Source organism: Luteibacter sp. KNZ12-1A (assembly GCF_056755675.1).
This window is the reverse complement of record NZ_JBPGXU010000003.1, coordinates 55848-112346: the sequence shown is the minus strand read 5'-3', so window position 1 is coordinate 112346 and position 56499 is coordinate 55848. Positions and strand designations below refer to the sequence as shown.

The following is a 56499-nucleotide window of genomic DNA, read 5'->3' as shown; positions in this document are numbered from 1 at the left end:
CGTGCGAGACCACCACGAGCGCGCCTTCGTATTGCTGGAGCATCGTCTCCAACGCTTCGAGCGAGGCGAGATCGAGGTGGTTGCCGGGTTCGTCGAGAAGCAGCAGTCGCGGTGGCGGATCGGCGACGAGCGCCAGCGCGAGTGCGGCCTTGAGGCGCTCACCGCCGCTCAGTCGTGCGGCAGGCACCGCTATCTTGTCCGCATCGAGCCCGAGCAGGGCGAGCCGCAGGCGTAGCGCATCCTCGGTCGCCGTGGGATTCGCTTCCCGCATGTGGTCGATCACGGCGCGGCCCGGGTCCAGCGTCGAAAGCCGCTGGTCCAGCCAGGCCACGGGCACGGGAACATCGACATGCCCGGCCCGTGGCGCGGTTCGTCCGGCGAGTACCTGCAGCAGGGTGGACTTGCCACTGCCATTGGCACCGACGACACCGACACGCTGCCCACCCATGAGGACGAGATCGACGATGCCTGCCGCACCACGCACGAAAGGCAGTTCCACGCGCTCCAGCACGGCCACCCTGCGTCGTGCCACGCGCGTCGCGTTCGGGGCGAGCACGGCGAGCGACACCTCGCTTTCCACGTGCCGCGCCGCTTCGGCGACCCTTTGGGAAAGCGCGTCGCGCGTGGTTTCCTGTTGCCGTTTCAGCTTTCCGGCCGAGCCTTCGCTCCGGCTCTTCTGTCCACCGAGCAAGATGGGCGCCTGATTGGCCCGGCTGGCGTCACGTTGCCCGCGGGCCTGTCGCTGCGCCTGCCTTTCCTGCTGCTCGCGCAGCGCCTGCTCGCCGCGCTTGCGTTCGATCTTGCGTGCATCGAGCATGCGTTCAGCGGCGTGCCGTTCCTCGCGACGTACCTGTTCGTAGAAGGCGTAGTCACCTCCATAGCTACGCAGGCCTCGCGGCGAGAGTTCGACGATGCGTTCCATCTGGCCGAGAAGCCGGCGGTCGTGGCTGACGACCAGGAGGCCACCGGTCCATCCTCGCAACCACTGCATCAGGGCCGCGCGACCGGCGCTGTCCAGATGATTGCTCGGCTCGTCGAGGACCAGGTAGTCGGTGGCCTGCAAGCGTGCCCCGAGCAATGCCACCCTCATGGCTTCGCCTCCGCTCAGCTCACTGGCGAGGCCCAGCGCATCCACGTGGGAGAGACCTTCCGCATCGAGCGCATCACGAAGCTGTTCGCGCACGTTCCATCGATCGCCCACCGCGTCGAAGTCGCGCTGGGCGGTGCTTCCCGCCTCGATCCGTTCCAGCGCGGCGATCGTGTCGCCGACACCGGCAAGCATGGCGACCGATTCGTCCGGATCGTCGGCGATGCGTTGCGCCAGGTAATGGACGGAGCCGACGCGGTTGCAACGTCCTCGTGTCGGTTCCTGCCGTCCGGCGAGGATGCGCGCAAGCACGCTCTTGCCCACGCCGTTACCGCCGACGAGGCCGGTGCGGCGGTCGTCGAACGATTCATGGAGGTCGGAGAAAAGCGTCCTTCCGTCAGGAAGGACATAAGTGACGCCATCGAGCGTCAGGAAGGTCGTCGTCATGCGCCATCTCGTTCATGCCATCGGCTTCCCGCGGTGGGGAAGATCGAAACTCCCCCTTGGGGGCAACGGCATTACTTGCGCATTGGACTGACGCCTGGATGGAAAGGAAATGGAATCTTACCGGTCGACCCGGGGCGAGGACCAGTCGCCGCGAACGGACAGGATCAGCGCGCCGCCCTCGTACGAGCCTCGTCCAGGGCACGACAGAGGGTGGCCACCCCGGACAGGATCGAGGGAGAGGGCAGGGCCAGGGTCGGCGCGTCGATCACGAAGACATTGTCGTGCTTCACCGCGGCGAGGAAAGTCGAAGCCTTCCAGCCGTTCAACGATTCTCCTTCACCGCCGCCGCTGATGATCGCATCGGGGTTGCGCGCCAGGACCGCTTCGCGACCGACCGTCGGCGCGGGCTGGTCGAGGTCGGCGAAGATATTGTCGCCACCACAAAGGACGAGGGCATCGTCGATGATCTGTGCGCGACCGATCGTCATCAGCGGCCGGTTCCAGACCTGGAAGAATACCTTCAGGCGCTTCTTGCCGGCATAGGCGGTTCGTAGCCGGTCGAGTTCGGCTTCGAAGGCGTCGGCGTCGCGGTCGGCGGCGGCTTCCGTGCCGGCGAGCTTGCCAAGCCGGCGCGTGGTGGATGCCACCTCGGCGAGCCGTGTCGTTTCCGAGTAGAACACCGGTATCCCCAGGCGCGTGAGTTTCTCCACCTGCGCCACCGAGTTACCGCTTTTCCACACCACGACGACATCGGGCTTCAGGCCCACGATGCGCTCCAGGTCGATCATGGTCGCGTCGCCGACCACCGGAACCTTCTTCGCCGCCGCGGGATAGTCGCTGAATCGCGACGTGCCGACGACATAGGCACCCGCGCCGGCTGCGAACAGGGCGTCGGTGATGTTGGGCGCCAGGCTGACGATGCGATGGGCCGGAGCGGGTAGCGTCACGCTCCGGCCGGCATCATCGATGACGGTGACCGACGCCGTGGCGGTGGCGGTGCCCAAGAGCAGCCCGACGAAGGTGATGAGTCGCATCATCGGGACGGTCCGTTGAGGCGTCCGGCGCGGAAGAACAGTTCATCGCCGAGCGTGACGCCATGGATGGGATGGTGGAAGGCGGCGCTGAGGTGCTCGCTGGTGACGACATCGTCCTTGAGGCCGGCCAGGGCGGCGCCCCGGCCATCCAACAGCACGGCGTGCGTCGCATGCTGGAAGGCGAGATTGATGTCGTGGACCGTATAGATCACGGACTTGTCCTGTTCGGAGGCGGCACGCATCAGCTCGTGCAAGGTCTTCATCTGGTGGTGCAGGTCGAGTGAGGACAGTGGCTCGTCGAGCAGCATGATATCCACGTCCTGGGTGAACAACGTGGCGATGTTCACCCGCTGGCGCTCGCCGCCGGACAGCGTGGTGATGTCGCGCTCCGCCAACGCATCCAGTTCGAAGGTGCGCAATGCGTTCTCCGCGTGTCCGGTGTCTTCGTCGCCCCAGGCCCAGAACGGCAGGCGGGGGTGGCGGGCCGACATCACGGCTTCCATGACCGTGAGGCTGAAGGCGTCCACGATCGTTTGCGGGAGGAAACCGCGCCGGCGTGCGATCTCGATCGGGTGATACGAGGCGACATCACGGCCTCCGAGCACCACCCGGCCACCATCGGGCGCACGCAGGCCCGCCAGTGTGCGCAGCAGGGTGGACTTGCCCGCGCCGTTCGGGCCGAGCACGCACCAGACCTGGCCCGGCGCGATACGCATGTCCAGCTTGCCGACGAGCGAGCGTCCACGCATCGATACGGCCAGCGATTCGGCGACCAGTTCGATGCTCATCGCCGCCGCACCAGCAGGAACATGAAGGTAGGCACGCCGATGATCGCCATCACCGCGCCGACGGGTAGCTGGATGGGATCGGCGACGATGCGCGAGATCGTATCGGCCACGACCACCACCATGCCGCCACAGATCGCGCAGGCCGGCAGCAGCACGCGCTGGTCGTTACCGACGATCCGGCGCAGCGCATGCGGTACCACCAGCCCGACGAAACCGACGGTACCCGCCGTGGTCACGGCCACGGCCGTGGCCAGCGACGCGATGGCGAAGATCGCCGACTTCACGGCGTTCGGCCGAACGCCCAGGGCGCTGGCCGATTCCTCGCCACGCATCAGCAGGTTGAGTTGGCGTCCCAGGGGAGCGACCAGGAGCACGCAAGCGAGCAGCGTCACGGCCGGCAGCGACGCGTTGGCCACGCCACTGAGGTCGCCCATCATCCAGAACAGCATGCCGCGCAGGTTCTTGTCCGGTGCCAACACCAACATCATGCTGACGATGGCGCCCAGGCCGGAGGCCAGCATCACGCCGATCAGGATCAGGTCGGTGGAGTCTTCGCGCTGCGCGGCACGAGCGCGGGAAAGCAGGTCGCGATGGGCGAGCACGAACACGGCGACGCACGCCAGGAGGGCTCCCGACGCCGCGCCGAGGGTGGTCGCCAGCGCGCCGGCCCCGGCCAGCATGGCGCCGAGCGCACCCACGGCGGCGCCACCGGAAAGGCCGAGCGTATAGGGATCGGCCAAGGGATTGCGCACGAGGATCTGCATGAGGCAGCCGGAGACGGCCAACAGCCCACCTACCCCATAGGCGGCCACCGCGCGCGGAATACGAAGCTCCCAGACGATGGCATGCATCGGTGTCTCCGCGGGCGACACCAGCGCCTGCCATGACGCGGCGATGGTGGAATCGCCGCCGCCGATGAGCACCGATCCGAACAGCACCGCCAGTCCGCAGGCGAGCAATGCCAACCAGAGCCGGAGAGCGGAGAGGAAGGTCGTCATGCGGGGTGCGGAGGACTCACGCATCGGACCGCCCCGTGTCCGCGACGCCCGTGCCAGGCCATGCGATGCGGTAACGCGTGCTGCGGCCTCCGCCGGGCAGGCGCACGATCATGCCCTTGTCGAGCAGGTCGCCCAGGTGACGCGTCGCGGTGGCCTTGGAGACTTTCGCGACGGCCTGGTACTGCGAGGCGCTGATGCCTTGCGGGAATCCTCGGTCCCCTCCGTCGAGCAGGCGATCGAGCACTTTCATCTGTTCCGCCGAAAGCTCGTGTGTACGGTGCTCACGCCAGAAGCGGGTCTTGTCCATCACGCGGTCGATATGGGCCAGTGCCTGTTCGAGGCTTCGCAGCAACGTTCGCAGGAACCATTCGAGCCACGACGTGATGTCCAGGCCGGCGCGCTGGCTTGCTTCCAGCACGTCGTAGTAGCCCCCGCGATCGTCGAGGATGCTGGTGGCCATCGTGTAGAAGCGGATGGCCTGGTGTTCCGCTTGCGCAAGCGCCAGATCCGTGAGCGCCCGGGTCATCCGCCCGTTCCCGTCGTCGAAGGGGTGCAGCGTCACGAACCAGAGGTGGGCGATGCCGGCGCGAAGCAGGGGATCGAGCGTGGCGTTTTCGCGACTGGCCGAAAACCAGTCAAGGAAGGCATCGACCTGATTTTCCAGCCCGGATCGGGGCGGCGCCTGGAAATGGACACGAGGCTCGTCCATCCGGCCGGAAACCACTTGCATCGGTTCGTCGCCACGCAACTCCCCGATGCGAATGCGCAGGGGCAGGACGTTTTCATCTGTGGGAAAGAGAAAAGTGTGCCAGTGCAGCAGGCGAGGGAGATCGAGGGGCGCGCGGTAGTTCCTCGTGGCGTCCAGCATGAGTTCGGCCATGCCCTCGCTGCGCGCACTCCGCCGGCCGGAAACCTCATTATCGAGGCCGAGGCGGCGCGCAAGCGACGAACGCACCGATCCGACGTCGAGATCCTCCCCCTCGATGGCGGATGAGGCCACGATGTTCTGTAGCAAGGCATCGAGTTCGGTGCCCGCTTCCAGATCCGCTTCCACTGCGCCGGCAGCACCCAGCAAGCGCCCCTGGGCGAGTTGGCAGGCGCGCAGGAGAGGGGCGACAGCCTCTTCTTGCCAGCGGAAAGCCGGCCAGTCCGAGCGCTGCCAAATCCAGGTTGGGTCGTTCATACCGCTGTCGTGAGCCGATAAACCGAGCCATTCGGCTCATTTCGTGAGCCGAATATACGCCCTATTCGGCTCACGACCAAGGCTCACTCGACAGGGAAGCGTATCTCCGCCGCCGCTTTCACCCTCGCGCGGGGGCCGAAGCTGCTGATATTGCTGAGTGTACGGTTGTGATGGGCAATGATCTGGGCGGCGGTGAGCACCCCGTTGTCGAGGGTCGAGTGCGCGTCCCCGGCGAGCGTGACGGGAAAGCCCAGGGCCAAGGCGCGCCGCACCGTCGTGTCGACGCAGAAATCCGTCTGTAGCCCGCAGACGACGAGGTCGGTGACTTCCAGCCGTTCCAGTACCTCGCTCAATTCCGTCCGATGGAAGGCGTCCGGCGTGGCCTTGCGCACGCGGATATCGCCATCGGCCGCCGCGAGCCCCTGGGCCAGTTGCCAACCGTCGCCGCCGAACACCAGCGAGCCTTCGTCTTCTTCGTGCTGGACGAAGATCACGCTGGCGCCGCCGATCTTCGCGTTGGCGATCAGCACGTTGATGCGTTTGAGCACGTCCTTGATGTCGAACGCTTCTTCCTCGCCGGAACAGAGCGCTTGCTGCATGTCGATGACGAGCAGGGCCGTGGTCATGTGTGCGCTTCACCCGTCTTTCGAAGATGCCGCACAGTCTGCACCTATATCCGCTTCAACGGAACGACGCGTAACATTCGGGTCTTCATTTGATGGAGCCTCGTCCGTGCCCTACCAAGCCGCATCGAATCGTTACGACAACCTCATGCCTTATCGCCGTTGCGGTCGGAGTGGCATCGACCTGCCCGCCATCTCGCTGGGCCTTTGGCAGAACTTCGGTGGCGCCGACGTCTTCGAGACCGGCCGAGCCATCCTGCGCCGCGCGTTCGATCGAGGCGTGACCCATTTCGACCTCGCGAACAACTACGGCCCGCCGTACGGGTCGGCGGAAGAGAATTTCGGCCGGGTGATGGCGAGCGACTTCGCGCCCCATCGCGACGAAATGATCATCTCCACCAAGGCCGGCTGGGACATGTGGCCGGGCCCCTACGGCGGCATCGGCGGCAGTCGGAAGTACCTCGTCGCCAGTCTCGACCAGTCGCTCAAGCGCATGGGCCTGGACTATGTCGATATCTTCTATTCGCATCGCGTCGATCCCACCACGCCCCTGGAAGAGACGATGGGGACGTTGGCGCACCTGCACCGCCAGGGCAAGGCGCTGTATGTGGGCATTTCCAGTTACTCGCCGGAACTCACGCGCAAGGCGGCCGCCATCCTGGCCGAGGAGCGCGTGCCCTTGTTCATCCACCAGCCCAACTACTCGATGTTCAACCGCTGGATCGAAGGTGGCCTGCTCGACACGCTGGAAGCATTGGGCACCGGTTGCATCGCCTTTTCGCCCCTGGCCCAGGGCTTGCTGACGTCGAAATACCTGAAGGGCATTCCCGCCGATGCGCGCGCCACCCGCGAGGGCTCGCTCGGCAAGGACCAGCTCAGCGAGGCGAACCTCGGGCGCATCCGTGCGCTCAACGCCATCGCCGAACGCCGTGGACAGACGCTGGCCCAGATGGCGATCGCCTGGTCGTTGCGCGACCCGCGCGTGACGTCCTCGCTGATCGGCGCGCGCACGGTCGAGCAACTCGACAATTCACTGGATGCCGTGAAAGGCCTGGATTTCACGGCCGCGGAGCTGGCCGAGATCGACGTATACGCGACCGACGGCGGCACGGACCTCTGGCGCGAGTCGGCGAAACTCTAGCGCAGTCCGGGGAATCGCTTTCCCGGCATTCCATGGCGCGCGGATTGGCGTAGTCTTCCATCCACAGCACGCCGTGCGACGGCGATCCCAACGAAGGAGGCGATATGAGCAAGGGTATGGATTCGAAGAAGAGCGACAAGAAGAAGCCGGCCAAGACGATGAAGGAAAAGAAAGCCGCCAAGGACGAGAAGAAGAAGAGCCTCAAGTAGCGGCCTGACACCGGGTCGCCGCGTCCCGTTGGGGGGAGGAACGATGAGCCCTGTCGCAAAGGAACCGGCCGCATGATGTCCATGGATATCGGTGCGGCCATTTACGGCATGGGTGCCGCGTTGATCGTCGGCTTGCTGGTCGGCCTGGAGCGCGAGCGCGCCAAGGGTGAGGGGCCGGAGCGCGAGCCCGCGGGTATCCGTACGTTCGCGTTGCTCGGCATTTGCGGAGCTGTCGCCACCCTTCTCGGCGCGGTGGCCATCGCCGTTGCCGGACTCGCGATCGGCACGATGATGTTCGCCTCCTACCGCCGTACCCGCGATAGCGACCCGGGCCTGACCACCGAGATCGCCATGCTGGCGACCTTCCTGCTCGGTGCCCTCGCGATGTCGTCGCCGCCGATGGCGTGCGGCGTGGGTGCCGCCGTGGCCATCGTTCTCGCCAGCAAGCGTCGTCTCCACCACATCAGCAGGCACCTGATCAGCGCGCAGGATCTGCACGACCTCCTGCTGCTGGCGGGAGCGACTTTCATCGTGCTTCCCCTGTTGCCGGACCGTACGCTCGACCCCTGGCATGCGCTCAACCCATATCGCCTGTGGCTCCTGGTGGTCGCGGTGATGGCGGTTTCGGCCGTCGGCTACGTCATGTTGCGGGCGCTCGGCTCACGCTCGGCGGTCGCGTTTGCCGGGCTGGCGGGCGGTTTCGTGTCGAGCACGGCCACGATCGTGGCCATGGGCGATCGGGCACGCGCCACCCCGGAGGTGGTCGCGGCGGCAGCCAGCGGAGGAGTGGCGTCGAACGTCGCCACGTTCGCGCAGTTGGCGGTGGTCGTCGGCATGCTCTCTCCGCCTCTGCTTGCCCATCTGGCCCTGCCGCTGGCGGTGGCGGGAGGCGTTGCCATCGGCATGGCCCTCCTGCTCGGCTTTCGCTCCAATGCATCGCCTTCCGACACCGCGGCCTTCGCCGGCAAGCGTCCGTTCGAGCCGCTGTCCGCCATTCGTTTCATGCTCATGTTTGCCGGCATCATCTTGTTGGCGGCCATCGTTCGGGATCATCTGGGAAGTACCTCGATACCCTGGGTGCTGGCGATGTCGGGTATCGCCGATGTCCATGCGGCCGCGGCGTCGGCCGCGCAAATGGTTTCGTCCGGTGAAGCCGCGATCGAGACGGGCGAGCAGGGCGTATTGGCGGCGCTGGTGGCGAATACCCTGCTCAAATGCGCGCTCGCGGTGCTCCGTGGAGGTCGTGGGTATGCGCTGCGCCTGGTGCCGTGCGTGCTCGCCGCCACGGCGGCCTTCACGATCGTGCTCGCTATCGATTGACCGACGGCCCGGCTTCGATGGGGAGCCGTCGTGTCACGCCGAGGAACACCATGGTCACGATGCTGCCCAGCGACGCCAGCAGCATGTCCTGCTGCGCGTCCCACACATCGCCTTGGGTACCCAGGTATTCCTGGCCCAGGCCATCGCCGAACGCGGTGGCCGCGGCCCATTCGATCAGTTCATAGATCAAGGCGTGGGACATGATGAACGTGACCGGCAGGATCCAGCGCCATATGCCCTGCGGCGGTGCCCGCCGCGCGAAGAGTTCGACGGCCGCGGGAGTGACCAGCAATCCATAGGAGAAATGGACGAGGCGGTCGAAGTGATTGCGCGTCAGGCCGAGGAGCCCGTTCAGGGTCACGCCGAAGACCCCGGCGAACCACTCGTCGTAGGGAACGTTCGAATACGTGTAGTGCGCCCCGATCTCGTGCAGGGCCAGGAACACGAAGAGCGACACACAGGTGGCGTTGGAGAAATGCAGCCGGCGGTAGCCCACGACCAGCAGCGGCAGGGCTATCGCGACGACGGCGTTCTCGAGGAGCCAGTTCGCCCAGAGGGCCGGCCTGATGGCCGAAATCGCGATAACGAGGATCGAGCCCGCCAGCAGGGCGGATGGGACGCGGCCGCGGTTCATGGCGTGCAAATCAGCTTCCCCATCCGAGGTATCCATGACGTCGTCGCGTGGGATCTACGATATCCGAGGCAAGAGGTGAAATAAAAGAGTAAAATCAGCCTCTTTTGACCAGCAGAACCGTGCATTCTTCCCAACGGACGATGGTCCGGGGACCGACGTTCATCCGCCTGCTCGCCCGGCTCACGGACGTCGAGACCCCTCCATCCAGCCAATCGCTGTCGGACCGGTTGAGCCAATGGCTCGAGTGGACCCACGCCATCGCCCTCTCCACGGCTCTCGATGGCACGCCATCGGCGCCGGCCGGGGACGTGCCGGCTTTTGGCGGTGCGCAGGAGGATGAGTGCGCGCGCGCCCGGGCATCCCTGGTGAACGCCATCATGGGGGCGCGCGAACTGGCTCTTTCCGGCGATCGCGAAACCGGGCGGGGCGTCGGCGTGGACGAGACAGCCGACTACACGCTGTTCCGTCAACGCTACCTGGCCCTGCAAAGGTCGATGCAGGCCACCACGGGCCAGTTGCGGGGCCGCCTGCGGGACATGCTCGTGGCGACATCGCCCGCGCTGGCCCGGTTGGCGGAGGTCGACGCGGTGATGGAACTCGCACTCAGCCCGCGCGAGCAAAAATTGCTGGGTGCCGTGCCCGCCGTGCTCGGGAGGCACTTCGATCGTCTCCGCCAGCGGGAACAGGCGGGGGCGGGCGCATGGATGGACGTATTCCGAAAGGATATGCGGAGCGTCTTGCTCGCCGAACTGGATGTTCGTTTTCAACCGGTCGACGGCCTGCTTGCAGCGCTGCGCGCCAGCTAATTGGGTAGTCATGTTCAGAAATCTTCTTTACTTCGCCGTGTTCCTCATCGGTCTCGCGGCCATCGGCTGGATCGGCATCGGCTATGTCGGCTCGAACCCGCTGGGTGCCGCGGTCGCGGGGCTGATCGGTGCCTGTTACCTCGTCGGCGCCGTCGAATTGCACCGTTATCGCCAGGCCACGCGGTCGCTGCGGCTGGCGGTGGCCGATCTGGCCGCGCCGCCGCCGAGCCTGGCGGCCTGGCTCGAACCCTTGCACGCGAGCCTGCGGAACGCGGTGCGCCTGCGCATCGAAGGCGCGCGCGCGGCCATGCCCGCGCCGGCATTGACGCCTTACCTGGTCGGGTTGCTGGTCTTGCTGGGCATGCTGGGCACGCTGCTGGGCATGATGGCGACGCTGAGGGGAACCGGCATCGCGCTGGAAAGCGCGACGGACTTGCAGGCGATCCGTGGCTCGCTCGCGGCGCCGGTGAAGGGTCTTGGCTTCGCCTTCGGCACGTCGATCGCGGGCGTGGCCAGTTCCGCGATGCTCGGGCTGCTCTCGGCCTTGTGCAGGCGCGAACGGCTCGAGGCGGTACAGCTGCTCGACATGAAGATCGCCACGACCCTGCGCATCCACTCCCAGGCGCACCAGCGTGAGGAAGCCTTCAGGCTTCTGCAACAGCAGGCCGAGTCGATGCCCGTCCTGGTCGACCGCCTGCAAGCGATGATGGCGGCTATCGAAAAGAACAGTCTCGCCGCCAGCGATCGCCAGCTCGCGAACCAGGAAGCATTCCACGCCTCGACCGATGCGATGTACGCGCGCCTCGCGTCATCGGTCGAGGCATCGTTGAAGGACAGTGTCTCCGAAAGCGCGCGCGCGGCGAGCGCGACGCTCCAGCCGGTCATCGACGCCACCATGGCCGGGCTCGCGCGTGAAGCGGCATCGTTGCACGACACCGTGACGAAGGCCGTGCAGCGGCACCTCGACGGCCTTACAGCGGGCCTCCAGGCATCCACGGCGACCGTCGCCAGCCTCTGGAACGATGCCCTGGCGGAGCAACGCCGTGCGAACGAGACCGTGGCGAACGATCTGAGCGGCTCGCTGGAAGCGTTCACCCAGACTTTCGAAGAGCGTTCGACGAACCTCGTGGAAACGCTCTCGACGCGTTTCGAGGCCGCTTCGCATGGGGCGGCCGCGGTGTTCGAGCGGCATGCCACGTCCCTCGTCGAAACCGTTCGCCAATCCCATGCGGGCCTGCAGGACGTCCTGGCATCGCGCGACGAAGAACGGCTCGCGTTGTGGACCGATACGCTCGCCCGCGCCGCCGGCGACATCACGGCACAGACCAAGGCGGATGCCAGCGCCACCATCGCCGAGATTTCACGCCTCGTGGAAACCGCTTCCGAGGCACCCAGGGTTGCCGCTGAAGTCGTCGCCGAACTGCGACAGAAACTCTCCGACAGCATGGTGCGCGATACGGCGATGCTCGACGAGCGCAGCCGTTTGCTGGCGACGCTGGAAACCCTGCTCGATGCCGTGAACCACGCGTCGACCGAGCAACGTGCCGCCGTGGATGCGCTGGTGGCGACGTCGGCCGACCTGCTGGAGCGTGTAGGTACGCGATTCACCGACCAGATCGAAGCCGAGACCGGCAAGCTGGCTTCGGTCGCCGCACAGGTCACCGGCGGCGCCGTCGAGGTGGCCGGCCTGGCCGAAGCATTCGGCGCGGGTGTCGAGTCGTTCGGCAAGTCCAACGAGGCCTTGATGGAACGCCTCGAACAGATCGCCATCGCATTGGACAATTCGCTCGTGCGCAGCGACGAACAACTGGCGTACTACGTGGCGCAGGCAAGGGAAGTCGTCGATCTCAGCGTGCTCTCGCAAAAGCAGATCCTGGACGACATGCAGCGGCTCGCCGCGCAGCGCATGCCGGCCATGGACGAAACGGCATGAGTGACGACGTCGAGTTCGAATCGGAATCGGCCGCACCGATCTGGGCCGCGTTCGGCGACCTGATGTCGGTGCTGCTGGGCGCCTTCGTGTTGATCCTCGTGGGCGTGATCGGCATGCAGCTGCAACTCTCGATCCGCCTGGATGAAGAGGTCAAGCAGCGACAGGCCGAAGCGCAGCGCCGCATGACGCTCGAACAGGCCTTGGCGGTGCCGCTCGCGGCGGGCCGCGTGACCCTCGTCGACGGGCGCATCGGCATTCGCGGCAGCGTGTTGTTCGCGCTGAACTCCGACCAGCTCCAGCCCGAAGGGCGCGAGCTCCTGAAGAGCCTTGCGGCGCCGCTCACCCAATACCTCGCCTCGCGAAACGAGGTGCTCATGGTCAGTGGCTTCACCGATGACCAGCCGGTGCGCGACAGCAACAGGCACTTCGCCGATAACTGGGAGTTGTCCGCGCAACGTGCCCTTACGGTAACGCGTGCGCTGATCGCCGAGGGGGTTCCCGCGCCGTCCGTGTTCGCCGCCGCGTTCGGTTCCGAACAGCCTGTGAGCACGAACGCCAGCGAGGACGGCCGTGCGAAAAACCGGCGCGTGGAGATAGCACCGATTCCGAAACCGTCGACGGCCACCGTGGCGTCCCATGGACCGTAGTGCGTCGCGCGCTCGCGGTCCGCTGGGGCGGTTGGTGGACGAGTTCGCCGGCGACCCGGCGTCCAGCGCCTATCCCGAGCTGCCCGCGCTCGAGGATTTCCGGAAAATATGGTCGGGCCTGCGCGCCGAAAGCCAGCTGCGGCAGACGCTGGACTACGTTCCCCGGAACGCGGGTCCGCTCAACTCGAACGCCCTTGTGCACCGGTCGATCGAGCTCATGCGCGAGTTGTCGCCGGGATACCTGAGGCAGTTCCTTTCCTACGTCGATGACCTGGCGTGGATCGAGCGGGTGGCGGCCGGTGGTCCCTCGGGGGAAAAGGACGCCCCTCAGGCGGCGAGCATAGGGAAGCGGGCCAAGGGCAAGCGCGTTCGTCGGTAGCCCCCGGTGACTCTTTGAGAACGGATGTCGATTTGGGATATCCCCGTTCGTCGTAGGCAATGAGGACTCCACCTCGCCACGAGAATTTCCCATGACCGGCACTGTTCGCTTGCACCGCGTATTCACCGCCCCGCCCGAGCGCATCTACCGCGCCTTCCTCGATGCCGCCGCCACGTCCAAGTGGCTGCCGCCCGATGGCTTCACCTGCACCGTGCACGAACTGGATGCGCGGGTCGGAGGTAAGTATCGGATGACGTTCACGAATTTCTCCACCGGCAACGGCCACAGCTTCGGCGGCACCTACCTGGAACTGGTGCCGAACGAGCGTATCGTTCACGACGACCGTTTCGACGACCCCAACCTGCCCGGTAGCATGGTCACGACGATCAGCCTGCGCGCCGTGTCCTGTGGGACCGACGTGCAGATCGTCCAGGAGGGGATTCCCGACATGATCCCGGTCGAGCAGTGCTATCTCGGCTGGCAGGAGTCGCTGACCTTGCTCGAGCGACTGGTCGAAGTGGCGATACCGGACTGACCCAAAGGACATTCACGCATGAGCATTGTCATCACCGCGTTCGAGCGTTCCCCCGACGGCGGCATGGGCCTGGCGCGCGATACGCGCGTGCGCTGGGCGCTGGAGGAAGTCGGCCAGCCCTACGAGGTCCGCCTCGTGTCCTTCGGTGCCATGAAGGAGCCCGCGCACCTGGGCCTCCACCCATTCGGCCAGATTCCCACCTATGAGGAAGGCGAACTCGTGCTGTTCGAGAGCGGCGCGATCATCTTCCATCTCGCCGACCGCTATACGGGCTTGTTGCCGGACGATGCCAATGCCCGCGCGCGCGCGATCACCTGGATGTTCGCCGCGCTCAACACCGTGGAGCCGCCGATCCTGGAACTGGTGACGGCCAGGTTCATCGAGGGCGACAAGCCCTGGACCCAGGAGCGCCTACCCCTGATCGCGGATCGCATCCGTGGGCGGCTGGATCGGCTTGCCGCCCGCCTGGGTGGTGCCGATTGGCTGGATGGCGAGTTCAGCGCTGGCGACCTGACGATGGTATCGGTGCTGCTCAGGTTGAGGCCATCGGGAATCCTGGCGGAATTCCCGAGCCTTGCCGCCTATGTCGCCCGCGGCGAAGCGCGTCCGGCATACCAGCGGGCGTTCGCTGCCCAGTTGGCGATCAACGCCGCTCCAGCCAACGCACCCTGAGCCAGGGGCTCGTGTCCTCGCTGCCCAGTCGTTGCATGATCCGAACGGATTCGCCATATATCGAGGCTCAGGGCTAGTAATATGGCTCCATGTTTCGACGTGAAAGCCGGGAAGCTTCGTGGTCCTAGTGAAAGGCAAGGCGAGCATCGGGATCCGCGGGCATCATGGCTGAGCGGCGGCCGGATTCCCACCGGACGGTGGCCATCTTCATCGCCTTGATCTCGCTGCTCAGCGTGGCAGCCCTGTATGCACCGCGCTTCGTGCAGCCGACAGTGGGGGCACAAGCCGCTTCGCCGGTGCGGCCGATCATGCCGGCGGTCGAAGTCTGGCTGAGCACCGCCGATCACCGCCTGAAGCTGGCGCCACAGCGCGATATCGACACGAGGCCTCACGACGCCACGCCAGCCGACATCGTTGTCGACGTCGGCACCAGGTACCAGACCATGACGGGGTTTGGCGCGGCCATGACCGACTCCTCGGCATGGCTTCTCCAGAACACGTTGAACGCACTGCAACGCCGCGCGCTGTTGCGCGAGTTGTATGGCCCACCGCCGAACCTCAACCTGAACATGATGCGCCTGATCGTCGGCGCCTCGGACTTCTCGTTGAGGCTGTATACGCTGGACGATATTCCCTTCGGCCAGACCGACCCGCAGTTGGAGCACTTCAACGTCGCGCCAAACCTCCAGGACGTGATACCGGTGGTGCGCGAAGTCCTCTCCATCCATCCGGACATGCTGATCGTCGCCTCGCCATGGAGTGCGCCGGCGTGGATGAAGACCAACGAAAACCTGATTGGCGGGGAGTTGCTGGAGCAGTACGAGAGCACGTACGCGGATTACCTCGTCAAGTATCTCGATGCCTATCGCAGCCATGGCATTCCCATATTCGCCCTGACCTTGCAGAACGAGCCCGCTTATTCACCCATCAGCTACCCCGGCATGGTGATGGGCGCGGAGACGCGTGCGCGGATCGTCGCCAGGTATCTCGGGCCGAAGCTTGCCGGGCGGAAGCCGAAGACGGCCATCCTGGACTGGGACCACAACTGGAGCCACCCGGAGCAACCGTTGAGTGTCCTGGCCAACGCCGATGCCGCGCGTTACATCGATGGCGTGGCCTGGCATTGCTACGAGGGCAGCCAGCATGAGCAGGGCCGCGTGCACCGCCAATATCCCGACAAGGATGCGTATATCACCGAGTGTTCGGGCGGCGACTGGCCGCTGAACATGAATGGCGAACTGCTTTGGTTCACCCGAAACCTGCTGGTCACGGGAACCCGCCAATGGGCCCGTGGCGTCATCTATTGGAACCTGGCGCTGGACGAGAACCACGGTCCGCACTTCGGCGGATGCCTGGCTTGCAAGGGCGTGATCACGATCGACTCGCAGACCGGGGCGGTGACTCGCAACGACGAGTACTACGCGCTGGCACACTTCAGCACGTTCGTCCTGCCAGGTGCCACGCGAGTGAAATCCAACGACACCGATGCCGACAAGGGGATCGCCAACGTGGCCTTCCAGAACGAATTCGACGGGTCGATCGTCCTGGTGATGGTGAACATCAATACGGCGGCGCGTCCTGTTTCGGTGACGGATGGGCGGTTCCGGTTCGAGTACACGATGCCGGCGGAGAGCGTGGTCACCTTCGTGTGGAATCCGGACCTGCCGGGCGCGTTGGTGCGACGGGCCCTGCGATGGCTGGGCCACGTGCGCTCTTCTCCATGGTGAGGTGACACGCTTAAACCTTGGCGGCGCGTGCGGCATCCAAGCGCTCACCGGACCGGGGAGGTATCGATGAACGGTTTTCCAGGATCGCGTAAGCGAGCGCAGCGACGCGCTCTACGGAGGGCGGCGCTGTTTCTGATGAGCTTGCCGGCCGTCTTTCCGGCATGGGCCGACTGCGGTGGCTGTGCCGCCATCGTCCAACGTTTCGTCGCCGAGGAGAGCTTCAATGGCGTGGTGCTTGTAGGCCAGGGCTCGCACATCGACTACTCCGCGAGCTTCGGCGTGGCCGATGCCGCCACGGATCGTGCCCTGACGGCCGACACGCCGTTCGAGTCCGGCTCGATATCGAAATGGATCGCCGCGATGGTGGTCATGCGATTGGTCCAACAGGGCCAGCTCGCCTTGGACGAGCCGATCTCCACCTATCTCCCTGACTATCGACGTGATAATGGCGACAAGCTGACACTGCGCGACTTGATGACCCATGCGAGCGGGCTTCCCAACGACATGGATGACGCCATCAAGCGCGACCCGGCCACGCGGACGTTGTCGATCGACCAGGCAGAGGCCGTGCGCCGTTTCGCGAGCGGCGACTTGCGTTTCGAACCCGGAACGGAATGGGACTACTCGCATTCCAATTGGCTGCTGGTCAAGGCTGTCGTCGAGCGGGTCACCGGACGGGACTACGCCTCCCTGGTCGACGGTTACATCGTCCGACCGCTTGCGATGCGCCACAGTGGAACCTTCAGTGGAAGCTCGCTGGCGGTGCCAGGCATGGCTCACGGTTACCGGAAACTGACTCCCCAGGCGGAGCCGCTCGACAAGCCTTCGCCGAACTTCATGATGCTCGCCGGTGGGTTCTACGCCAGCGCAAATGACCTCTTCGCCCTGGCCAACGGCCTCTTCTCAGGCAAGGTGCTGTCGCCCGAGTCCATGCGCATCCTGATGACCGTCGAACGGCCTGCCCAGCACTACGCCTTGGGTGGACGTACCAAGACGCTATCCTTTGGCGGCAAGGAGCATCCGGTCGCGTGGGAGTACGGATCCAACGGTGCGTTTCGAATGCTCGTATGGCGCACCATCGACGATGGCCATACCGTTATATTGATGAATAACACCAGTTTCGATCACATGAAGATCGGCGAGTTGGGCACGGCGCTCATGGAAGCGAGCTATCGTTAGATCGGCTGGCGGCCATGCTAAAAAAGACAAGGTCCAGCATGGAAAGGGGTGATATGAAATTCCTGCCAAAAATCCTTGTAATTGCCATGGCACTCGCCATCGCGACGCCAGCGATCAGCCTGGCTGACACGCCACAGGCGTCATCGGAGCCATCCCCGACGCGCTCGTCGCCTTTTCCCTTGCTGGGAAGTTGGTCGCTCGATACGTCGCGTCTACCCATGCCGCCCGATCAGCGCCCGAAGAGCGTCACGTTTACGTTCGCCGATGTGGGCGGCGGGAAGTGGGCCACGCACGTCGATATCGTCTATGCGCCTGGAGTAGAGGTTCATTCCGTTTCCACAGCCACGCTAGACGGGACTTACGCGATCATCGAGAACAGTCCGGAAGCCGACCATGTCGCACTGGAACGGCCGGCGCCCAACGTCCTGGTCATGGCGTTGCAGAAGGACGGCGTTCTTGTGTCGACGCGAATCTATTCCGTATTGCCAGACGGACGTGACCTCGTCGAGACCGTGGTTTATCCAGGAACCAACCGTACGCCCGTCATGCGTGCCAACTACTTCACGCGCGTTCGCTAATTCAGCCGTTCATGATGCGGGCAAAGAGCGCCTGGTGCAGCCATCGTGGCGTCGCCCACACCATCGCCACGGCCGCCTTGTTGTTGAAGCCCGGGACGACACTGATGCGGCCTGTATCGAGCGCACGGATGCCAACTCGTACCACCGGTTCGGGCTTCATCATCAGCAGCTTGAGCCCCAGCGTGATCTTTTGCTTCGCGGCCTGGGCAAAGCCGGTGTCGGATATGCCGGGGCATAGCGTCGTAACCGTCACGCCGTCACGTTTGAATTCGCGGTGCAGCGCCTCGCCCAGACGAAGCACATAGGCCTTGGCCGCACCGTAGACGGCCATGTCTTTCACGCCGAAGTAAGACAACAAACTGGCGACGAGCAGGATCTTTCCATGGCCTCGCTGGCGCATGTCTTCACCGAAGAGCCGCGTCATGAGTGTCAGGCTCGCGATGTCCAACTGCACCATGTCCAGGATGCTTTGCCGCGGCGAGTCGAGGAAGGCGCCTTGCAAGCCATGCCCCGCGTTGTTGATCAGGATCTCGATCGCGATTCCGCGCTCGCGAAGGTTCGTGTGCAGCCCCTCGACGGCGGCCAGGTCCGACAGATCGACCTGCTCCGTGATGACCTCCACGCCGTAGGTCTGGCGAAGCGTCGCGGCCAGGGCTTCCAGCCGATCGAGCCGACGTGCGGCCAGAACCAGCGAATGGCCCTTGGCGGCGTACTGCTTGGCGAATTCTTCGCCAAATCCGCTGGATGCGCCCGTTACGAGGACCCACGTACCGACGTTGGTAGCCATGATGCTTACTCTTGTTGAGGTCACGGTGAACTAGAGGGTGGCCTCCATCCCGCGTTTCGGGCAGAATTGAAGACCGTCGGTCTCTAATATAGCAGACCATTGGTCTTTTGCAACTGCAAGGTGATCCCCGCATGACCTCGTCCCCTTCCTACGTACGCGCCCGCTCCCCCGAGCAGAAGGAAGAGCGCCGCCGGCATCTGCTGGCTACCGCACGGGCCATGCTGTTGCAGGACCCTGATGTCCTCGATCTCGGAATCAATGAGCTCGCCCGCCAGGCGGAGATGACGAAGTCGAACGTCTACCGGTATTTCGAAAGTAGCGAAGCCGTGCTGATGGATCTGCTTGTCGAGGAATTCTCGGGGTGGCACGCGGACCTGGGCGCGGCACTGGATCGTGGCGGTAAGAACGAGGGAAGTGTCGAACACATCGCCCGCGTCTTCGCCTCGACGATCGTCGCCCGTCCGTTGCTCTGCCGCCTGATCAGCATCTTGCCGTCCATTCTCGAGCGCAAGGTGTCATTCGAACGCATGGTCGAGATCAAAGGCAATCTGCTGGCGATTCGTCAACGAACGGCGCAGGACTTCCATGCCCGGGTGCCCGACATATCGGCGCAGGCGTTCGATCAGGTGGTGAAGCATGCGCTGCCACTCATCATCGGCTTGTGGCCGCTGAGCAACCCGACAGGAATCGCCGCGCAAGTGATCGAGCAACCGGGCTTGCGAAGCCTGCGTTATGACTTCGAACACGATCTCGAACACGCCATGCTGGCCTTGATGCGGGGAGTGACGCAGGCATGAGGCCTTGAATCACGATCGTCGCTCCAGCCGTAGCAATCGTCCGTCGGATTCGTCGGTGAGCAGGTAGACGGTACCGTCCGGTGCCTGCTTCACGTTGCGCAGGCGCACACCGGTGAGCAGCACCTCCTCGCCGACCACGCGATCGCCCTGCAGGTCCAGCCGGAGCAAGCTACCTGTACTCAGGCCCGCCAGGAGCAGGTCACCGCGCCATTCCGGAAACTGCTTTCCACTGTAAACGGCCAGTCCGGCGGGTGCGATGGTGCGATCCGTCCAGGTCCATGCCGGCGCGGTGTAGACCGCGCCCGGTAGCGTCTGCGGCACATAGCCAGCATCGCGGTGGCGGCCCGCCGTATGCACGGGCCATCCATAGTTCGCATGGGGCCGCAGCAGGTTGATCTCGTCGCCCCGCGTGGCCCCGTGCTCGGACATCCAGATGCGTCCGTCACCCGCCTGCGCCAATCCCTGCGCGGAGCGGATGCCCAGCGCATAAATCCCCGGCACCGCGCCCTTGCCGAAATCGGGATTGCCGCGCGCCGGCTTGCCATCCAGGTTGAAGCGGTAGATCTTGCCGCGTCGATCCGTGGGGTCCTGCGACACGGGTAGCGGAGGGTTGCTGCTTTCGCGGAAATGGCGCTCGCCGATGGTCATGTAAATGTGACGCTGGCGATCGATCAGCAGTCCACCGCCGTAATGGAAGCGTTCTGACGAGCGCGGCGTGGCGTCGAAGAGCGGTCGCACGTCGACAAGGCGATCGTCGAGCAGGCGGGCCGTGGACAGGCGGGTCGTCGTGCCATCCGCGCCACGCGATGTATAAGTGAAATAGATGCGATGGTTGCGGGCGAAGTCCGGGTGCAACACCACGTCGAACAGGCCGACATTGTCACCGCGTCCCTGCGCGGCGTTTTCCAGGTCGTCGGGCATGCCCGCGATCGGATGTTTCCCGCCCTCGGGAGTCACCCGGACCAGTCCGCCTTCTTTCTCGCTGACCAGGAAGTCGCCTTGGGGAAGGAAGGCCATCGACCAGGGACGCCGGAGGCCGGTGGCAACCGGAACCGTTTCCACCTGGGCGGTCGCCATGTTCGCGGCCAGGATCAGTTCGAGCAGCATCGACGACTCCTTTGGTATGGTGCCTCGCGGCCCGTGTCGGGCACGCATCGGGTGGAAGGAGGGGACAGGCACATGTCGTCCACGAGGCTAGCGGTTGCGGAGGCACCCGGTAGGGCGTTTGCGCCGAAGCGTTGTGCGCGCGCGCCGAACCGAATCGCCGTGGCCACCCGGCGAAGGTGTCCCGTCTATGCTGCCGATAGGTCCACCATCTACCGCCATGACTCCTGATTCCGTCGCGCCGAACGATCCCACGTCGCCCCAGCCCGCTACCGGGTTGCCGCCGGTAAGGTCGGCGGGTGCGTTGTTCTGGTGGCTACACACGGGCGGCTGGGGCGGCGTGTTCCTGGTCAACTATTTTTCCGCACTCGCCAACGGGAAGCCGGCCGAGTACTGGACGGTGTTGCTCGCCGTGGCCGTTACCGGCTTCCTCGGCACGCTTGGACTGCGTTACCTGTTGCGCGCCTGCGGTGATCGGCCACCGGCGCGAGTGGCATTGCTGATGATCGTACCGGCGGTGCTGATCGCCGCGGCGATGGGTCTCACCTACAAGATGGTGACCGACCTGGAATGGTGCCGCCGATGCCTGCCCTTCACCGGTTTCGGCTATTTCACCTATGTGATCAGCCAGCTCTACGTGGTGGTGGGGTGGGCCAGCCTTTACCTGGTCATGACCACCTGGCGCAAACTTCGCATGCAGACCGAAGCGGCCTTGGCCGCGACCGCGATGGCCCACCAGGCGCAGCTGAAAATGCTGCGCTACCAGTTGAACCCGCACTTCCTTTTCAACACCCTCAATGCGATTTCGACGCTGGTGCTCGATCGCGACAACGCCACCGCCAACCGGATGGTACAGGGCTTGAGCGCCTTCCTTCGACATTCGCTCGACGCCGATCCGATGCAGCGGGTGACCCTGAAGCAGGAACTGGATGCGATCGGGCTGTACCTGGATATCGAAAAGACCCGTTTCGCCGAGCGTCTTCGCGTGGATGTCCGGATCGATCCTTCGTGCTGGTCGGCGCTGCTGCCGAGCCTGCTGTTGCAGCCATTGGTGGAGAACGCCATCAAGTATTCGGTGATCAAGCGAGTGGAGGGCGGCACGATCGGACTGCATGCGGTCCGCGACGGCGATCACCTGAAACTGTCCGTCATCGACGATGGCCCCGGGTGGCCGGAGCTGGACCACGATGGTGGATGGGAAGGCAGCGCGGTACATGGCAACCGCGTCGGCCTGGCCAATACGCGTGGCCGCCTGCGTGTGCTGTATGGGGAGCAGCAGAGTTTCCGGCTGCGTAATCGCGAGGAGGGAGGCTTCGAGGTGATCATGAGGCTACCGTTCGAGAGTTCGGGAGCGCCACGGCAATGACCATGTCCAAAGACACGCGCGAAAGGACGATAAGGACATTGCTCGTCGATGACGAGCCCCTGGCCCGTCGCGGCCTGGAACTGCGACTGGCCGGGGAGAGTGACATCCTTATCGTTGGCGAGGCCGGTGACGGCGCGGCGGCGATACGTGCGGTGTCCGAGCACGCGCCGGACCTGCTGTTTCTCGACGTGCAGATGCCCGGACTCGATGGCTTCGCGACCCTGCGTGCCTTCCCCGCGCAGCAGATGCCGCTGGTGGTGTTCGTTACCGCGTATGACCACTACGCACTCGACGCATTCGAAGCGAGCGCGGTGGATTACCTGCTGAAGCCGGTGGACGACAGCCGTTTGCATCAGGCCTTGTTCCGGGTGCGCGAAGCACTGGACCGGCGTGAGGCAAGCGATCATCGCGCCCGATTGCTTGGCCTGATCGGTGTACTCAGTGGCCGCCCGGCGTTGACCCTGGATGAGGCGCTTGAAGCCAGCGATGCGCAGGGATGGAGTGATCCGGATGCGCCCCTGGCTATTCGCGATGGTGCGACCACGTTGCGCTTGCCGCGTGCAAGCATCCGTTGGGTCGATGCGGCGGGCGACTACCTCTGCATCCACACCGATCGAGACACGCATGTGTTGCGTGCGACCTTGAGCCACTTGGAGAAGCGCCTGCACCCCGCTCGCTTTCCACGAATCCACCGTTCTACACTGGTCAATGCGGCGCGTGTCGTCGCCCTTCGACCGCACCTCAACGGAGAGTATTTCCTGACCCTGGACTGTGGACAGGAACTCAAGTTGTCACGCAGCTATCGCGATAGGCTCGCGTTGTTCAAATGAGGTGGCGAAAAGTATTGCGCCGAAGCGTGCGAAATCCGCGGTGAAAGCGATTGTCCGAAGGGCCATCGCCAGACATTCTGCGTCGACTTCCCACGGAGACGCGCCATGAATAAGCAACGGATTCGCAGCCTGCTCGCAGGCGCCCTCATCACCCTCATCGCGGGCGCGCATGCCGCACCCGCCGACCCACCGGCGATGCGCCAAACGACGCAGCAGGACCCCGCTGCGCAGGAAGGCATGAGGCAGGCCATCCAGCACTACTTCAGCGGGCAGGCCACCGGCGAGGCATCGCACATGCGCCTGGCCTTCCTGCCGACTGCACGGATCGAGAGCGTGCGCGATGGCAAGTTCACGTCGCTGTCCCTGGACGAGTTCTGTGCGTTCTTCAAGGGCAAGGTGGCGGAGAATGAAGCCTCGCGCGTGCGGACCATCGATTTCATGGATGCATCGGGCAATGCGGGAACCGCGCGGATCACCCTGGACTATGGCGCCGTCGTGATTACCGACTATTTCTTGCTGCTGAAGGTTGGCGACGAGTGGAAGATCGCGAACAAGGTTTCGTACTTCGATCGGAAAGAGACGGCCCGGTCGGGATGACAATCGTTGCGCGATCTCACATGGTTTGGCCACTGTGACCAGATGTTTTTGGATTCGGCGATCCTCATGTTCGGCTGCGCGTGACGTCTGGGGAGTCGTGGCCGCCGCCGCGTCAATCTTGCGGACTGGTGCAGGCGGCGTAACGGTCGCCCTCCACCCGCGTAACCTCGCCGCGGCCTTCGACCGTGACGCTGCCTGTGTAGTGCTTGGCGCTGTCGAAATCCACATGCGCCGAAGCCGGCGGCGCTGCCTTGCAGGTGAGCTTCCATGCCAGCGAGGTACTGCGGCGTTGCTGGTCCGTGGCGGTGCATTCGCCCTCCGCCGGCGTCCACGCGGCGAACGTGGTCCAGGGATCGGCACCTTCATCCACGCAATGCCAATGCACTTCCGGTGTACCTGCCTTGCCGTTGGCCACGTGCCGCACCAGGATCTTCCACAGTCCGGGCATGGCGCCGAAGTCACCGGGATCGGCGTGGACAGGTGTGGCCGCAGTCATGGCAAGCGCACACGCAGCAGCAGCGGCCAACGGAGCCAGACTCATTAATCGGACCCCCAACCCGGGCAGGGAAAGCTTCATCATCATCTGGCTCCTTGCAGCACGAAAACCCTGCCCGCTTTCGCCGGCAGGGTCGGTATCGAGCGAACCGTGAGCGATCAGTCAACGATCGCGGTGGCGTCGCTGACATCCTTCTTGGTGAAGTTGAACATGTCCATGAGGTTGCCGATGGCCGGCGCGTTCACCGGAACATACGGATTCTCCTTGAACGACACCGGGTTAGGCAGGTTGTCGCGGCTGCGGGCAGATATCTGGTCTTTCAGGTTCCAGTTGGCCTCGACGAATTTGTCGAACGAGACATGGTCGTAGTACGTGTGCACGACCTTGCCGCCGAGGGAGTACTTCGATACCACCAGCAGCGGGATGCGCGTGCCGTCGCCGAAGAAGTCGATCGGCTGGATGTAGCCAGAATCATAGTAGCCACCACCTTCATCGAAGGTCACCATGATCACGGTGTCGTCCCACACCTTCGGGTTGGCTTCGGCCATTTCGACGATCTTGCGCACGTAGCCTTCGAACAGGTCCAGCTTCGACGAAGCCGGATGGCCATCGAGGATGCCGTCGGGCTTGGCGATGGAAACGGCCGGCAGCGTGTTGTTCTGGATGTCGTTGTACAGGTCGTTGATGTCCTGGTTCTTGGCGCGCAGTTCCGGGTTGGTCATGACCTGGGTGGAGTACAGGAACGGATCGCAGATGTTGCAGAAGGTGCCGCCCTCGCCGTCTTCCTTGCCGCCACCGAAGCCTTCACCGTAGTACTTCCAGGAAACCTTGTGCTTCTCCAGCAGTAGCGCCAGGTTCTCCTGTGTGGTCGGCGGGATGGTGAACTGATCGGCGCCCAGCGGAGCCGGCGTACCGTCACCCATGTAGCCTGGGTTGTAGTTGTTCACCAGGTAGTAGGCCTTGGCCTTGCAGTCCGTGCCCTTGAACGTCAGGTACGGCAGCGAGCGCAGGTAGTTCTTGATCTGCTTCACGCCCGGCTGGCTTTCGTCGGCGCAATTGACGTACGAACCGCCACCGTAGCCGTCCTGCACCCACCAGTTGTTGGTACCGAACTGCGCGTCGGGGTTCTCGATCTGGTTTTCCGGCGGGGTGGCCGGGTTGCCGTTGGCGTCGGCGTAGTAGATCAAGGTACCGAAGCCAAGCATGATGTGGTTGGCACCCGTGCCGCCCATCACCGACTGGTGGAAGTTGTCGCTCAGCGCATACTTCTGGGCCAGCTTCTTGAAGTAAGGCGCATCGCCCTGGGCCATGTTCAGGAACTGCATGGCGGTGGAGCCTTCACCGGTGGTCTGGTCGGTGAAGTTCGCCGGCTGCGGAGCGCCGTTGTTGCCCGCGCCTATGGTGGTTTCGACCCAGGGAAACAGATCGTTGAGACAACCGCTGGGGTTGGCGGCGGTGGCGGCCTTGGTGTCGCAATCGAGCTGCTGCCACATCTGGAAGAAGCGGTGCACGGGGCTGTTGGCGTAAGCGTCGTAGCTGATCGACGCATGCATGTCCACCGGCGCGTTGACGAGCTTGGCCGGGAAACGGGTATCGACCACGCGGTTGGGCAGGCCCGTGCCACCGGCAGCGAGCATGTCGTAGGTGCCATCGGGCAGGGCAGGCTCAATGGCCTGCGCCTGCGCTGCGGAAGCGAAGGGTGCCGCGGTGGGTGCGCCACCGGTGTTCATCTGCGGAAGCGTCTTGTACTTGCCGGTCTTCTTCGGCGACATGTCGAACTTGCCGGTGCTCGAGGCCATGAACTGCGCGGCAAGGTCCACGTTCGGACCCGGCGTGCCGTCGGCATTGACGATGCCCTTGGACAGCAGGTTGTCCACCGACTGCCCCTTCGGCGCGGTGTAGGTGCCATAAACGTGGTCGAACGTGCGGTTTTCGCCGATCAGCAGGATCACGTGCTTGATCGGGGTGGCGGTATTGTTGCTGTTGTCCTGGCCTTGGGTCGGCTTGTGCAGTACGACGACGCCGCCGGGAAGGCCAACCTGGTTCTTGAAGGGAGCCACGGGCACGTTCTGGCGGAACTGTGCATCGTGGTCGGGTGGAGTGGTGTCCTGGGCGCTGACGACGCCGGCGAGGCCGACGGAAAGCGCAGCAATCAACAGCGGCGAAAGCCGCGTGCGGCGCAACCATGTAACCATTGTGAATCTCTCCCTACTGGAAGTCTTCCCCCTGATGCTTGTCGACTGAGGTTGTGGATGACCTGTCGACCGCGGTGAGCATCTACCCCGCATGTGACGGATCGTTGGCACGCGAGCGACAATGCGCGAGGGTGTGATGACGCTCACGTGTCAACGCAAGATATCGCGAACAATCGTTACCACCGCAACAAACCAACGGGGTTCAGACCAGTTCGTAGGGGCGCATCATTTCGTTGTCTTCGTGCTCGAGGTAATGGCAGTGCCAGACGTATTTGCCTGGCTCGCCATCGAAGCGCGTGATGATGCGTGTGACCATGCCGGGGTCGCAGCGCACGGTGTCTTTCCAGCCGGCTTCGTGCGCGGCCGGTGGTATCGATGGCCCGGTGAACTTGAGTTCCTTGCGGGCGTTCCACGCGAAGAGGTCGAACGGACGGCGCTCCAGTACCTGGAAGCGCACAAGGTGCAGGTGGATGGGATGCGCGTCGCCCGTCACATTGACTAACGTCCAGGTTTCAACCGTGCCCTTCTTCGGTTTTTCGCTGATGGGATCGCTCCACATCTTTCCATCGAGAAGCATCGTCATCGGATTGCCGCCCGAATCGTCCTGCTCGCCCAGTGCAAGCACGCGGTCCTGCACCGCCGTGGATGGATCGATGCGCTGGACCTGCCGCAACGCGGCCGGCACCATTGAGGTATCGCGGCGACCCTTGGCGCGAACGCGGAACTCGACGATGCCGTCGGCCTGGTGGCGTAGCTGCACCGACTGGCCTGCATAAGCACTGAAGTCGACGATCACCTCGGCACGTTCGGCCGGGTAGAGTTCTATGCTCAGGCGATCGGTGGGCGCTACCAGCAGCCCCTGGTCGCTGCCAATCTGCTGGAACGGCTTTCCATGTGACAGCGACAGGTTGAAGAAGCTGGTATTGGCCGCATTGATCAGCCGCAAGCGGTAGCGGCGCGGCTCCACTTCAAGATACGGATACAGCTTGCCGTTGCACAGCACCGCATCGCCGCGGCATTCGGACACCCAGGGTGCGTCGGGATCTTCCGAAACCGGGTAGTAGAGCTTGCCGCTCTTGGCGAGCAGGCGGTCATAGAGCATCAACGGAATGTCGAATTCGCCCGAGGGCAGCCCCAGGGCTTCTTCGTCCTCGTCGTGCACATGGAAGCTGCCGAACAGGCCCGCGTAGATGTTCAGCCGCGTGATGCCCATGGCGTGATCGTGGTACCACAAGGTGGCGGCGTCCTGGTCACCCGGGTAAAGGGCGGTCAACGATTTACCCGGCACGTACCAGTCTTCAGGCCAACCGTCGTTCGGCGCGGAAACGCGCGCACCGTGCACATGGGTGATGGTGCGAACGTCGGGTTTAGATTTCTCCGCGCCATGAATGCCGTGATCGATAGGCAGGAAATGCCGGGTGGGAAGCTCGTTGGCCCATTCCACCAGTACCGGCTCGCCACGCCGCGTCACGATCGTGGGGCCCGGCGTGGACCCTGCGTAACCCCATTGCGGGGTCGGCGGCAGATCCCGGTGCACCCTGGCACTGAATGCCCGCATCGGCATGCGGTAGAGCGGCAGTTGCCTGCTTCCGAACGCGGCGTGGGTGCGCTTGCCCGTGGGCACGGCGATCGGTGGCACCGGCAGCGCATCGACGAACTTTGCCATGGTCACCGGGTTCACCAGCGGCACGTTCGGCGCGGCCAGGGCCGGCATGGCCATCCGTTGCTTCATCGGCATGGCCATCGGCGTATCCATCGCCTGGGTCACGCGCAATGTATCGACGAAGACGCATGCACCGGCGAATCCGCCGGCGACGCCAAGGAAACGGCGTCGGGAATTATCCATGGGATTACCGCTGATTGCCTGTCGAGCAGCCAACCGTAGGTCGCCCGAATGACAAGGACATTTCAATCCAGGTCATCGGTCACGCGTAAATTTTTACGGGCGGCGTTCATTCCACTGCATGAGTTTTCCCCATGGACGCCACATTCTGGTTATGGTTTAGCCGCGCGGCCAAATCATGTGTTGTTGGTCACTTCGGCAAAAAGACGGCCGGCCAGATTAAGCATAGCTTGGCCGCCTTCTATGAGAACGGGGAACGATGGCTGACGGATTCGTGAGCGGACTACGCGGACGTCTTTGCCTAGCCACGAATGGCTTATGGCTGCGCACGCGCCATCAAAGAGGCGTCATCCAGGGGAGGTAGCGGGCGGCGCGCGATCTCCTCTGCCTCCGACCTCGAAAGCCCGAGTGCGAGCAGCAACTCGGTCGCCGCTCTCTCCGGCAAATGAGCCGTATTGAGGGAAGGGAGTGGGAGTGGCGTGGCGGGTAATTCGTTCAATGGCGCCAGGTGCAACCAGACCGATATGGACGCAAGCACGATGCCGCCCGCGACCACCAGGCTCATGAGTGGATCGTCGCCGCGAAATCGCTTCGCCTCGATGCCTTTCTGGATATCGCGCAACAGCCGCTGACCCAGTCCGCGGGTAAGGACGCGGGTCGAGAGCCCCTCCTTGATGAGGAACTGCCCCCATCGGGGCTCTTTTTGCGCCCGGAGCATGGCGTATCGCATCGATACGGACAGCACTTCGGCTGGGTCGGAGATGTTCCGACCCAGCTGATCGAGGGCGTCGGCAAAGCTCTCGAAGGCCCAATCGGTCAGGGCGGCATGAATCGCTTCCTTCGATTCGAAGTGGTTATAGAACGATCCGAAGCCCACGTCGGCGGCTTCGGTGATTTCGTTGATCGCCACGCCCTCCATGCCCTTGTGGGCCATCAGAGCCAGGGCCGCCTCCATCAAGCGCTGCCGCGTTTCCCTCTTGCGGCGTGCCCCACGCGGCTCTCGCTCCGTTGCGGCGGAACTTGCCGTTGCGGCGGAACTTGCAGGGGCGGCGGTCGGGGTTTTCGGGTGTCTCGGGGCAGCGGCCATGGCGGCTCAAGTTTCTGAATACAAGCGCATCTTACTGCCAGATGTCATAATTGACAAAACTATCAGTTATGATGGATATTCCCATCATCGATCCGGAATGGCCCGGCGAAGGGTGTGTGCGATGACGCTTTGCAATAACCAGCTTGGGCCCTCCATGAGCGGGGCGCCCCCTTCCGCAGACAGGGCGTGTCGCGAGACGGATGTGTTGATCGTGGGCCTGGGGCCCGTGGGCGCCGCGTTGGCCAACCTGCTGGGACGGCTGGGTGTACGCGTGGTCGTGGTCGAGCGGAACGCCCAGATCCTGACGGCGCCGCGGGCGATCGCCCTGGACAACGAGGCGTTGCGCATCCTGCAGTGGGTGGGCCTGGAGGAGGACGATTTCGAAAAGGTCGGTATTCCGCATGTCCGCATGCGTTCGCCTTGGTTGGGCGAATTCGCGCGCATCAATACGCTCGGCGGCCTGGATGGCCACCCCAAGCTGGTGACCTTTTATCAACCGGATCTTGAGCGTGCCTTGCGCGACAAACTAAAGGCGCACGAGAGCGTGCAGCTGAGCCTGGGCACGACGCTGACCGGTTTTGCCGAGCACGCGGATGGCGTGGTGGTCCAGATATCGGAAGGGTCGGGACGCAGCACGGAATGTCACGCGCGTTACCTGATCGGTGCCGACGGCGCCTCGTCGCTCGTCCGCGAGCTTATCGGCCAGCACTTCGACGGCCAGACGTATGCGGAAGACTGGTTGGTCGTGGATGCCCGCCGGGTTCCCCAACCCATCGACCACGTGGAGTTCCTCTGCGATCACCGCCGGCCGACGCCGCACATGATTGCGCCTGGTGGGCGTGAGCGCTGGGAGTTCATGCTGCGCCCCGGCGAGACCCGTGAGCACATGGAATCCGATGCCCGTATCCGCGATCTGCTGGCGCCCTGGGGCATCGCTGATGACATGGACATCGAGCGAAGAGCGGTCTACCGGTTCCATGCCCGGGCGGCCGACGCTTTCAGCAGGGGCCGGGTTTTTCTGGCGGGCGATGCCGCGCACATCACGCCGCCGTTCGTCGGCCAGGGGCTGGTCTCGGGCTTGCGTGACGCCGCCAATCTCGGCTGGAAGCTCGCGTGGGTGGTGCACGGCCGGGCCGGCGCTTCGATCCTGAAAAGTTACGATCGGGAGCGACGCCCGCACGCGCGCGCCATGATCGACATGGCCAAATTCGCGGGGCGGCTGGTGATGCCGCGCAACGCCGCGCTCGCGCTGCTGACTCACGCGATCATGCGCGCGATAAGGTTCATTCCGCCGCTGCGCAGGCATTTCGAAGAGCTCGGCATCAAGCCGAAGAATCTATTCGCCGAGGGCCTCTTCGTCAGGGGACGCTCCAGCGCGCGGCTGATTCGCGGAAGCTTGCTGCGACAGGGATATGTCCGCAATGCCAAGGGCGAAATAACGCTCAGCGACAACGCCTTCGGTGATTCGCTCGCACTGATCGGCTTTGGCTGCGACCCCCATCCTTCACTCGACACCGGCCTGCGGGATCAATTCCTGGCGGCAGGCGGAAAGATCGTGCAAGTGGCGCACCGCGGGCAGCAGGTCAAGGCTCCTTTCGATCGCGTCTGGGAAGACCTGGAGGGCGCGTTCCTGCCGGGCACGGCGCCGATCGGGTGGGTCGTCATGGTTCGACCGGATCGAACCATTCTTCACGACGGCCCCATCGCCGCAGTGAATCAACTGGTCCGCGAAAGCCTCGCCTTGCTGGAGACGATAACTCGCGAATCCGAAGCCGCCATCACCGAATGTCATCCAAGCGAGGTGCCCACGCCATGAAGCTGACCACCGCCCAGCCCGCCAGGCATCCCAATCCGACCACCAAGGCGGTTGCGCTTGCCTATGTCATGTTCGACCGCCCCGATCTGGAAGAGGCGGAACGGTTTCTGCTCGATTTCGGCCTGCATACGGCTGGGCGCGATAACGACCTGCTTTTTCTTCGCGCTGCCGATACCTCTCCCTTCTGCTATGTGGTCCGAAAAGCGCCAAAGGCGCAGTTCGTCGGCTTCGGCCTGCGAGTGAAGCAGCGAGAGGAGCTGGAAGCGTTATCACGCTTGCCTGAGGCCTCGGCCATCGAGTCACTGGATTGGCCGGGTGGCGGAAAACGAGTTCGACTGCGCGATCCGTCTGGTTTCCAGGTAGACGTCATACAAGGACAACAGTCTGCGGAGACGCTGCCGCATCGCGCCGCCTTGCCGATCAATTCCGCGCACGCGACGCCCCGCGTCGATCGAACCCAGCGGCCCGCAGCCAAAGCTCCCGAAGTGCTTCGACTGGGACACCTGGTACTCGAACTGGCCGACTTTCAGGCCACCTGTGAGTGGTACACGCAACATTTCGGCTTCATTCCCAGTGACGTCCAGGTGCTGCCGGATGGCTCTCCCGCCGTCACCTTCATGCGGCTCGATCTGGGCGACCGGCCGGCGGATCACCACACCCTGGCCTTGGCCCAGGGCTTCGCCCCGATGTACAGCCACAGCGCCTATGAAGTCATCGATACCGACGCGGTAGGCATGGGGCAGCGCGCGCTCAGGGAGCGTGGCTGGAGGCATGCCTGGGGTATCGGGCGACACATCCTCGGCAGTCAGATCTTCGATTACTGGCAGGACCCGTGGGGCGACAAGCACGAGCACTACTGCGACGGCGATCTGTTCACCGATGCCGTGCCCATGGGCGTGCACGCCGTAAGCCGGGAAGCGATGTCGCAATGGGGGCAAGCCATGCCAGCGAGCTTCACCCGGCCAAAGTTGAAGTTATCGACCCTGGTACAGGCCGTCCGTCACCTGCGTCGAAGTCCGGATCTGAGCATCGCGAAGCTACGCATGCTCGCGAAGATCTTCGGCTAGCTCTGTTTATCTCCGCTCTGGATAACTCCCCATGCCTTTGAACGTCATCCATTTCAAATACGACGGCCGCCCCCAATGGGGTGTCTTGCGTAACGGCCGCGTCGTCCCTGTGCCAGGCGAGTTCGCCACCACTGCGGATTTTCTCCGCATGAATCCGCTGGAGGACCTGGCGGAGCTTCGCGGTCCGCGGCTTCTGGAATCCGATTTGGAGCTCTTGTCGCCCATCACCAGCAACCAGCAATTCATCTGCCAGGGGGCCAACTATCGGCAGCACATGATCGAGTCGGGCATGGATCCCGACGCAAAGAACTTCAACATGATCTTTACCAAGGCTTCGAGCTGCATCGCATCCGCCGATGCGGACGTGGTTCGGCCGAACCAGGTGCGCTTTCTCGATTACGAGATCGAGCTCGGCCTGGTGCTGAAACGCGACATCACCGCGCCGGTGACGATCTCCCAGCATAACTTGCATGAATACGTGGCTGGCCTGGTGATCGTCAACGATTACTCGGCACGAGACATCCAGATTCCCCAGATGCAGTTCTACAAGGGCAAGAGCTATCGCGGATTTGGGCCCGTCGGACCTTATCTGTGCCTGCTCGCCGAGAGCGATATGGCCGTTCTCGACGCATTGCAGCTCACGCTATCGGTGAACGGCGAAGTTCGCCAGGCGGACTGCACCAGCAATCTGGTGTACGGCCCCGCGGAGACACTGACCGAGCTTTCCCAGGTACACGACCTGTACGCAGGCGACTTGCTGTCAACCGGCACACCATCGGGTTGTGCGCTGTGGGTGCCTTCTCCGGCGAAACAACGGCTGGCCGGACTGCTGCCCGAGCAAAAGAAATGGGCCATGTTCATGAAGATCCAGGCGCAGCGGACGGAGTACTTGCAGCCAGGAGACATCGTGGAATCGCGCATCCGGAGCACGGACGGACGCATCGATCTCGGCGTGCAGCGTAACCGCGTAGTTCAGGAGAACTAGACATGCACGGCATTGCCAATCAGGCCGATGTCGAGGCCATCGAGACGCAAGGTGAGGTGGCGAACCTTCCGGCCAGCACGTACGACATGCTGCACGAAGCGGCGGTGCGCTATCCGATGGCGCCGGCACTGTCGTTCTTCCTGCGCGTGGAAGATCACGCCCTACCCGAGAGGTGGAGCTATCGGGAATTCTTCGCCCAGATCAATCGTACTGCCAATTTTTTCCACGGCCTGGGTGCGAACAAGGACAGCGTGATCGCCTTTGTCCTGCCCAACCTGCCGGAAACGCATTTCGTGATCTGGGGTGGGCAGGCGGCGGGCATTACCTTGGCCATCAATCCGCTGTTGAAACCGGAAGCGATCGCCAAGCTGCTCGATGCCGCCAAAGCCAGCATCCTGGTCAGCCTGGCCCCGTTTCCAGGTACCGATATCTGGCAAAAGCTTCAGCCCGTGCTGCACACGGTAACCAGCTTGCGTCACGTGGTGCTGGTGGATCTCGCCGACCGGGTCCGCGGCATCGAGGGCATGGCAATTCGGTTGATGCGCCTGCGCGAAAGGTGGCGCAGGCGCGGTTCGCGCGCCACGGCGCCCGATAGAAATTATCTGGTCCACGATTTCGGAAAAGGTGTGCAAGGACAGCCGGCCGACCGTTTGCTCAGTGGCCGACGCTTCGATCCGGAGGATTATTCATCCTTCTTTTGCACCGGAGGTACCACCGGTACGCCAAAGATCGCCATGCGACGCCATCGCAACGAAGTCGCCAATGCATGGAGCGTTGCGCAATTCCTCGGCCATGGCATGGGGCCGGGAAAGAACGTCTTTTGCGGCTTGCCGCTGTTTCACGTCAATGGCGTACTGGTAACTGGCCTGCTTCCTTTCTCCAAGGGGGCGCACGTGCTGCTCGGCACGCCGCAGGGCTACCGGGGCAAGGGCGTCATCGAGAACTTCTGGGCCATGGTGGAACGCCACCGCATCCATTTCTTCAGCGCGGTGCCGACGCTTTACAGCGCGCTGCTGGAGGTGCCGCGCAAAAACCATCGTCTCGACTCGCTGGAATATGGCCTGTGCGGAGCAGCTCCGCTGCCGCGCGAGCTCCTTAAGCGCTTTCAACACCAGACCGGCATCAAGATCCTCGAGGGCTATGGGCTGACCGAAGGCACCTGCGTCAGCAGCGTCAATCCGCCGCTGGGAGAGCGCAGGGCGGGTTCGATCGGCTTGAGGGTGCCCGGTCAGGACATGCGTATCGTGCAGCTCGACAGGGACGACAGCTACTTGCGGGACGCTCCCGTGGGCGAGCCTGGCGTTCTTGCCATCAGCGGCCCGAATGTCTTTGCCGGCTATATGGGCAGCCAGCAGAGCGAGGGTCTGTGGCTGGACCTGGGCGACGGGAAGCGCTGGCTGCATACGGGCGACCTTGCCTACCGTGATGCTCAAGGCTATTTCTGGCTGACCGGCCGCACCAAGGAACTGATCATCCGCGGCGGGCACAATATCGATCCATCAAGTATCGAACAGCCGCTGTATGCCCATCCCGCCGTGCAACTGGCAGCCGCCGTCGGGCGACCTGACGCCTATGCAGGCGAGGTGCCGGTGGCCTATGTCCAACTCAAGCAGGGGCATCAGGCCACGACGGAGGAGCTGCTCGCTCATGTGAGCAAGCACATCGGCGAGCGCGCTGCCATGCCAAAAGCGATCTTCTTCACCGACGACATGCCGCTGACGGCAGTGGGCAAGATCTACAAACCCGCTTTGAAGCGGATGCAGATCGAGAGCGTACTCAGCGAGGCCCTCGCCAACGCGCACATCGCTATCGAATTTCTTCAGCTGCGCGAGGACGAGGGTAGTCAGTGCCTGTCAGTGGACGTGGGATTGGTGCGTTCGCACCAGGCCATCTCGGCCAAGGAAGTACTGGGGCGGTATCCGTTTCCCTTTCGCTTCTATCCGTTCACGTTTGCTCGTGAGATCGACGCGGCAAAGAGCGTCATATGAACGAGAGCATCACCAGCCTCGTAACGTCGCCATCGCTGAGCTTTTTCCGGTTACCCGAAGCACTCGACTCAACAAAGGAATAATTCGTGCGCCGTTCTTCCATTTTCGCAATCCTGGCCGTTCCCGCGGTAACGCTTGCCTCACCTCAGGAGCTACCTGTCTTACCGCCACCGCCGCACCTGCTCGCACCTCAGGAGATGGTGTCCAAGATGATCGAGCAACGTTTTGCGCAGGCAGATACCAATCACGATGGGAAATTGACTTTGGAAGAGGCGAAGTCCGGCATGGCACTTATCGCTCCGGTTTTCGAGGAAATTGATGCCTCTCATAAAGGCTACGTGACGCTTGATCAAATCAAGGGCTTTGCAAAAAAACAGGCATTAGTGCTTCCCGTCCCCGGGGGTGAAGAAGCCGGCCCAATCCCATCGCGGTGACTCGGGGCCAGCGGCTACCTGATCGCCGATCGTCGAGGCTGCTCTTGGCCAGAGGGCAAGCCTCGCTGATTATTTGGCGGGCGGTGATCACACGAGTGCCGGAGAGTCCATGAACCTGGCCGGCCCGGTATTACAGTACCCCTCGCCAGAGTTCTCAAGCCACGATCGTTAAGCGATGTGATTAACATGATGCCCCTTGCCACATGTCGAGGGTATGTGGTTATGCGCATCTTGGACAATTTGGCGGATATCCATCGAAGATTGGCCAAACCGGACAAACTTTGGTGGATCGCGCAACTCATGCGCGTTCCAACATAGTTTGGCCACACCTGTATCGCAAAGTTTGGCCAACCGAAGCAATGCAATGATTTTGGCAGTAGTTCTTGGCTAAACAGGGCGAGCCATTGGCGTGTACTGGGATCCGATATGTCGGGACTATGGCCGAGCGAGGGTTACCTTCGCTCTATGCGGGATCGCACGAAGCGACATCGCTAGACCGTTGATGAGGCGGCTCCAACCGATACTTCAGGCCGCTGCCCGCTTTTCTCGCCGGATCAACGCTGACGTCGCGATCAAGGCCAGTAGCACGCAGCCCGCACCGACATACCCGAGGTTCGCCGCACCAAGCCTCAGCAGCGTGGCGGAACCGGCCAGTGCACCCAGAGAAAATCCCAAGTACATGAAGGATGCATTCAAGGACAATGCAACAGGGGCTGACTTGAGCCCTGCCAGGTGCATAAGCCTCACCTGTTGCGCCGGATAGAAAGCCCAGTGCGCCACGCCCCAGACGACGACGGCCACCGCGATCGGTCCGAGGGCCATTGACGGGCTCAACTCATGGGCCACCGCTGAGAGTGCGGCGAACGATAGCGCGCCTATCGTGAGTGCAGGCACGATCACCCGATACGGACCGAGACGGTCACTCGCGTTTCCGCCGAGCATCACGCCCACACCGGCGGACACTCCCCAAAGAAAAAGCATCCAGCCAATGGCTTTGCCGTGGAGCCCGGCAAATGCTTCCAGATAGACGGCGAGATAGGTGTAGACGGTGTATGCCCCAGTAGCCCAAAGCGCCGTCGTTGCGAGCACGGCGAGGAGATCGGGACGGCGCATGACCGCGAAGCGTTCACGCAGGGATGCCACGGGAAGGTGGGCCCCCGTCGCGCGATCCAGGCCGATGAACAAGCCCAGTGTCGCCAGCGCGCCGAGCAAAGCAACGAAGACGAAAGTCATCCGCCAGCTAAGGGCACTTGCAAGCACGACCCCCAGCGGTACGCCGATGGCGATGGCGACGGTGAGACCGCCGTTAACGATCGCGATGGCCTTCCCACGCTGTGCTGGTGGCACAATCGCACCGGCAAGCGCATTCGCACCTGGAACATAAAGTCCGGCGGCCATCGCAAGAATCGCTCGCGCGGCGACCAGCGACCCGTATCCCGGCGCAATAGCGGCGCCCAGATTGGCGACGGCGAAAAGAATCATCGCGCCTATAAGCAGCGAACGCCGGTTGAAGTGCCCCGATAGCGCCGTAAGTATCGGTGAGCTGATCGCATAGGTAAAAGCGAAGACGGTGACGAGCTGGCCTGTCATTGCCGCCGTGGTACCAAGATCCCCGGCGATGCGCGGAAGAATTCCGCCCAGCATGAACCCTTCTGTGCCTACCGCGAAAGCTCCCAGGGCTAACCAATAGACGGGGCCCCGTCTGGTGACGGGTAGGAGGGAGCTGTCGGTGCCCTTCGCAAAGTTCATCGCGGTGATTCCTGGTAAGAGAGCCATACAAGTAAAGACGAGATGGAGGCGAACCCATAGGTGTCGTGATCCGATCTGTCCAGAGCGAAAGAGGAGAATCGACCGAACTTCGCGTTAACGCGCCAGTTGTCGTTGGTCAGGACGCCGCGTGCCTCCTGCCGTGCGCGCCGGTGCCCGCCATGCTCGGATTACGAAGCGGCGAAAACACCCTTCTCCGGCAAGCAAGCCGACCGCTTCATGGACCGATCGCCAAGGGCATCATCCGAGGAGCTAGGTGGGACACCTACTCCGTGTGTCAACCCAGCCACTGAACGATGTAAGGCCGAGAGCGACAAGTACGACTGCCGAACCGATCCACGGGGTATGCATGAGTCCCATTCGCTCAACAACAATCCCACCTAGAGACGCGCCGCCGGCGACACCAAGATTGAACGCAGCGATATTCATGCCCGCAGCGACGTTGACGGAATCAGGAGCCAATCTCTCAGCCTGACGGACCACGTACAACTGGAGCGCCGGGACGTTGCCGAATGCAACTGCACCCCACAACAGGGCGACCGCCGCGACTAGCGGCTTGAAGGGCGCTGTGACGTCTAACAGCATGAGCGCAACAACAAGTAAGCTGAAGATTACTTTCAGGGCGAATACCGGCCCGTGCGAATCGGCGAGACGCCCGCCAAAGTGATTACCGAATGCAACCGAGACGCCGTATAAGAGTAGGACGGCGCTAACAGCTGGGGGCGAGAAGCCTGAAACATTCTCCAGGATCGGCGCAAGGAAAGTGAAGGCGATAAGCGAGCCGCCGTAACCGACGATGGTGGTCAGGTACACGAGCAGGAGCCGGGGTTCCGTCAGGACCGCAAGCTGCTTCCTAAGTGACGCTGGCGTCGCATGCGGAACATCCTTGGGGACGAATAGAAGAGTACCCAAAAGAGCAATCAAGCCGAATCCCGCAACGACCAGAAAAGTCGCTCGCCAGCCCCAGTGTTCGCCGACGAGCGTGCCCAGAGGGACGCCGGTGACAAAAGCGACGGTGAGACCGCTGAACATGGTCGCTATGGCACTTGCCGCCCTTTCCTTCGGCACAACGTTCGTGGCGATGACGGAGCCGATCGAGAAGAAGACCCCGTGGGCGAGCCCGCTCAGCACCCGCGCGGTGATCAAGGTGCCATAACCAGGGGCGAGCCAGGCAAGGACGTTGGCGGCTGTGAACAACGCCATCAGTGCCGCTAACAGGGGCTTCCGCGGAACCCGCCCGGTTGCGGCCGTGAGGACCGGCGCGCCGAACGCTACGCCCAACGCATAGAAGCTGACGAGCAGGCCCGCAGAGGGGATACTCACGGCGAGGTCGCTCGAGATCACGGGGATGAGACCGACGATCACGAACTCGGTGGTGCCGATGGCAAAGGCGCCAATGGTTAAGGCAAGTAAGGCGAGAGGCATGACGGTGTCGCTAATGGATGTGGGGAATTTGCTCAGCTAGCCGCGCGGCTACCAGGCCGGAACGCAGTAGCGCACGAACGCCAGGCGGCGTAGAGGCCAATGAGGAGCAGCGCCAGAAGCACCCACGCCATCGCGCCGACGCCAGTGGTGTCGAGCAAGATGCCGCCGACCAGGCCGCCGCCCGCGATCGCCGCGTTCCACACCGTCACGATCATAGACTGTGCGGTATCCGCACCATCGCCGGCGGCATCCGCGGAGGCGGTCTGAAGCAGCGTGGCCGCTCCGCCGAACGTGAGTCCCCACAGCGCGACCGAGAGGAACACAACAACCGGGAGCTGCCCTTCAACGGCGAGGCCGGCAGAAGCGAGCGCGAAGATCGCGAGGCTGGACAACACAAGCGTGCGCAACCAACGATCGATGAACACACCGGTTATCCAGATGCCCGCGATCGCGAACACACCGAAGTCCAGGAGGACGAGGTCGACCTGCCGACCGAGCCCCGCCTTATCGAGGAACGGCGCGATGTACGTGTAGAGGATGTTGTGGGCCAGCATCCAGGCGAGGCTGACGAAGAGCACGGGCCGCACACCCGGCGTCAGGAACACACCCATCAGACGAGGGCCTTCGCCAGCCTGTTGACCGGGAAGCCTAGGTGCCTTCCAGAGCACCCATGCGATGAGCGCCACGGTAAGCGCCGACATGGTCCCGAACGCGGACCGCCAGCCGACAAAATTCCCTAGCCAGGTTCCGACCGGCACGCCGAAGGCGAGCGCGATCGGCGTGCCGACCAGGGCGATCGCCATCGCGCGACCCTGCAGGTGCGAGGGCACCATGCGCCGCGCATACCCGGGGACCAAGCCCCACGTAAGTCCCGCCGCGACCCCCGCCATGAATCGGGCAAACAGGGTCAGGCCGTACCACGGCGAAACGGCCGTGACGGTGTTGAATGCGAAGAAGCCGATGCTGGCGAGCAGGAGCACCGCGCGCCGCGGCCATGTGCGCGTCGCGGCAGTCAACGGGATCGCCGCAGCCACCGAGCCGAGGGCATAAAGGGTAACCAGCTGTCCGGCCCAGGATTCGGGTACGTCGAGATCGCCGCTGATCTGCGGCAAAAGGCCGGCCGGCAGCGTCTCGGTGACGATGGCGACGAAGCCGGTGACGGCAAGGGCGAGTAGCCCGCCAAGAGGCAGGGCACTTCCGGATGCCTTCGAGGTCTCGGAAGGAGAAGCATGTTCTGTTTCGGGGACGTTACTAGACACTGACGTGGCCTTCGTTGGTTGGAAGAGGGCGCCTACCATGGGCGCCCTCCTGCGTAGCGGATCAAACGGTGACAACGACCTTTCCGAACTGGCCGTTGCCCTCGATGTAACGGTGAGCCTCGCGGATGTCGTCGAAGGTAAAGACCTTATCGACAACCGGCTCCAAGGCGCCGCTTTCAAAGCCGGCGATGACATAATCGATCGCCGCCTTCCGACGCGCGTCGTCGCCGCTAGTGCCCCAGATATTGTGAGCCTTGACGACAGTCAGCTTGGCGATCATGTCCAGGACCGGTAGCGTCGTCGGTTCGTCACTCAGGGCGCCATAAATGAAGCCGATGCCCTGAAACTTGAGTAGCTTCACGAGCTTCTCGAAGTTCGGTCCACCCACCGGGTCGAACACGACGCGCACACCGTCGCCCCCGGTAATACGTAGAATCTCCTTCTCGAAATCCTGCTCGTCAGTGACGATCACATGCGTTGCGCCCGCGTCGATCAGCTTTTTCTTCTTATCGGCGGTCCGCGTCAGGGCGATCGTCGTCGCGCCGGCGTAGTTGGCGACCTGAATAGCTGCGATGCCGACGCTGCTGGAGGATGCAGGAATGACGACGACGTCGTCCCTGCCGATCTTGGCGTCTTCAATGAACGCGCCGTAGGCAGTGACGAACATCATCCAGATCGACGCACCCTCGATGAAGCTGAGGTTCCTCGGCTGCTTAACGACAGCAAATGACGGCGCGAGAATGACTTCGCCATAGGTGTGATAGTCGTTCTGCGAGAAGGAAGGGATGGTGTTGACCTCATCGCCTTCCTTGATGCCGACCACCTCGCTGCCTACTGCGTCGACGATACCCGCGGCTTCGTAGCCGAGGCCGGCCGGGAAAATGACCGGCTCGATGTACTTGTCGTTGCGCCACATGGATTCGGCACGATTGAGACCTATGGCTTTGACGCGAATGCGGACTTCGTTCGGGCCCGGTGCCGGAACCGCTTCATCGACGAACTCAAGAACATCGGCGTCGCCGGCTTTTGCAAATTGCACGAAACGTGACATGACGATCTCCAATTAAAAGAGTGATGCGATGGGCAGATTAGGCTGCGGCGGTTTCGGATGACGGCTCGAGCGCAGGGAAGTCGGAATACCCTTTCTCGTTACCGCCCCAGAAATGCTCACGAACATACTGAGCGAGCGGAAGGTGGTTCTTGAGGCGATACGGCAGATCGGGGTTCGATGTGAAGTGCCGTCCAAATGCCACGAGATCGGCATCGCCGGCGTCAACGATCGCCTCCGCGCTCTGCCGGTCGAAGCCGCCGGCCGCGATGATCGGGCCCGAGAAATGCGGACGAAGATAATGCACTGCGACCGGATCCTGGCCCTCGTGCAGCGTGTCGTCGCCTTTGATGCGCGGCTCGATCACATGGAGATAGGCAATCTTGTAGCCATCCAGGAGCTTGGCCACGTAGCTGAACGTCGCTTCCGGATTGCTGTCGGAGATACCGCCCCACTGACCCGACGGGGAGATGCGCACACCAACGCGATCGGCACCCCAGACGGAGATAAGGGCTTCAACGGCTTCACGCAGGAAGCGGGTGCGATTCTCGATCGAGCCGCCATAAGCATCGGTGCGATGGTTGGTGCCGTCCTGGATGAACTGGTCGACCAGGTAGCCGTTTGCGCCGTGGAGCTCGACGCCGTCGAAACCAGCATCGAGCGCTCGCTTGGCAGCAACGCGGAACTCTTCGATGATGCCCGGGATTTCCTCGATGTCGAGCGCGCGGTGCGGAGAGGCCGGGACGAAGCCGTCCTTGGTCAAGGCGACGCCTTCGAACGGAACGACCGAGGGGGCAACGGGGTCGACCCCACCGGTCATTTCCACATGGCTCTGGCGACCGCCATGGATCAGCTGCATGAAGGCAACGCCACCTTTGGCATGCACGGCATCGGCGACCGCTTTCCAGCCTTCCGTCTGACCGTCATGGTAGAAGCTTGCAGCGCCCAGGTACGACCTTGCGGTGATCGAAATGCTGGTGCCTTCGATAATTTCCAGGCCGCCATGCGAAGCGCGCTGGCCGTAGAAGTCCGCCATCATCGGGCTGGGGATGTCGCCGGGCTGAATCGTGCGAAGACGCGTCATGGGTGCCAGCGCGACACGGTGAGACAGCGCGTAGCGACCGACCTTCGTTGAGGAGTAGAGCTTGGACATGGAAGAACTCCGGATCGTTTTGATGGTGCGCAAGCTACGCCGGTGCGCGATTCAACGGAAAGACTTTGTAGGTCGCGCGGCATGCCTTCGAGGCATACCAAGCCGGTACAGGCCGCTGAATGGCATTACCCGTCGGATTCGATGCGCGAAAAGTAGGAAGGGGCAACAGCACTTTGCCCGCGGGGTGCGAAACAACGGTGCCGACGCAGCGATCGTCATCTGTTTAGCGCACCGTTCAACCGGTCATCGACACTCGAATGCTCCTGCGCAGTTCAACTTCCAGAAGGTGTGGTGACTGGCGGTGGGACGAGCACGGGCGACATACGAGGGTCCCACGCGCTTCCTAGGTGCCTCCACAGTGCGCTTGGTTGACACGGTTCAACCCTGGCTATGCAGAACGTCGTCGCGTGTACCGCAAGCGCGCGGGAAGCCTCTTTTCACCCACGAGAAAAGCCGCGCGATCTCTCGCGCGGCTCTTGACTGATTGCTCAGCGCAGGGTCTTAGGCGTTGGTACCGCCGTCGACGGTGAGGCTGGTACCGGTGATGTAGCTGGCTTCCGGCCCGGCCACGAACGCGACCATCGCGGCGATGTCTTCGACGTGACCGTAACGCTTCAGCGCGGTGTTAGCGATCTGCGGCTCTGCCCAGACGTCATCGGCGGGATTGAGATCAGTATCAATGGGACCCGGCTGAACGTTATTCACCGTGATGCCGCGGGGACCAAGCTCGCGAGACAGGCCCTGAGTGAACATCTTGACCGCTCCCTTGGTAGCCGAATAGGCAACGAGGCCAGGGGTCGCCATCCGCTCGCCTACACATGAGCCGATCGAGATGATTCGACCGCCATCCGGCAGATGCTTCAACGCTGCCTGGGTAGCGATGAAGACGCCCCGGAGGTTGATGTCGATGACACGGTCCATCTCCTCCAGGGTGCCTTCAACGAAGGGCTTCGGAATCGCCGTGCCTGCGTTGTTGACGAGGATATCGAGACCACCAAACGTCGATACCGTCTTCTCGACGGCAGCGGCGACGGCGGCGGCGTCGGCGGCATCCGCCTGGAGCGCGATGGCCTTACCGCCTGCGCTTTCGATTTCCTTGACGACTGCGGCGGCAGCGTCTGCGCCCTTGGTGTACGTGATAGCGACATTTGCACCGTCGGCAGCCAGGCGCTTGGCGATGGCGGCGCCGATACCTCGAGACGCGCCCGTTACAAGGGCGACTTTGTTGGTCAGGTTTGACATGGCAATTTCCTTCAGTTTAGGGTTTTTTCTTACAACGCAGGACTGCCGGGTGTATTCCTAAAAGATATGGGCACGCCGTACACTTTGCTTGCCGGATCAGAGCCTGCATTTCGAATTCTTGCTAAGGGACGCGCCGTCCAGCGCGTTGTGCAAATCTACGCCTCCAGATTTGAGCCGCATAAGACTTTGTATGTAGGCCAGCCATACTTCGAGGGCATGAAGCGCCATGGAACTACGTCACCTCCGTTACTTCGTGGCCGTTGCCGAGGAAGGGAGCCTCACCGTGGCCGCCGAGAAGCGGCTGCACACGGCGCAGCCGTCCTTGAGCCGGCAGCTCCGTGATCTGGAGTACGAGGTGGGCACAGCACTTTTTGTGCGCAGTGCGCGAGGCGTCGAACTCACGCCTGCTGGCCGCGCCTTTCTCGACCACGCGCGCTTGGCCCTTGGACAGGCGGCGGAGGCGATCCAGGCAGCGAGGCGGGCGGCGCGTCCGCCACGGGAGACCTTCTCGGTAGGATTTCTCACCGGTCAGGAGGTCGACTGGCTCCCACACGTCACGAGGGTCCTGCGGGCTTATTTGCCAACGATCGAATTCAAGGTAATGAGTCTCTACTCCCCAGACGTAGGAGACGCACTCCAGAGCGGTGAGATTGATCTGGGCTTCTTGCGGATGGAGCCGCGGCCCGACGTTTCCTATCGGCTGATTGCCAAGGAGCCACTGGTTGCCGTTCTGCCGAGCAACCACCGTCTTGCCGCCCAGGCGAAAGTGAGCGCAAGCGACCTCGAAGGCGAGATATTCATCGGGTTTTCCGACATTCCGCATGTGCTGCGCGACGTGGTGGACAGCTATCTCAAGCAAAGCGGCGTCGAACTGGTGGCGAGTCATCACATCGATAACTTCGCCATGGGGATGTCTCTTGTAGCTTCTACAGGGGGAGTCGCCCTCTTGCCCACCTACGTCGAGCCACTGCTTCCTTGGTCGGTAATAAGCAAACCTCTTGCAGGCACGCCGCCCACTATCGACCTCTTGGTTGGGTACCGGGAGGACAATCCTTCGCCCACGTTGAAAGCCTTCCTCTCGTGTATCGACCAAGTGATCGAGGCCGGACCTGCGGGCCAGCGAGCGAAGGCTTAAGCACCCGATAAGCAGGGCGCAACTGTCATGCTCCAAAGGTATTGGGTCCGTACAAACAAAGTCTTTCCCCGTGACGCCTCGGCGGTCCTATTCTTCTTCCCCTCTCATCCGATGAAGAAGCGGCCATGTCGAAGCAAACGCACGTCACCGCCCCCACGCGGTTTGTCGAAACGCAAGGGGTGCGATTTGCCTACCGGCAGTTCGGAAAGCCTGGCACGGTGCCGCTCGTCCTTAATATGCACTTCACCGGCACCATGGATCATTGGGACCCACGGGTAACAGACGGTCTTGCTCGCAGCCGCGAGATTATTCTCTTCGATAACGTTGGTATCTCCTCTACCTCCGGAGATGTGCCAGAGTCGATCGAAGAAATGGCCCGCGACGCGCTTCGCTTCATCCGCGCTCTCGATCTGGAAACGGTAGATGTACTGGGATTTTCCTTGGGGGGGCTCGTCGCTCAGGAGATGGCCCTGCAAGCACCCGGGATGGTCCGTCGCCTCGTTTTGGTGGGTACTGGACCACGCGGCGGCGAGGGTATGGCGACCTTGACGCCGGAGGCAGTCGAGATCTTCGGCGCCACGTACGCAAACCCGGACGACGTATGGCTGCGAGTATTCTTCACGCCCACTGAAAAAAGCCAGGCGGCAGGTCGTGAGTTTCTTGAACGCTTCCGTTTGCGGTCTCAAGGACGGGACCCGGAAGTGAGCGAGAAGGTCGCGCCGGCCCAGATCGCTGCCCTCGCGAAGTGGGGCGCACCCGCTGAGAGCTCCCACGACTATCTTGCATCGATCCGTCAGCCGACACTGATTGTCAACGGGAGCACCGACGTCATTATTTATTCCATCAACTCTTGGATATTGCAGCAACTAATGCCGAACGCCCAACTGATCATCTATCCGGACGCCGGCCACGGGTCGCAATACCAATATTCAGAGTTGTTCGTGAGCCACGTTACCACTTTCCTCGACGCGGAATAAATCCGATGACTATCGAGCGCATCAAAAAGATCCCAGGTCTCGAGCATCCGATAACCATCGAGCCGGAGGCACGAATGGTGACGGTCGTGGCCGGAGGCAGGACGATCGCGCAGTCGAAGCGGGCCCTTCTTCTTCTCGAAGCGGACTACCCGCCGGTCTATTACATCCCGCGCGAAGACGTCGACATGACGCACTGGATACGGTCCGATTTTCAGACCTATTGCCCGTATAAAGGCGACTGCCACTACTACACCCTCCCCACCGACGAGAGCGTTTCGCTAAACGCCGTGTGGACTTACGAAGCGCCCTTTATGGCGGTCGCAGCGATCCGCAATCACCTTGCATTCTATCTCGACCGTGTCGACAGCATCGCGCTTGGTAATACACCTTAATTTCCTGCTGCCGCTGCCAGGCATCGCCTCGAAGGTATCATTTGTATGAGTTCGCTTTCTGGAAAAACCGCTTTGGTCACCGGTGGCTCACGTGGAATCGGTCGAGCCATCGCTCTACGCCTCGCGGAAGCCGGGGCCCAGGTCCTCGTCCACTACAGCAGCTCCCCGAAAGAGGCCAACGATGTCGTGGACAGGATAGTCAAGGCGGGCGGACGCGCTAGCGCCGTGGGCGCTGACCTCGGCACTCCTGACGGGCCGCATAAGCTTGCCGCTGCCGTGCGCAATGTGGTAGGTGACCGCCTGGACGTGCTGGTGAACAATGCAGGCATATCGATTGCGGCGACGATCGCTGAACAGACCGTCAAAGATTTTGATCGGATGTTCGCTGTCAATGTTCGCGGTGCGTACTTCCTCGTCCAACAGCTCCTTCCCATTCTCTGCCAGGGAAGTGCCGTGATCTTCACCTCCTCGCTGGCAGCAACCTCGGCCGTGGGTAACATCTCCGCCTACTCATCCACGAAGGGCGCAGTGGAGACCTTAGTAAAGCACTTCGCAGCGTCGCTTGGGGCCAAGGGCATTCGGGTGAATGCCATCGCGCCGGGGATAGTCGAGACAGACATGTCGAAGTTCACCAAAACAGAGGAAGGACGTCAGGTGGCGCTAGGCATCCAAGTGCTTAAGCGCATTGCTCAACCTGATGACATCGCGGGCGTCGCTCTGTTCTTGGCTTCACCCGACGCCGCATGGATCTCCGGGGCAAGCATCGCGGTCGATGGTGGTTCCAAACTCTAGAAGGCGCTGACCCGCTGCCAGCGTCAAGTACTGTTCCGTGGTAAGGCAACGACAGCCGAAATTGAACTGCCCTCGGCTGGAAATATAGCACCCGTACTTGATGCGTCATGCGTGCTGGTGCAAGTCTGGCAAGCTCGTTATTGGGTGTGCGCAAACCGGATCCTGAGTGTCGACGAAGAGCTGGTCGGTCTAACCCGCGCCTCAGTCAACAATTGACAATATGAGAGCCGACTTTCCAATTTTCGCAACGCGCGACCTGTGCAATATGGGGAAGTTCAAGCTAATGCCGGAATCCACAATGTCCAACATCGCAGAGACAAACAAGCAACTTGTGCTCGAAGCGTTCGACACACTGTTCAATAAGCGTGACTACGAGGCCGCGGCTCGCTTCTGGTCACCTGACTATATCCAGCACAGCGCCCACATCGCGCCGGGTCGTGATGGATTGTTCAACCTTATCCGCAGCATTCCCGACACTCTTCGTTACGAGTCCGGTACGATCCTCGCCGATGAGGAGTACGTCATGGTTCACAGCCGGTTCTCCGGCAATGGCAGACCCCGGGCGTGGATAGGCGTAGATATTGTCCGTATTGAAAACGGGTTGCTTGCCGAGCACTGGGATGTGCTTCAGGACGAGGCCACAGAGACCGAGTCTCAGAGCAAAAGGCCGATGTTCGGCATGCGGTTCTCGCCGGAGACTTAGCCATCCGCACGCGGTGCGGTAAACGAAATGGGTTCCTCGGAGGTAAGGCGGACCGGAATCTTCTCACCGACTACCACAGGCGCACGCACTCGATAGCATAACGGGATGCCCACGAAGAGCGAGGGCGATGTTTGAATCGGGAGCGATGGGTCGGACTTCGACCATTGCCGCTCCTTCCATGTCCCCGCTGGGGTCGCATTGGTGAGGCATGACCGCATCGAAGCGGCTGCTGATCATCTCTGTTATCAGGATCAACTCGGCCCCGTCGTTGCGCAGCGCTTCAGGACCTTTGGCCGGTAGCGCCGCGGAAAATAACCGACTTCATTCATCAGCGAGATGTACGCGCCCCGCCTTCGTTGCGTGGATGCAATCACGAGCACCGTCATCACGCATAACGGCATAGCCTGCCGAAACCTTCTCAAGTTTTCCTGGCCCCGCTCACAAACCGCCTTCTAGGTTGAAACATCCAAGAAAACCCGAACGGCTCGGCGCAGCGTTATTCCACGTTGGAGAAGCCATGATCGTTACAACTTGTCGCCTATTTGCGTGTTTCCTGGCATTCATGAGTTGCGCTCCGTCAGTTCTAGCGGCTGACGGCATAACCGCCGTGGTTGCGAGCTCTCGGGACCCCCGCCAAATTGAGATAACGTCTGCGTCAAGCGGCGAGCATTACATAGTGCGCGTCTTCGTACCCCGGCAAGCACCGCCGCCATCGGGTTTTCCGGTTCTCTACGTACTCGACGGAAACGTGCTCTTCAATACCTTTGCGGATGCGATGCGTAACCGCTCCCAGGCCGGAGAAATTGAACCTGCGGTGGTCGTCGGCGTGTCGTCCGAAGACGGGCCGAAGGGCGGCGACCGCACGTTTGACTTCACCTGGACCGACCTGACAACGCAGGAGAAAGAAGTGATCAAGGACCTCGGCGACAATCCGCGCTGGGGTGGGGCTGAAAACTTCTTTCGAACGCTCCAGTTCGACGTCAAGCCGAGGGTTGCGGCGATGGCGAAAGTTGATCCGAGCAGGGAGGCGCTATTAGGTTGGTCCCTCGGAGGATTGTTCACTATCCATACCATGTTCGAACATCCTCACGCGTTCTCCAGTTTCATCGCTCTCAGTCCTTCCTTGTGGCGCAGTAATCGTGCCATTTTTGGCGACATTGCAACGTTCGAGACCAAGATCCAAGAGCAGCCTCACAATCTTCGCGCTTTCCTAGGGGTAGGTGAGAACGAGGAACGGGTCCCACCAGGAATGCACATTGGTGGAATGACGCATGAGGAGCTCGTTAACGAGATGCGCTATTGCAAGATGGTGAGCAATTTCCGGGACTTTGTCGGGCGGCTGAGTCCTGTTTTCACGGCCCGAAACCTCCAATGGAGGAGTCGGGTGTTCGAAGGCGATTCGCACAATTCCGTGCCTTGGTCTTCCGTGAACACAGTTCTCGACTATGTTTTCCCGATTCCCCAAGCGAGCGTTCCCGCTCACTGAGGTTAAGCAGCCGGGCCAGTGCCGTGCGAAATGCGCCAGTGATAGATCGACAGTGACGGCGGTGGAAAAACGACGCGGGGACGGGGGTGCTTTCGGCCCTGCCTCGGATCCCCGCATCGAGACGGTGAGGTAAGCTAAATATGCGCTCGGAAAGGGTCGCCCTTGCGCATCAGTGTAGCCTCCCTGTCGCGGCAGAGCATCGCGTCTCATGGGCCGCGCGCCATGCCCCGCTCTCCCCGGCGTCGTCGGTTGTGCCGCCGTCGGTTTCGTTTCTGGCGGGCGCCCAGGCTGGTATCTGGACTTGATCCGAGCGCCGTAGAACCCCGCCTCGCATCTGGTGGCGGTGGTCACCAGGCTCGCCCTTTATTCGAACGTTCGGGGAGAAGCATCATCGTGAGGTGTCCGCGCCGGACAGCTTATGACGATATGACTGCGGCCAAACATATCGGATGTCCGCCATAGTTTGGCCGTCTTGGCCAAACTATGTGAGATCGCGCACCTTTCAGTCGCGCCATGACAGCAATTGCTGAAATTTCACCGTAAGCTGTCCGACCCGGACAACTTATGCTTGCGTGACCAACTCATGCGCGATCTCACATAGTTTGGCCGCGACTGTCTCGCATAGTTTGGCCGGTTAAGGCAAATGCAGCAGCAAGGCCGTGATTACGCTCGCCATGCAGAAGCAGCAATAGGTGACTTCATTACCAAGAATTCGCCGTGGATTCTCTAAAATAACGATCATCCACTCGATTGGCGGCGCACTTAACTTCGCCAAATTTTGTGAATTGGCGATCACTCGGTGACGAACAACCGGCGCCAGATATTATCGCGACTTCATACTCAAGAGAGCAGACATTATGCCGACGACCCATGCGTCATTGATCTACCAGGCACAAAAAAAGAGACAACCTCACCCTGCAGAGTGTGTGCGACGTTAATCGCTCGCAGCCCAAGTATTATTGCGCGACACAACGTGTCTGCTACCGTCCTCAAGCCACGTATGACGTCTCCGCAAGTAGGCAAGACGTATAGGGGTATTGGTTGTCTCAAGGTTAGGCTAACTTAAGCATAGACTTGCTTCAACCTCTTCTTTGAAAGGCTTCGGAGAAGATCCTCTTCCAGCCAGTCAACGAACCAGGGCTCTTTTGGGGCAGCAGCAAGGTAGGCCAGGATCTCCGCTCGGGGCGGTGGCTGAACTGCCTTTAGCTTGTACAGGCGTCCAAGCCATTTCGCACGCCTCCGTATAGGAATAAACGGGCAGCTCAGCGCATCCAAGAAGAGATGTGCCGTCTGGGCATCGTGCAGAACGCCTTTGAGATCACGTAGCCGCTCGTCGATGGCAATGATAGCCTCAAGCTTCAGGTCCTCGTACGGGGCCGCATCCTTGCAGTAATACAGCATTGAAATCAGCTGAAAGTAGTCCAGCTTATCCTTCTCGACAAAGATCGAGCGGAGTTTTTGAGAAGGCAGTACAAAATCGAACCCGTTGGAGCATGTTGAAAGGGCAATGTTGATGGCTTCGAGAAATACAAAGTCGCTCACCGTCGTTCGAAGCTTGGCCCAATCACCTTCGAAGAGTCGCAGACATCGTTCGTGTATCAACTGGCGCACGGATGCCAAGTCTGGCGCGAGCTGCCTCGCAGCGAACCTAGAAAGAAGCACAATGCCTTCGCACAAATGATACGAGGCACTTACGGCGGGAGCGACCGTATAGAAGAAGAATGATGCGTCGAGAAGTGCCACCACTCCGCGAAAATACTCGTCCCTTAGTGGTCGAACTGTGCTGCTCTTTGCTTTGACAAGCTTCTTGGTACGTTGGAGAAGGGCCGATACCACGTACGGCGTGACTTCGTCGTAGGTCACCTCGTTCTGAGTGCATGTTGATTTAACGGCGTCGACAAAGCTGCGAAGATGCCTATCTTGCCGGTGAATCTTCTTCGGGATAAGAAGCTCACGATCATCAGACTCGACGAGGAAACCATCCACAAAGGCATTGATACATAGGTTAACGTCTCGAATGACCTTGGATTTCTTTGTAAAAAAGGGCCTAGCCAGCGTACTTATCTTCGATGGGTTGGAATGTAGATTGAAGTTCGCAAGATTCTCAACAAATTTGTCGTGAACAATCCTTGCGGACTCGTCGTCCCTTGCGAATATGAAAATGTCATCAACATATCGAACGACCTCATAGTCCACCCCACTCTTCAGCCCCGGACTCAGATGCGCATCAACAGCGCAATCAATGTCTTGAAAAATGACCTCAGCGAATATACGGCTTGCTTCCGGCCCTATAGGAATGCCGTTCGTTTCGTTATTGTTGGCACTCCTCACTACTAAGTCGAAGTCATCACCGAAAGATTTTGTATCGTTGATTGACTTTGAGAACTCCTTGCCTCGCGTCGCCCAGGAGATGGAGTGTGTGTAGATGCTGTCGAAACACTTTGCGACATCCATTTTCCACAAGACGCCAAATCGCGCCTCGAGATCAACGAGCCGCTTGGAATTGAAGAATCGATAGAGCCTATCGTAGCCGCGGTAACCGAAATAGGTGTACTCAGGGCTATCGACTGGGTCCGCAGATGATTCAGATGACAGCTTGTTCGCCTGACTTTGGATAGCCGTGCCAGGGAGATATACGACATTTGCAACGCGCTCAGGCGCTCTAACCGAGAACGCACTACGCGTGCAGAAATGACAGATATGCCCTTGATACTCGTCGTAGAATTGCGCAAGCTCCCATTGAGCATGGGGATGCAAAAGAGAAAGCCGCCTGAACTCTAGCGATGACTTCCGTATCCTATACTTATAGGGTCTCGTGTACTTTGGTTTCTCACGCGGCTCTCGGACCACTGTATCGAAAACGAATGCTTTTATGCTGGAATCAGATTTCTCCCGCACACAGTGCCAGTAGAACCCATCGTTACTAAAGATGGCGGGAGTTTCGGCCGGAAATGTTTCGGTGGCCACGGCTCGCTCGAACCGTCCGCGCTTCGCCTGTCCCGCAATCTTCTTAGACATATTTCCAGCAGCTCTGAATTGTAGAAATCGCTTTTGGTGAAAAATGCCGAAGGGCTCGTGTGGTAAAACCCTTGAGGAACGAGTTCTTCAACAACTCCCGCTTTTTTGCCTTACTTAACTTGGCGGCCGCAGGGGCAAAAATCTTTCCCTTACCAGACAACACAGCTTTTCGCAGGAATGCGTCTAAGTCGCGTAGGGCTGCGCTAGATTCATGGTTGACTAGAGGATAGTTAAAATGAATGCCGGCGAGGCGCGAAAACTTCCCGTTTTTATCAACGACCCTGTAGTTACTCGTAAGGAAGCGAATCCGGCTAGTCAGTAAGCCATAGTCACTATTCGAGACGAAATCTTCGAAGGCCTTCACTATCCTAGTTTTCATTTTCCGACACTTCGACTCGGCGATATCCACTTCGGTACGTCGCCGCATATTCTTTCCGGGTTGATTGAAGACCTTAACGTGGTATCCGAGATATTCGAAGCTCAGAACGTGATTTGTGTTCGACCCAGCCTTGGCGACACTTGAGAACTTACTTTTGGACGGATTGAGCTTTAGCCCACTGGGTAGCTGGGATCTCACGAACCGGTAAGTTTGCTTTTCCTGCAGCTCATGCGTACCAATAAATAGCATGTCATCTGCATATCTTCCGTAATAGAAGAACCTTTTGTTGCTCCGCATCGTTCTATCGAAGTCAGCAAGGCAGAGCTCGGACAGCGTGGCGCTTGTCGCAAGGCCACGCGGCAAACCTTCGCCACCCTGAAGAACGTGCCAATTGTTGATGCTTTTTAGGAAACGGAGCGTTGCCGCCCCCACTTTCAGATTTGATTCCAGCCCCGTGAAGATCTGCTCGCTTATCACCGACTCATAGAAGCTCTTGATATCGAGGCGAAGGAGCGTATATGCATTGGAATCGCGAGCGGCCTCGCATATTGCTCGCACCAGCTCTGTTCGATTTCCTCCACGTACCATGGTTGCGTAGCGCAGATTGGCGTTGAGCTTGCGAACAGTCAGCTCTAGGGGGATATTTGCAACGAAGTTCACCCTTTTTCCGCGCACGACGGCCGACTTAATTGCTCCGTCTAGCGCCGTAGGGCGTCGGCGCGCCAAGCGGCACGCCAAACGCAGAATCGCCATCCTAGTCCGCTCGTTCCGAAGCGGGGGGTATCTGACGAAGTCGGAGCGCCTAAGAACCGCGCCAAGAGTTCTCTGTGTGATTGCAGAATCGTACATACGCCCCCTTATTGCTTTCCCTGTACCTGCTTGTGTCAGAAATCAAGCGCACCGCCTAATACGGGCATTCGTAATTGGGAACTCACGCCTGCCTCTATTGACACGAATCGGCGTGCAAACTAATCACCGCTTTCTCGGCTTCCATGTCAGTTCGCCTGTCAGCTCCGGTAGCAAGTCATCGTCTTCTTCCACCGAACGCACGCTTTCGACAGCCCGCGCCGGCTCCAGCGTTTCAAACGTGAGGAAGGAATAGGTTTGTTGCTTGGGTGCGTAGAACGATGCTTCCTCATAGACACTGAAGCGCCCAGCGGCATCCGAATGACTCCAGTCCGCACCCTCCGACTCGGCGGTAAGGATGGCGCCATCTTCCGCACTCATCACAGTCTCAGCCGCGCAACCGCGCGGTACACTTGTTCCTCGCAGTAGACGGACGCCGGCCGCGCGCAAGGCTGCAGATGGAAAGGCCAACTTGATCTGCCCTTGCTCAGCCAAGACGAATGCCACGAAGTCCGTGGATGCTTTGATGAACTGCGAGGCAACGCAGTGCTGGGAAGCACCAAAGGACCGGGCCAATTCAGCGACGATCTGCACTCCGAAAGGTTTCCCCTCAATCAGCGGTTTGATGACAGCAAACGGCACCAGACACTCGGAGGCGAATGCGTCACACGCCTTCTCTTCCGTTGGTCGCCCCGGTAAGGACGTCAGCGCCGAGTCGCTCGGCTCACTGGCCTGCCCATGCACCGACGGCAGGTTAAGGACGCCGTGGGCAATTTCGTGAAGGATGGTGAAGCGCTGCCGCATCAGCGGGTCTTTTTCGTTTACCCAGATGTACCGCTTTCCGCGGAGCACGCCAGTACTGCCGGCCTCCCCCTCGGGAAGCTCTACGAACTTCACCTCGAAGCCCGTGACCTGGGCTAACGCCATGACATCCACTGGTGCCGAGGTGACACCGTGAGCCTGTAGAAAGTGCCGTGCGCGAAGAACCGCCGTGTTCTCGTCCACGAGGAGCGTGCCCTAAAGCTCTTGAATCATGCGGATGCGTTTCATCCAGGCTTCTTCGGTCGTCGGCCGCTCACCGCGGAAACTTAAGCGCGCAACGTCGCGCAGGTCGTCCCAAGGGATCGTGCGATCCGACATCATGATCCGGTAAAGAGCGTCATCGACCGACTGCTCAGACAGCAGTTCCAAGACCTGCTGTTCGCGCTCATCCAAACGCAGCGCCGTGCCCAATCTCTGCCGCACCTCCGGGGAGGGCGACCCTCGGTCTCCCTTCTCCAACCTATATATGTAGGTGTGGTCCAGCTCCTCCGCCCTGTCCTTGAGCTCGCGCAGGCTCAGTTCTTCTCGGCTACGCATTGCCGCGAGGAAACCAGAAAGTTCCATAAACACCCCATGTTGATTTCTTTCAACACCCCAGATAAGCTGTTGCCTAATCAGGCAACACCCAAGATCTTGTGCCGCCGACCTAGTCGGTTTTTTTAAAACCCAAGTGTTGCCTGGAAAAGCAACGGCCGGAGTGCCGTTTTTTAAGGACCCTAGTGTTGCCTGATTCGGCAACAGGAGCAAGTGACGAGCACGAAGTCGACGTTCGAGCCTGGTTCTCACCGCCAGCTCGTTGCCACCCGACACAAGCCAAAGCCGCTCTAGGCCCCTTCCCCGATCGAGGACTACCCCGATGAATCAGCGTTTCGAAGACCACGTAGAAGATATTGCACAGGCCTCCCGCGAAAGCCGACCTCCCCGCGATCACGGTCCTTATGGCCTGTTGGTCGGCGACGGCGAACTGCACTTCCGCCCCGTCGTAGTGGCTGATCCGGTTCCGACCGGCGAACAGATCCTGGCGGCGGCCGAACTGCGGCCCACGCGCGAGTACTTGCTGTTTCAGGTACTGACGAACGGAACGATCCGGGAGGTAAGGCCTGAGGACCTCGTCGACCTGCGGGCTCCCGGCCTGGAAAAGTTCCTGGCCTATTACGGCGACCGCATCTACCGCTTGACCCTGGATGATCGCTCCGTCGACTGGGGCAGCCGCTGGATCACGGGGCGGGTGCTGAAGACCCTCGCCGGGATCAATCCCGATGACATGGACGTCGTCCTCCTTCACCCGCAAGGCCAGAACCGCGTGGTGGGCGACGACGATCGCGTGGACCTTTCCGAACCTGGTGTGGAGCGGTTCGAGACAGTGCGGGTCAGCATCGAAATCTTCGTCAACACCGTCTCGCACACGGTCCATCAGAGGGCCATGGACTACTGGGGCATCGTCCGCCTCGAGTACCCGCAGGCCAACCCCTGCAATGAGCTGGAGTCCTACACGGTTACCTACGCCATGGGACCAAAACAGAACCCGAGTGGCACCTTGGTCAAGGGCCAGTCCGTCCACCTCAAACAGGGTATGGAATTCGATGTCTTCCTCACTGATCGTTCGTAGTCCTGATCTGCTGCGCCTGCGGAATGAGGGCTTTCATCTCGTCCCGCGAGGAGGCTACCTGCTCGTCCACGACGTGCCGTACGTCAACACGGATCGCGGTGTGGAGCGCGGAACGCTTGCCTTCCGCTTGGACTTGACCGGCGACATCGCCGTCAAGCCCCAGGAGCACACGGCCTATTTCATCGGCAAATGTCCCTGCGATTCGCAGGGACATCCCTTGTCCGCCATCATCAACAACAGCACGACCACGGTGGTGAACGACATCACCGTGAACCACTATCTCTCCGCAAAACCTCGGACGGCTGACCACCTCTATCAGTCCTACTATGAAAAGGTCACCAAGTACGTGGCGCAGCTCGAAGGACATGCCCAGCACCTTTTGCCAGGCATCAGTGCACGTACGTTTCCGCTCGTCTTGGCCGACGGCGACAAGTCCGTGTTCGCATACGAAGACACCGCGTCTACGCGAGCCCACATTGGCGTACCCACCGACCGCCTGAAGACGCAACGCATCGCGATTGTTGGCCTGGGCGGCACCGGTGCCTATGTGCTCGACCTCGTGGCGAAAACGCCCGTCGCCGAGATCGATCTCTGGGATGGCGATGTCCTCCAGCAGCACAACGCGTTTCGCTATCCAGGTGCGGTATCTCTCGAGACCCTTCGTGCGACGCCGACCAAAGTCGGGTATCTGGCCGGCGTCTACCAGGCCATGCACCGGCACATCATCCCGCACGCGGAAATGATCACTGCGGACAACGCCCGTCTCCTTCGTGACTTCGACTACGTGTTCGCCTGCGTCGACCGAGCCGACGCCCGACGCCTTATCCTCAATGCGCTCGAGGGGTCGTCGGCCACGCTCATCGATGTCGGCATGGGTGTCCGCATGAACGCCGCGCAGGCGCTTCTCGGGCAGTGCCGTGTCACCGTCGTCGATCCAGGACGCGATCCCGTGGCCATGGCCACACTGCCGCTGGCCGGCCATGACGACGACAATCTCTACGCCACAAATATCCAGGTCGCCGACCTCAACGCCTTGAGCGCCGTCATGGCGGTAGAGACGTGGAAAAAGCGATCTAGGTTCTACGCGTCCAGATCCACCAGCTCACTAACCGTGTATGCAACCTCCAACAGCAC

51 protein-coding genes (2 of these 51 running past the window's edge) are annotated in these 56499 nt (G+C 61.8%); 28 read left to right on the top strand and 23 right to left on the bottom strand.

The window, feature by feature from the left end; genetic code table 11:
- The 6 genes from ACR9ZJ_RS01615 to ACR9ZJ_RS01590 form a co-directional block, all read right to left on the bottom strand.
- A protein-coding gene (locus tag ACR9ZJ_RS01615; RefSeq protein WP_481286649.1) for an ATP-binding cassette domain-containing protein crosses the window boundary here: on the bottom strand, positions 1 to 1534 show its 5' portion. Its footprint begins 80 nt before the window's first position; only the first 1534 of its 1614 coding nucleotides appear in the window; it begins with the start codon at positions 1532 to 1534; the stop codon falls past the left edge of the window.
- Between the two features lie 164 nt (positions 1535 to 1698).
- Positions 1699 to 2571, bottom strand: a complete 873-nt coding sequence (locus ACR9ZJ_RS01610) for a cobalamin-binding protein (protein ID WP_481286648.1) — start codon at positions 2569 to 2571, stop codon at positions 1699 to 1701.
- Entirely contained in the window at positions 2568 to 3356 is a 789-nt protein-coding gene (locus tag ACR9ZJ_RS01605) for an ABC transporter ATP-binding protein (protein ID WP_481286647.1), read from the bottom strand. The genes ACR9ZJ_RS01610 and ACR9ZJ_RS01605 overlap by 4 nt, the downstream gene beginning before the upstream one ends.
- A complete protein-coding gene (locus ACR9ZJ_RS01600; protein ID WP_481286646.1) occupies positions 3353 to 4378 on the bottom strand; it encodes a FecCD family ABC transporter permease in 1026 nt (341 codons plus the stop codon). The genes ACR9ZJ_RS01605 and ACR9ZJ_RS01600 overlap by 4 nt, the downstream gene beginning before the upstream one ends.
- The gene (locus tag ACR9ZJ_RS01595; RefSeq protein ID WP_481286645.1) at positions 4371 to 5537 is read right to left on the bottom strand and encodes a Fic family protein; all 1167 of its coding nucleotides are present in this window, start codon (positions 5535 to 5537) and stop codon (positions 4371 to 4373) included. The genes ACR9ZJ_RS01600 and ACR9ZJ_RS01595 overlap by 8 nt, the downstream gene beginning before the upstream one ends.
- Positions 5538 to 5620: 83 nt before the next feature.
- Positions 5621 to 6163 carry a cysteine hydrolase family protein gene (locus tag ACR9ZJ_RS01590; protein ID WP_481281906.1) on the bottom strand — a complete coding sequence of 181 codons (543 nt, stop codon included), beginning with the start codon at positions 6161 to 6163 and terminating at the stop codon, positions 5621 to 5623.
- A gap of 106 nt (positions 6164 to 6269) precedes the next feature.
- Here ACR9ZJ_RS01590 and mgrA point away from each other — a divergent pair, with 106 nt between their 5' ends.
- A complete protein-coding gene (mgrA, locus tag ACR9ZJ_RS01585) occupies positions 6270 to 7301 on the top strand; it encodes an L-glyceraldehyde 3-phosphate reductase (RefSeq protein WP_481281905.1) in 1032 nt (343 codons plus the stop codon).
- A 281-nt stretch (positions 7302 to 7582) separates the two neighbouring features.
- Positions 7583 to 8830 (top strand): MgtC/SapB family protein, encoded by a 1248-nt coding sequence (locus tag ACR9ZJ_RS01580; RefSeq protein ID WP_481286644.1) that lies wholly within the window; start codon positions 7583 to 7585, stop codon positions 8828 to 8830.
- On the opposite strand, the gene ACR9ZJ_RS01575 is transcribed toward ACR9ZJ_RS01580, so the two are convergent.
- Positions 8820 to 9464, bottom strand: a complete 645-nt coding sequence (locus ACR9ZJ_RS01575; protein ID WP_481286643.1) for a DUF2238 domain-containing protein — start codon at positions 9462 to 9464, stop codon at positions 8820 to 8822. The two genes, ACR9ZJ_RS01580 and ACR9ZJ_RS01575, sit on opposite strands and share 11 nt — an antisense overlap.
- Positions 9465 to 9604: 140 nt before the next feature.
- Between ACR9ZJ_RS01575 and ACR9ZJ_RS01570 the strand changes: the two genes are divergently transcribed.
- The 9 genes from ACR9ZJ_RS01570 (at position 9605) to ACR9ZJ_RS01530 (ending at position 17920) form a co-directional block, all read left to right on the top strand.
- Positions 9605 to 10270 carry a DUF3348 domain-containing protein gene (locus ACR9ZJ_RS01570; protein ID WP_481286662.1) on the top strand — a complete coding sequence of 222 codons (666 nt, stop codon included), beginning with the start codon at positions 9605 to 9607 and terminating at the stop codon, positions 10268 to 10270.
- A 10-nt stretch (positions 10271 to 10280) separates the two neighbouring features.
- The gene (locus ACR9ZJ_RS01565) at positions 10281 to 12203 is read left to right on the top strand and encodes a DUF802 domain-containing protein (RefSeq protein WP_481286642.1); all 1923 of its coding nucleotides are present in this window, start codon (positions 10281 to 10283) and stop codon (positions 12201 to 12203) included.
- Positions 12200 to 12850, top strand: a complete 651-nt coding sequence (locus tag ACR9ZJ_RS01560) for an OmpA family protein (RefSeq protein WP_481286641.1) — start codon at positions 12200 to 12202, stop codon at positions 12848 to 12850. Before ACR9ZJ_RS01565 ends, ACR9ZJ_RS01560 begins: the two co-directional genes overlap by 4 nt.
- 34 nt (positions 12851 to 12884) lie before the next feature.
- Complete coding sequence (locus ACR9ZJ_RS01555) at positions 12885 to 13229, top strand: DUF2894 domain-containing protein (protein WP_481281899.1); 345 nt, start codon at positions 12885 to 12887, stop codon at positions 13227 to 13229.
- 91 nt (positions 13230 to 13320) lie between these two features.
- Positions 13321 to 13764, top strand: coding sequence for an SRPBCC family protein (locus ACR9ZJ_RS01550; RefSeq protein ID WP_481281898.1), 444 nt, complete (start codon positions 13321 to 13323; stop codon positions 13762 to 13764).
- Between the two features lie 18 nt (positions 13765 to 13782).
- Positions 13783 to 14436 (top strand): glutathione S-transferase family protein, encoded by a 654-nt coding sequence (locus tag ACR9ZJ_RS01545; protein WP_481286640.1) that lies wholly within the window; start codon positions 13783 to 13785, stop codon positions 14434 to 14436.
- A gap of 197 nt (positions 14437 to 14633) precedes the next feature.
- Positions 14634 to 16163: a glycoside hydrolase family 30 protein gene (locus tag ACR9ZJ_RS01540; protein ID WP_481286639.1), complete on the top strand. Its 1530-nt coding sequence runs from the start codon at positions 14634 to 14636 to the stop codon at positions 16161 to 16163.
- 135 nt (positions 16164 to 16298) lie between these two features.
- On the top strand, positions 16299 to 17342 hold the full coding sequence (locus tag ACR9ZJ_RS01535) for a serine hydrolase domain-containing protein (protein WP_481286638.1): 1044 nt from the start codon (positions 16299 to 16301) through the stop codon (positions 17340 to 17342).
- 53 nt (positions 17343 to 17395) lie between these two features.
- Positions 17396 to 17920, top strand: coding sequence for a hypothetical protein (locus tag ACR9ZJ_RS01530; RefSeq protein ID WP_481286637.1), 525 nt, complete (start codon positions 17396 to 17398; stop codon positions 17918 to 17920).
- Between the two features lies 1 nt (position 17921).
- Here ACR9ZJ_RS01530 and ACR9ZJ_RS01525 read toward each other — a convergent pair whose 3' ends face one another.
- The gene (locus ACR9ZJ_RS01525) at positions 17922 to 18707 is read right to left on the bottom strand and encodes an SDR family NAD(P)-dependent oxidoreductase (protein WP_481286636.1); all 786 of its coding nucleotides are present in this window, start codon (positions 18705 to 18707) and stop codon (positions 17922 to 17924) included.
- 131 nt (positions 18708 to 18838) lie between these two features.
- Here ACR9ZJ_RS01525 and ACR9ZJ_RS01520 point away from each other — a divergent pair, with 131 nt between their 5' ends.
- Positions 18839 to 19504, top strand: a complete 666-nt coding sequence (locus tag ACR9ZJ_RS01520) for a TetR/AcrR family transcriptional regulator (protein WP_481286635.1) — start codon at positions 18839 to 18841, stop codon at positions 19502 to 19504.
- A 9-nt stretch (positions 19505 to 19513) separates the two neighbouring features.
- On the opposite strand, the gene ACR9ZJ_RS01515 is transcribed toward ACR9ZJ_RS01520, so the two are convergent.
- The gene (locus ACR9ZJ_RS01515; protein ID WP_481286634.1) at positions 19514 to 20611 is read right to left on the bottom strand and encodes a PQQ-dependent sugar dehydrogenase; all 1098 of its coding nucleotides are present in this window, start codon (positions 20609 to 20611) and stop codon (positions 19514 to 19516) included.
- Between the two features lie 217 nt (positions 20612 to 20828).
- Here ACR9ZJ_RS01515 and ACR9ZJ_RS01510 point away from each other — a divergent pair, with 217 nt between their 5' ends.
- The 3 genes from ACR9ZJ_RS01510 (at position 20829) to ACR9ZJ_RS01500 (ending at position 23401) form a co-directional block, all read left to right on the top strand.
- Positions 20829 to 21974, top strand: a complete 1146-nt coding sequence (locus ACR9ZJ_RS01510) for a sensor histidine kinase (protein WP_481286633.1) — start codon at positions 20829 to 20831, stop codon at positions 21972 to 21974.
- The gene (locus ACR9ZJ_RS01505) at positions 21971 to 22804 is read left to right on the top strand and encodes a LytR/AlgR family response regulator transcription factor (RefSeq protein WP_481286632.1); all 834 of its coding nucleotides are present in this window, start codon (positions 21971 to 21973) and stop codon (positions 22802 to 22804) included. The genes ACR9ZJ_RS01510 and ACR9ZJ_RS01505 overlap by 4 nt, the downstream gene beginning before the upstream one ends.
- Positions 22805 to 22909: 105 nt before the next feature.
- Complete coding sequence (locus ACR9ZJ_RS01500) at positions 22910 to 23401, top strand: nuclear transport factor 2 family protein (RefSeq protein WP_481286631.1); 492 nt, start codon at positions 22910 to 22912, stop codon at positions 23399 to 23401.
- Positions 23402 to 23513: 112 nt separating this feature from the next.
- Here ACR9ZJ_RS01500 and ACR9ZJ_RS01495 read toward each other — a convergent pair whose 3' ends face one another.
- From ACR9ZJ_RS01495 to ACR9ZJ_RS01480, 4 genes are all read right to left on the bottom strand, one after another.
- Entirely contained in the window at positions 23514 to 23897 is a 384-nt protein-coding gene (locus ACR9ZJ_RS01495; protein ID WP_481286630.1) for a DUF3617 domain-containing protein, read from the bottom strand.
- Positions 23898 to 24055: 158 nt separating this feature from the next.
- Entirely contained in the window at positions 24056 to 26092 is a 2037-nt protein-coding gene (locus ACR9ZJ_RS01490) for an alkaline phosphatase family protein (RefSeq protein ID WP_481286629.1), read from the bottom strand.
- Between the two features lie 202 nt (positions 26093 to 26294).
- Entirely contained in the window at positions 26295 to 27938 is a 1644-nt protein-coding gene (locus ACR9ZJ_RS01485; RefSeq protein WP_481286628.1) for a multicopper oxidase family protein, read from the bottom strand.
- A gap of 313 nt (positions 27939 to 28251) precedes the next feature.
- On the bottom strand, positions 28252 to 28890 hold the full coding sequence (locus ACR9ZJ_RS01480; RefSeq protein ID WP_481286627.1) for a TetR/AcrR family transcriptional regulator: 639 nt from the start codon (positions 28888 to 28890) through the stop codon (positions 28252 to 28254).
- Here ACR9ZJ_RS01480 and ACR9ZJ_RS01475 point away from each other — a divergent pair.
- The 5 genes from ACR9ZJ_RS01475 (at position 28853) to ACR9ZJ_RS01455 (ending at position 35312) form a co-directional block, all read left to right on the top strand.
- Positions 28853 to 30838: a bifunctional 3-(3-hydroxy-phenyl)propionate/3-hydroxycinnamic acid hydroxylase gene (locus ACR9ZJ_RS01475; RefSeq protein ID WP_481286661.1), complete on the top strand. Its 1986-nt coding sequence runs from the start codon at positions 28853 to 28855 to the stop codon at positions 30836 to 30838. The two genes, ACR9ZJ_RS01480 and ACR9ZJ_RS01475, sit on opposite strands and share 38 nt — an antisense overlap.
- Positions 30835 to 31905, top strand: coding sequence for a VOC family protein (locus ACR9ZJ_RS01470; RefSeq protein WP_481286626.1), 1071 nt, complete (start codon positions 30835 to 30837; stop codon positions 31903 to 31905). Before ACR9ZJ_RS01475 ends, ACR9ZJ_RS01470 begins: the two co-directional genes overlap by 4 nt.
- A 31-nt stretch (positions 31906 to 31936) precedes the next feature.
- Positions 31937 to 32890 (top strand): fumarylacetoacetate hydrolase family protein, encoded by a 954-nt coding sequence (locus tag ACR9ZJ_RS01465; RefSeq protein ID WP_481286625.1) that lies wholly within the window; start codon positions 31937 to 31939, stop codon positions 32888 to 32890.
- Positions 32891 to 32892: 2 nt separating this feature from the next.
- Entirely contained in the window at positions 32893 to 34878 is a 1986-nt protein-coding gene (locus ACR9ZJ_RS01460) for an acyl-CoA synthetase (protein WP_481286624.1), read from the top strand.
- A gap of 86 nt (positions 34879 to 34964) precedes the next feature.
- Positions 34965 to 35312 carry an EF-hand domain-containing protein gene (locus ACR9ZJ_RS01455; RefSeq protein ID WP_481286623.1) on the top strand — a complete coding sequence of 116 codons (348 nt, stop codon included), beginning with the start codon at positions 34965 to 34967 and terminating at the stop codon, positions 35310 to 35312.
- Positions 35313 to 35837: 525 nt separating this feature from the next.
- On the opposite strand, the gene ACR9ZJ_RS01450 is transcribed toward ACR9ZJ_RS01455, so the two are convergent.
- The 6 genes from ACR9ZJ_RS01450 to ACR9ZJ_RS01425 form a co-directional block, all read right to left on the bottom strand.
- Positions 35838 to 37061, bottom strand: coding sequence for an MFS transporter (locus ACR9ZJ_RS01450; protein WP_481286622.1), 1224 nt, complete (start codon positions 37059 to 37061; stop codon positions 35838 to 35840).
- 270 nt (positions 37062 to 37331) lie between these two features.
- Positions 37332 to 38504 carry an MFS transporter gene (locus tag ACR9ZJ_RS01445; protein WP_481286621.1) on the bottom strand — a complete coding sequence of 391 codons (1173 nt, stop codon included), beginning with the start codon at positions 38502 to 38504 and terminating at the stop codon, positions 37332 to 37334.
- Positions 38505 to 38536: 32 nt separating this feature from the next.
- Complete coding sequence (locus ACR9ZJ_RS01440; protein ID WP_481286620.1) at positions 38537 to 39802, bottom strand: MFS transporter; 1266 nt, start codon at positions 39800 to 39802, stop codon at positions 38537 to 38539.
- 22 nt (positions 39803 to 39824) lie between these two features.
- Positions 39825 to 40814: a zinc-dependent alcohol dehydrogenase family protein gene (locus ACR9ZJ_RS01435; protein WP_481286619.1), complete on the bottom strand. Its 990-nt coding sequence runs from the start codon at positions 40812 to 40814 to the stop codon at positions 39825 to 39827.
- A 37-nt stretch (positions 40815 to 40851) separates the two neighbouring features.
- Positions 40852 to 41964 (bottom strand): alkene reductase, encoded by a 1113-nt coding sequence (locus tag ACR9ZJ_RS01430; protein WP_481286618.1) that lies wholly within the window; start codon positions 41962 to 41964, stop codon positions 40852 to 40854.
- 501 nt (positions 41965 to 42465) lie between these two features.
- Positions 42466 to 43206, bottom strand: a complete 741-nt coding sequence (locus tag ACR9ZJ_RS01425; RefSeq protein WP_481286617.1) for a 3-oxoacyl-ACP reductase family protein — start codon at positions 43204 to 43206, stop codon at positions 42466 to 42468.
- 226 nt (positions 43207 to 43432) lie between these two features.
- Between ACR9ZJ_RS01425 and ACR9ZJ_RS01420 the strand changes: the two genes are divergently transcribed.
- The 6 genes from ACR9ZJ_RS01420 to ACR9ZJ_RS01395 all read left to right on the top strand — a co-directional run bounded on the left by ACR9ZJ_RS01420 (position 43433) and on the right by ACR9ZJ_RS01395 (position 48691).
- Positions 43433 to 44341, top strand: a complete 909-nt coding sequence (locus ACR9ZJ_RS01420; RefSeq protein WP_481286616.1) for a LysR family transcriptional regulator — start codon at positions 43433 to 43435, stop codon at positions 44339 to 44341.
- A gap of 125 nt (positions 44342 to 44466) precedes the next feature.
- Entirely contained in the window at positions 44467 to 45318 is an 852-nt protein-coding gene (locus tag ACR9ZJ_RS01415) for an alpha/beta fold hydrolase (protein WP_481286615.1), read from the top strand.
- Positions 45319 to 45323: 5 nt separating this feature from the next.
- Positions 45324 to 45710 carry a DUF427 domain-containing protein gene (locus tag ACR9ZJ_RS01410; protein ID WP_481286614.1) on the top strand — a complete coding sequence of 129 codons (387 nt, stop codon included), beginning with the start codon at positions 45324 to 45326 and terminating at the stop codon, positions 45708 to 45710.
- Between the two features lie 45 nt (positions 45711 to 45755).
- A complete protein-coding gene (locus tag ACR9ZJ_RS01405) occupies positions 45756 to 46502 on the top strand; it encodes an SDR family NAD(P)-dependent oxidoreductase (protein ID WP_481286613.1) in 747 nt (248 codons plus the stop codon).
- 298 nt (positions 46503 to 46800) lie between these two features.
- Positions 46801 to 47205, top strand: a complete 405-nt coding sequence (locus tag ACR9ZJ_RS01400) for a nuclear transport factor 2 family protein (RefSeq protein ID WP_481286612.1) — start codon at positions 46801 to 46803, stop codon at positions 47203 to 47205.
- A gap of 517 nt (positions 47206 to 47722) precedes the next feature.
- On the top strand, positions 47723 to 48691 hold the full coding sequence (locus ACR9ZJ_RS01395; RefSeq protein WP_481286611.1) for an alpha/beta hydrolase: 969 nt from the start codon (positions 47723 to 47725) through the stop codon (positions 48689 to 48691).
- A gap of 1062 nt (positions 48692 to 49753) precedes the next feature.
- Here ACR9ZJ_RS01395 and drt3b read toward each other — a convergent pair.
- The 4 genes from drt3b to ACR9ZJ_RS01375 form a co-directional block, all read right to left on the bottom strand.
- Complete coding sequence (gene drt3b, locus ACR9ZJ_RS01390) at positions 49754 to 51709, bottom strand: antiviral reverse transcriptase Drt3b (RefSeq protein ID WP_481286610.1); 1956 nt, start codon at positions 51707 to 51709, stop codon at positions 49754 to 49756.
- On the bottom strand, positions 51702 to 52937 hold the full coding sequence (gene drt3a, locus ACR9ZJ_RS01385) for an antiviral reverse transcriptase Drt3a (protein WP_481286609.1): 1236 nt from the start codon (positions 52935 to 52937) through the stop codon (positions 51702 to 51704). Before drt3a ends, drt3b begins: the two co-directional genes overlap by 8 nt.
- 123 nt (positions 52938 to 53060) lie before the next feature.
- Entirely contained in the window at positions 53061 to 53939 is an 879-nt protein-coding gene (locus ACR9ZJ_RS01380) for an ImmA/IrrE family metallo-endopeptidase (RefSeq protein ID WP_481286608.1), read from the bottom strand.
- 12 nt (positions 53940 to 53951) lie between these two features.
- Entirely contained in the window at positions 53952 to 54320 is a 369-nt protein-coding gene (locus ACR9ZJ_RS01375; RefSeq protein WP_481286607.1) for a helix-turn-helix domain-containing protein, read from the bottom strand.
- A gap of 292 nt (positions 54321 to 54612) precedes the next feature.
- Here ACR9ZJ_RS01375 and ACR9ZJ_RS01370 point away from each other — a divergent pair, with 292 nt between their 5' ends.
- Positions 54613 to 55365 carry a multiubiquitin domain-containing protein gene (locus ACR9ZJ_RS01370; protein WP_481286606.1) on the top strand — a complete coding sequence of 251 codons (753 nt, stop codon included), beginning with the start codon at positions 54613 to 54615 and terminating at the stop codon, positions 55363 to 55365.
- On the top strand, positions 55340 to 56499 hold the 5' portion of the coding sequence (locus ACR9ZJ_RS01365; protein ID WP_481286605.1) for a ThiF family adenylyltransferase. Its footprint extends 37 nt past the window's final position; 1160 of the gene's 1197 nt are visible here — the first part of the coding sequence; its start codon is at positions 55340 to 55342; the stop codon falls past the right edge of the window. The genes ACR9ZJ_RS01370 and ACR9ZJ_RS01365 overlap by 26 nt, the downstream gene beginning before the upstream one ends.

Bases quoted from the DNA above. Each gene is read 5' to 3' on its own strand.
- ACR9ZJ_RS01595 (WP_481286645.1), bottom strand. From the start codon at position 5,537: ATGAACGACCCAACCTGGATTTGGCAGCGCTCGGACTGGCCGGCTTTC.
- ACR9ZJ_RS01545 (WP_481286640.1), top strand. From the start codon at position 13,783: ATGAGCATTGTCATCACCGCGTTCGAGCGTTCCCCCGACGGCGGCATG.
- ACR9ZJ_RS01560 (WP_481286641.1), top strand. From the start codon at position 12,200: ATGAGTGACGACGTCGAGTTCGAATCGGAATCGGCCGCACCGATCTGG.
- ACR9ZJ_RS01575 (WP_481286643.1), bottom strand. From the start codon at position 9,464: ATGAACCGCGGCCGCGTCCCATCCGCCCTGCTGGCGGGCTCGATCCTC.
- ACR9ZJ_RS01430 (WP_481286618.1), bottom strand. From the start codon at position 41,964: ATGTCCAAGCTCTACTCCTCAACGAAGGTCGGTCGCTACGCGCTGTCT.
- ACR9ZJ_RS01580 (WP_481286644.1), top strand. From the start codon at position 7,583: ATGATGTCCATGGATATCGGTGCGGCCATTTACGGCATGGGTGCCGCG.
- ACR9ZJ_RS01510 (WP_481286633.1), top strand. From the start codon at position 20,829: ATGACTCCTGATTCCGTCGCGCCGAACGATCCCACGTCGCCCCAGCCC.
- ACR9ZJ_RS01505 (WP_481286632.1), top strand. From the start codon at position 21,971: ATGACCATGTCCAAAGACACGCGCGAAAGGACGATAAGGACATTGCTC.
- ACR9ZJ_RS01475 (WP_481286661.1), top strand. From the start codon at position 28,853: ATGCCCTTGTGGGCCATCAGAGCCAGGGCCGCCTCCATCAAGCGCTGC.
- ACR9ZJ_RS01550 (WP_481281898.1), top strand. From the start codon at position 13,321: ATGACCGGCACTGTTCGCTTGCACCGCGTATTCACCGCCCCGCCCGAG.
- ACR9ZJ_RS01565 (WP_481286642.1), top strand. From the start codon at position 10,281: ATGTTCAGAAATCTTCTTTACTTCGCCGTGTTCCTCATCGGTCTCGCG.
- ACR9ZJ_RS01485 (WP_481286628.1), bottom strand. From the start codon at position 27,938: ATGGATAATTCCCGACGCCGTTTCCTTGGCGTCGCCGGCGGATTCGCC.
- ACR9ZJ_RS01605 (WP_481286647.1), bottom strand. From the start codon at position 3,356: ATGAGCATCGAACTGGTCGCCGAATCGCTGGCCGTATCGATGCGTGGA.
- ACR9ZJ_RS01495 (WP_481286630.1), bottom strand. From the start codon at position 23,897: ATGACTGCGGCCACACCTGTCCACGCCGATCCCGGTGACTTCGGCGCC.
- ACR9ZJ_RS01370 (WP_481286606.1), top strand. From the start codon at position 54,613: ATGAATCAGCGTTTCGAAGACCACGTAGAAGATATTGCACAGGCCTCC.
- ACR9ZJ_RS01410 (WP_481286614.1), top strand. From the start codon at position 45,324: ATGACTATCGAGCGCATCAAAAAGATCCCAGGTCTCGAGCATCCGATA.
- ACR9ZJ_RS01425 (WP_481286617.1), bottom strand. From the start codon at position 43,206: ATGTCAAACCTGACCAACAAAGTCGCCCTTGTAACGGGCGCGTCTCGA.
- ACR9ZJ_RS01445 (WP_481286621.1), bottom strand. From the start codon at position 38,504: ATGCCTCTCGCCTTACTTGCCTTAACCATTGGCGCCTTTGCCATCGGC.
- ACR9ZJ_RS01450 (WP_481286622.1), bottom strand. From the start codon at position 37,061: ATGAACTTTGCGAAGGGCACCGACAGCTCCCTCCTACCCGTCACCAGA.
- ACR9ZJ_RS01470 (WP_481286626.1), top strand. From the start codon at position 30,835: ATGAAGCTGACCACCGCCCAGCCCGCCAGGCATCCCAATCCGACCACC.
- ACR9ZJ_RS01465 (WP_481286625.1), top strand. From the start codon at position 31,937: ATGCCTTTGAACGTCATCCATTTCAAATACGACGGCCGCCCCCAATGG.
- ACR9ZJ_RS01415 (WP_481286615.1), top strand. From the start codon at position 44,467: ATGTCGAAGCAAACGCACGTCACCGCCCCCACGCGGTTTGTCGAAACG.
- ACR9ZJ_RS01435 (WP_481286619.1), bottom strand. From the start codon at position 40,814: ATGTCACGTTTCGTGCAATTTGCAAAAGCCGGCGACGCCGATGTTCTT.
- ACR9ZJ_RS01570 (WP_481286662.1), top strand. From the start codon at position 9,605: ATGGTCCGGGGACCGACGTTCATCCGCCTGCTCGCCCGGCTCACGGAC.
- drt3b (WP_481286610.1), bottom strand. From the start codon at position 51,709: ATGTCTAAGAAGATTGCGGGACAGGCGAAGCGCGGACGGTTCGAGCGA.
- ACR9ZJ_RS01420 (WP_481286616.1), top strand. From the start codon at position 43,433: ATGGAACTACGTCACCTCCGTTACTTCGTGGCCGTTGCCGAGGAAGGG.
- ACR9ZJ_RS01460 (WP_481286624.1), top strand. From the start codon at position 32,893: ATGCACGGCATTGCCAATCAGGCCGATGTCGAGGCCATCGAGACGCAA.
- drt3a (WP_481286609.1), bottom strand. From the start codon at position 52,937: ATGTACGATTCTGCAATCACACAGAGAACTCTTGGCGCGGTTCTTAGG.
- ACR9ZJ_RS01515 (WP_481286634.1), bottom strand. From the start codon at position 20,611: ATGCTGCTCGAACTGATCCTGGCCGCGAACATGGCGACCGCCCAGGTG.
- ACR9ZJ_RS01520 (WP_481286635.1), top strand. From the start codon at position 18,839: ATGACCTCGTCCCCTTCCTACGTACGCGCCCGCTCCCCCGAGCAGAAG.
- ACR9ZJ_RS01610 (WP_481286648.1), bottom strand. From the start codon at position 2,571: ATGATGCGACTCATCACCTTCGTCGGGCTGCTCTTGGGCACCGCCACC.
- ACR9ZJ_RS01535 (WP_481286638.1), top strand. From the start codon at position 16,299: ATGAGCTTGCCGGCCGTCTTTCCGGCATGGGCCGACTGCGGTGGCTGT.
- ACR9ZJ_RS01395 (WP_481286611.1), top strand. From the start codon at position 47,723: ATGATCGTTACAACTTGTCGCCTATTTGCGTGTTTCCTGGCATTCATG.
- ACR9ZJ_RS01490 (WP_481286629.1), bottom strand. From the start codon at position 26,092: ATGGTTACATGGTTGCGCCGCACGCGGCTTTCGCCGCTGTTGATTGCT.
- ACR9ZJ_RS01500 (WP_481286631.1), top strand. From the start codon at position 22,910: ATGAATAAGCAACGGATTCGCAGCCTGCTCGCAGGCGCCCTCATCACC.
- ACR9ZJ_RS01525 (WP_481286636.1), bottom strand. From the start codon at position 18,707: ATGGCTACCAACGTCGGTACGTGGGTCCTCGTAACGGGCGCATCCAGC.
- ACR9ZJ_RS01440 (WP_481286620.1), bottom strand. From the start codon at position 39,802: ATGGTAGGCGCCCTCTTCCAACCAACGAAGGCCACGTCAGTGTCTAGT.
- ACR9ZJ_RS01400 (WP_481286612.1), top strand. From the start codon at position 46,801: ATGTCCAACATCGCAGAGACAAACAAGCAACTTGTGCTCGAAGCGTTC.
- ACR9ZJ_RS01375 (WP_481286607.1), bottom strand. From the start codon at position 54,320: ATGGAACTTTCTGGTTTCCTCGCGGCAATGCGTAGCCGAGAAGAACTG.
- ACR9ZJ_RS01480 (WP_481286627.1), bottom strand. From the start codon at position 28,890: ATGGAGGCGGCCCTGGCTCTGATGGCCCACAAGGGCATGGAGGGCGTG.
- ACR9ZJ_RS01530 (WP_481286637.1), top strand. From the start codon at position 17,396: ATGAAATTCCTGCCAAAAATCCTTGTAATTGCCATGGCACTCGCCATC.
- ACR9ZJ_RS01405 (WP_481286613.1), top strand. From the start codon at position 45,756: ATGAGTTCGCTTTCTGGAAAAACCGCTTTGGTCACCGGTGGCTCACGT.
- ACR9ZJ_RS01590 (WP_481281906.1), bottom strand. From the start codon at position 6,163: ATGACCACGGCCCTGCTCGTCATCGACATGCAGCAAGCGCTCTGTTCC.
- ACR9ZJ_RS01600 (WP_481286646.1), bottom strand. From the start codon at position 4,378: ATGCGTGAGTCCTCCGCACCCCGCATGACGACCTTCCTCTCCGCTCTC.